The sequence below is a fragment of the Novosphingobium profundi genome, assembly GCF_018491765.1.
In the GTDB taxonomy this organism is placed as follows: Bacteria; Pseudomonadota; Alphaproteobacteria; order Sphingomonadales; family Sphingomonadaceae; genus Novosphingobium; species Novosphingobium profundi.
Map to the genome: position 1 here is coordinate 57,672 of NZ_JABWCU010000022.1, position 43,064 is coordinate 100,735.

At 64.7% G+C, this 43,064-nt stretch carries 33 protein-coding genes (1 of these 33 only partly in view); 16 read left to right on the forward strand and 17 right to left on the reverse strand.

From position 1 onward, the window contains the following. A protein-coding gene (trmFO, locus tag HT136_RS21945; RefSeq protein WP_214201999.1) for a methylenetetrahydrofolate--tRNA-(uracil(54)-C(5))-methyltransferase (FADH(2)-oxidizing) TrmFO crosses the window boundary here: on the forward strand, positions 1 to 682 show its 3' portion. 683 nt of this gene lie to the left of the window's left edge; 682 of the gene's 1,365 nt are visible here — the last part of the coding sequence; the start codon falls outside the window, past its left edge; the stop codon is at positions 680 to 682. Between the two features lie 27 nt (positions 683 to 709). On the opposite strand, the gene HT136_RS21950 is transcribed toward trmFO, so the two are convergent. Continuing rightward, positions 710 to 1,189, reverse strand: coding sequence for an EF-hand domain-containing protein (locus HT136_RS21950; protein ID WP_214202000.1), 480 nt, complete (start codon positions 1,187 to 1,189; stop codon positions 710 to 712). A 93-nt stretch (positions 1,190 to 1,282) separates the two neighbouring features. Further along, positions 1,283 to 1,996: a hypothetical protein gene (locus HT136_RS21955; RefSeq protein WP_343222281.1), complete on the reverse strand. Its 714-nt coding sequence runs from the start codon at positions 1,994 to 1,996 to the stop codon at positions 1,283 to 1,285. Positions 1,997 to 2,264: 268 nt separating this feature from the next. On the opposite strand from HT136_RS21955, the gene HT136_RS21960 reads away from it, so the two are divergent. Genes HT136_RS21960 through HT136_RS21970 form a run of 3 tightly spaced genes read left to right on the forward strand, consistent with a single transcriptional unit; the run spans position 2,265 to position 5,448 of the window. Then, positions 2,265 to 4,166, forward strand: coding sequence for a VWA domain-containing protein (locus HT136_RS21960; RefSeq protein WP_214202001.1), 1,902 nt, complete (start codon positions 2,265 to 2,267; stop codon positions 4,164 to 4,166). Then, the gene (locus HT136_RS21965) at positions 4,163 to 4,762 is read left to right on the forward strand and encodes a TadE family protein (protein ID WP_214202002.1); all 600 of its coding nucleotides are present in this window, start codon (positions 4,163 to 4,165) and stop codon (positions 4,760 to 4,762) included. The genes HT136_RS21960 and HT136_RS21965 overlap by 4 nt, the downstream gene beginning before the upstream one ends. Continuing rightward, a complete protein-coding gene (locus tag HT136_RS21970; RefSeq protein ID WP_214202003.1) occupies positions 4,759 to 5,448 on the forward strand; it encodes a TadE/TadG family type IV pilus assembly protein in 690 nt (229 codons plus the stop codon). Before HT136_RS21965 ends, HT136_RS21970 begins: the two co-directional genes overlap by 4 nt. A 109-nt stretch (positions 5,449 to 5,557) precedes the next feature. On the opposite strand, the gene HT136_RS21975 is transcribed toward HT136_RS21970, so the two are convergent. From HT136_RS21975 to HT136_RS21985, 3 genes are all read right to left on the reverse strand, one after another. Further along, positions 5,558 to 6,946 (reverse strand): pyruvate dehydrogenase complex E1 component subunit beta, encoded by a 1,389-nt coding sequence (locus HT136_RS21975; protein ID WP_214202004.1) that lies wholly within the window; start codon positions 6,944 to 6,946, stop codon positions 5,558 to 5,560. Beyond that, positions 6,946 to 8,034 (reverse strand): pyruvate dehydrogenase (acetyl-transferring) E1 component subunit alpha, encoded by a 1,089-nt coding sequence (gene pdhA / locus HT136_RS21980; RefSeq protein ID WP_214202005.1) that lies wholly within the window; start codon positions 8,032 to 8,034, stop codon positions 6,946 to 6,948. Before pdhA ends, HT136_RS21975 begins: the two co-directional genes overlap by 1 nt. Positions 8,035 to 8,216: 182 nt before the next feature. Continuing rightward, positions 8,217 to 8,564, reverse strand: a complete 348-nt coding sequence (locus HT136_RS21985) for an FtsB family cell division protein (protein WP_343222282.1) — start codon at positions 8,562 to 8,564, stop codon at positions 8,217 to 8,219. A gap of 314 nt (positions 8,565 to 8,878) precedes the next feature. On the opposite strand from HT136_RS21985, the gene exbB reads away from it, so the two are divergent. From exbB to HT136_RS22020, 7 genes are all read left to right on the forward strand, one after another. Next, positions 8,879 to 9,652 (forward strand): tonB-system energizer ExbB, encoded by a 774-nt coding sequence (gene exbB, locus HT136_RS21990; RefSeq protein WP_214202006.1) that lies wholly within the window; start codon positions 8,879 to 8,881, stop codon positions 9,650 to 9,652. 6 nt (positions 9,653 to 9,658) lie between these two features. After that, on the forward strand, positions 9,659 to 10,084 hold the full coding sequence (gene exbD, locus HT136_RS21995; protein WP_214202007.1) for a TonB system transport protein ExbD: 426 nt from the start codon (positions 9,659 to 9,661) through the stop codon (positions 10,082 to 10,084). A 242-nt stretch (positions 10,085 to 10,326) separates the two neighbouring features. Then, positions 10,327 to 10,857: an energy transducer TonB gene (locus HT136_RS22000; RefSeq protein WP_214202008.1), complete on the forward strand. Its 531-nt coding sequence runs from the start codon at positions 10,327 to 10,329 to the stop codon at positions 10,855 to 10,857. 52 nt (positions 10,858 to 10,909) lie between these two features. Then, entirely contained in the window at positions 10,910 to 13,234 is a 2,325-nt protein-coding gene (locus HT136_RS22005) for a TonB-dependent receptor (RefSeq protein ID WP_214202009.1), read from the forward strand. Positions 13,235 to 13,311: 77 nt separating this feature from the next. After that, positions 13,312 to 13,995 (forward strand): Fe2+-dependent dioxygenase, encoded by a 684-nt coding sequence (locus tag HT136_RS22010; RefSeq protein ID WP_214202010.1) that lies wholly within the window; start codon positions 13,312 to 13,314, stop codon positions 13,993 to 13,995. Between the two features lie 4 nt (positions 13,996 to 13,999). Then, positions 14,000 to 14,584 carry a ferric reductase-like transmembrane domain-containing protein gene (locus HT136_RS22015; RefSeq protein WP_214202011.1) on the forward strand — a complete coding sequence of 195 codons (585 nt, stop codon included), beginning with the start codon at positions 14,000 to 14,002 and terminating at the stop codon, positions 14,582 to 14,584. After that, a complete protein-coding gene (locus HT136_RS22020; RefSeq protein WP_214202012.1) occupies positions 14,581 to 14,907 on the forward strand; it encodes a PepSY domain-containing protein in 327 nt (108 codons plus the stop codon). Before HT136_RS22015 ends, HT136_RS22020 begins: the two co-directional genes overlap by 4 nt. On the opposite strand, the gene HT136_RS22025 is transcribed toward HT136_RS22020, so the two are convergent. The 5 genes from HT136_RS22025 to HT136_RS22045 are packed head-to-tail and all read right to left on the reverse strand — an operon-like array spanning position 14,894 to position 21,540. After that, on the reverse strand, positions 14,894 to 16,441 hold the full coding sequence (locus HT136_RS22025) for an efflux transporter outer membrane subunit (RefSeq protein WP_214202013.1): 1,548 nt from the start codon (positions 16,439 to 16,441) through the stop codon (positions 14,894 to 14,896). The genes HT136_RS22020 and HT136_RS22025 overlap by 14 nt on opposite strands. A gap of 13 nt (positions 16,442 to 16,454) precedes the next feature. Next, positions 16,455 to 17,567, reverse strand: coding sequence for an ABC transporter permease (locus tag HT136_RS22030; protein WP_214202014.1), 1,113 nt, complete (start codon positions 17,565 to 17,567; stop codon positions 16,455 to 16,457). Positions 17,568 to 17,579: 12 nt separating this feature from the next. Next, complete coding sequence (locus HT136_RS22035; protein WP_214202015.1) at positions 17,580 to 18,716, reverse strand: ABC transporter permease; 1,137 nt, start codon at positions 18,714 to 18,716, stop codon at positions 17,580 to 17,582. Further along, positions 18,713 to 20,488, reverse strand: coding sequence for an ATP-binding cassette domain-containing protein (locus HT136_RS22040; RefSeq protein ID WP_343222283.1), 1,776 nt, complete (start codon positions 20,486 to 20,488; stop codon positions 18,713 to 18,715). Before HT136_RS22040 ends, HT136_RS22035 begins: the two co-directional genes overlap by 4 nt. Before the next feature lie 47 nt (positions 20,489 to 20,535). Continuing rightward, a complete protein-coding gene (locus HT136_RS22045; RefSeq protein WP_214202017.1) occupies positions 20,536 to 21,540 on the reverse strand; it encodes an HlyD family secretion protein in 1,005 nt (334 codons plus the stop codon). 175 nt (positions 21,541 to 21,715) lie between these two features. Between HT136_RS22045 and HT136_RS22050 the strand changes: the two genes are divergently transcribed. Further along, entirely contained in the window at positions 21,716 to 23,596 is a 1,881-nt protein-coding gene (locus HT136_RS22050) for an ATP-binding cassette domain-containing protein (protein WP_214202018.1), read from the forward strand. Between the two features lie 102 nt (positions 23,597 to 23,698). On the opposite strand, the gene HT136_RS22055 is transcribed toward HT136_RS22050, so the two are convergent. From HT136_RS22055 to HT136_RS22075, 5 genes are all read right to left on the reverse strand, one after another. Continuing rightward, positions 23,699 to 25,522 (reverse strand): DEAD/DEAH box helicase, encoded by a 1,824-nt coding sequence (locus tag HT136_RS22055; RefSeq protein ID WP_214202019.1) that lies wholly within the window; start codon positions 25,520 to 25,522, stop codon positions 23,699 to 23,701. 245 nt (positions 25,523 to 25,767) lie between these two features. Next, the gene (locus tag HT136_RS22060) at positions 25,768 to 27,834 is read right to left on the reverse strand and encodes a glycoside hydrolase family 97 protein (protein WP_214202020.1); all 2,067 of its coding nucleotides are present in this window, start codon (positions 27,832 to 27,834) and stop codon (positions 25,768 to 25,770) included. After that, positions 27,834 to 29,483 carry an alpha-amylase family glycosyl hydrolase gene (locus HT136_RS22065; protein ID WP_425516910.1) on the reverse strand — a complete coding sequence of 550 codons (1,650 nt, stop codon included), beginning with the start codon at positions 29,481 to 29,483 and terminating at the stop codon, positions 27,834 to 27,836. The genes HT136_RS22060 and HT136_RS22065 overlap by 1 nt, the downstream gene beginning before the upstream one ends. A gap of 31 nt (positions 29,484 to 29,514) precedes the next feature. After that, positions 29,515 to 31,362, reverse strand: coding sequence for an alpha-amylase family glycosyl hydrolase (locus HT136_RS22070; protein ID WP_214202022.1), 1,848 nt, complete (start codon positions 31,360 to 31,362; stop codon positions 29,515 to 29,517). Positions 31,363 to 31,560: 198 nt separating this feature from the next. Then, on the reverse strand, positions 31,561 to 34,323 hold the full coding sequence (locus HT136_RS22075) for a TonB-dependent receptor (RefSeq protein WP_214202023.1): 2,763 nt from the start codon (positions 34,321 to 34,323) through the stop codon (positions 31,561 to 31,563). 300 nt (positions 34,324 to 34,623) lie between these two features. On the opposite strand from HT136_RS22075, the gene HT136_RS22080 reads away from it, so the two are divergent. Further along, on the forward strand, positions 34,624 to 35,700 hold the full coding sequence (locus tag HT136_RS22080; protein WP_214202024.1) for a LacI family DNA-binding transcriptional regulator: 1,077 nt from the start codon (positions 34,624 to 34,626) through the stop codon (positions 35,698 to 35,700). A gap of 132 nt (positions 35,701 to 35,832) precedes the next feature. Next, a complete protein-coding gene (locus tag HT136_RS22085; protein ID WP_214202025.1) occupies positions 35,833 to 37,353 on the forward strand; it encodes an MFS transporter in 1,521 nt (506 codons plus the stop codon). On the opposite strand, the gene HT136_RS22090 is transcribed toward HT136_RS22085, so the two are convergent. Together HT136_RS22090 and HT136_RS22095 are read right to left on the reverse strand one after the other, a co-directional pair. Beyond that, positions 37,350 to 38,024, reverse strand: a complete 675-nt coding sequence (locus HT136_RS22090) for a GntR family transcriptional regulator (protein ID WP_214202026.1) — start codon at positions 38,022 to 38,024, stop codon at positions 37,350 to 37,352. The two genes, HT136_RS22085 and HT136_RS22090, sit on opposite strands and share 4 nt — an antisense overlap. 144 nt (positions 38,025 to 38,168) lie before the next feature. Beyond that, complete coding sequence (locus HT136_RS22095; RefSeq protein WP_343222284.1) at positions 38,169 to 40,532, reverse strand: TonB-dependent receptor; 2,364 nt, start codon at positions 40,530 to 40,532, stop codon at positions 38,169 to 38,171. 518 nt (positions 40,533 to 41,050) lie between these two features. On the opposite strand from HT136_RS22095, the gene HT136_RS22100 reads away from it, so the two are divergent. Next, a complete protein-coding gene (locus HT136_RS22100) occupies positions 41,051 to 41,974 on the forward strand; it encodes a hydroxymethylglutaryl-CoA lyase (protein ID WP_214202027.1) in 924 nt (307 codons plus the stop codon). A 135-nt stretch (positions 41,975 to 42,109) separates the two neighbouring features. Further along, a partial coding sequence (locus tag HT136_RS22105) for a hydantoinase/oxoprolinase N-terminal domain-containing protein (RefSeq protein ID WP_214202028.1) occupies positions 42,110 to 43,064 on the forward strand: 955 nt, incomplete at its 3' end.

The following is a 43,064-nucleotide window of genomic DNA, read 5'->3' on the forward strand; positions in this document are numbered from 1 at the left end:
CACTCCCTATTTCGACGGCTGCATGCCGATCGAGGTCATGGCCGAGCGCGGCGTCGAGACGCTGCGCTTCGGTCCGATGAAGCCGGTCGGGCTCGACAATCCGCACTGGGCGACGCCCGAGCACCCCAACGGGCGCTGGCCTTACGCGGTCGTCCAGCTGCGCCAGGACAACAAGCTGGGCACGCTTTTCAACATGGTCGGCTTCCAGACCAAGCTCAAGCACGCCGAGCAGGTCCGCCTGTTCCGCACCATCCCGGGGCTTGAGAACGCCGAGTTCGCCCGTCTGGGCGGCCTGCACCGCAACACCTTCATCAATTCGCCGGTCCTGCTCGACCGCCAGCTGCGCCTGAAGAGCGCGCCGCACGTGCGCTTTGCCGGGCAGATCACGGGCTGCGAGGGCTATGTCGAGAGTTCCGCCGTCGGCCTCATGGCGGGCCTGATGACGGCCGCGCAGCTTGCCGGGCGCGAATGGCAGGCCCCGCCCGCGACGACCGCCATGGGCGCCCTGCTCTCGCACATCACCGGCGACGCCGACGCCGAGAGCTTCCAGCCCATGAACGTCAACTTTGGACTGTTCCCCCCCCTTCACGACGTCAAGAAAAAGCAGCGCAAGGAAGCCTATACCGCGCGCGCCAAGGACGAGATCGTGCCCTGGATCGAGGGCCTCGTACCGGCGGGCTGAGCGATCCTGTCCTACGCCGGACACCAATCATTTGCACAGGCATTTCGATTTCGGCTTGCCCGGCGCAGGTGGCGGCGCGGTTCGACGAAACTCGCGCAGCGTTAGCCAGTCGTCGCGGTTGGTGTCAGCGTTTTCGAACTTCTCGACAGTCGTGTGCGCCCACTCCTCGAACGTGAGGAGGTTGTTGCCATCCTTGTCGAGCTTGCGAAAATCGTTGGTGCGCGTGGAAAGCATCTCGTTACGGGTAATGCGCCCGTCGCTGTCCCTGTCGTAGCGGCCGAAGCGACGCTGCTCCCGCGTCAGTTCGCTCGCCTCGGGCGGCGCCGGACCGATCACACCCTCGAGGTCCTCCGGCGCAACCGAGGGAAGTCCATCCTCCGGCGAAATCGAGGGCGCAGGCTCGGGCGGCGGTGCCGCGCGTTCGACCATCGCGCGCCCCTGCCACCAGAACAGGCCAAGGCTGACGAGCAGAAGTGCCCCGAAAGCCCCCAGTAGAATTCGGTTCATCGTCCACCCTCATCGCCCGCGCGCAAGAGTGCCGATGACCGCAAGCCATGACCAATTACGAAATGTTCACATGGGCGCGATGTCCGGCGCCGGTCAACGACCCAACAGGCCGACGCCAAGCGCGCGAACCAGAGCGCTGGGAGACCGCGCCGCTTCTTCCGATCCATGGGCGTAACGGCGTGCGGAGAGAACTTCGAGCACCTTGAGCGGGCGCAACGCACGCGCGACCGAACCGCGCGTACGCAAAGGCCTTTCGGCCAGCAGCGTTTCGACCGCTTTGCGCTCCTCGGCATTGCGCAGGCGCACGGCGAGATCGGTCAGCCCCCAGGCCTCGCCGATCGCGTGTGCCTTGTCGGCCTGATCGGCTTGACCGACCTGGCGCGCGAAGGCGGCGAAGGCGAGACCGCGTGCGTGCGCCATCGCCTGCAACGCATCGGACGGGAGCGGCGCCGGGGCCGTCAGCGCTTCCCACCCGTCAACGAGCGCGACCGCTTCGCCATGGGCGCCATTCCAGCTGCGAAGCGCAGCCAGGAGTGGTTCGCCCCTGGGCCAGTTCACAGCGTCCTGTCCGAGTGTCTCACGCCACCAGGAGAGGCGCAACTGCGCCAGCATCGGCTCCTTGGAATGGCGCAAGAGGTTGGCAAGCCTTGCGTCGAGCGCGAAGAGCGCCAAGGTTGCAAGGCGCGAAGAACGCGGCGCATAGGCGAGCGCCAGTCGCGCGAGCGGCGAAAGAGCGCCGACGAGGCTTTCCTCGATCTGGGACGGGGTCAGCGCTTCGGGCTGACTTGCGGGCTTTTCTTCGGTCACGATGACAGGCTCTTAACCTTCGCGGCCCGTGTTGCAAGGGTTCGGCAACCGATTTCCCTCGCGAGATCGGCCACCAAGGCACGCATTTTCGCCGGTTTGCGTGACGTGATGTGCAATCGTTCTCATTTCCCCTTCGCAGCGCCCGATCGAATTTTCATTAACCATGCACATTACGCCAATTCTCATAATTTTAGAGGATATTGGTCGCACAATGGCACTGCGGAAATTTACCAAGGAATGATCGAGGTCGCCCCCCCCAACCGGTCGATTGAACCTTCTGGCCCGGGCCATCGCTCGGCTGCTCGCGTGTCTTCGCGATTGCCGGGGAAACACCTTCCTCATCTTCGCAGCGGCAGTCACCCCCCTTCTCGCACTCGTTGGCGGGGGAATCGACATGGGCCGTACCTACCTGTCCGAAACGCGTCTTCAGCAGGCGTGTGACGCGGGCGTCCTCTCTGCACGCAAAGCGCTTGGTTCGCAGGTGGTCGCCACCGGAAACGTTCCCTCGGACGTTTCGATGATCGGCAACCGCTTCTTCAACCTCAATTTTGCCGATGGTGCCTATGGCTCCCAGAGCCGCACCTTCACGATGGCGCTCGAGAGCGACTTTTCGATTTCGGGACAAGCCACCGTGCTGGTCCCGACGACGATCATGCGAGTCTTCGGGCAGACGCAAATTTCCGTGGCCGTGAAGTGCGAGGCGAAGCTCAACTATTCCAACACCGACGTGATGATGGTGCTCGATACCACCGGGTCGATGGCCGATACCAACCCGAGCGACACCGAATCCAAGATCTCCATCCTGCGCCGCGTCGTGAAGAACTTTCACACCCAGCTGGAAGGCAGCAAGACGCCGGGCGTTCGCATTCGCTACGGATTCGTCCCGTATTCGACCAACGTCAATGTCGGCTACCTACTCAAGTCCGACTGGATGGTCGATACCGGCAGCTATGAAGGGCGCAACGCCAAGGACACGGGCAAGGTCGAGACCGTCACCAAGTACAAGTACACCTATTCGACGCTGAGCGGATCGCAGGCCGCCATCGCAAGCACCTTCTCCAGCTCCTGCCCCGGCAACACCGCGACGTGGACCATGATCGCCTACGGGTCGGGATCGGGCTACGAAGTCTGGGACACGCGCATCAACGGCAATGTCTACACCTGCACGCAAGGCGACGGCGGCTACAACGTCAGCGGAACGAGCTATGCCAACTACGTCTACCGCACGCTCAAGCAGGCCAATGGCACCGAAAGCAAGGAAGTCTACAAGTGGCAGTACAACTCGGTCGACGTCGACGTGAGTTCGCTCAAGGGCGCCAACGGCGATGCGCTCTACAAGGGCGGTTCGGTGTGGGTGCGCATGTTCGGTAACCCCTCACCGGCCCCGGACTACATGTCCGCAACCTTCAAGGGCTGCATCGAGGAGCGCGATACCTACCAGATTTCCGACTACAACAACGTCGATCTCTCGCGCGCACTCGACCTCGACATAGACAGCATTCCCGACCCCAAGAAGTCCAAGACGCAGTGGCGGCCAGTGCTGCCTGAAATCTCGTTCGAACGCGCGTGGAAGCCGACTGGCGGGGCCTTCTCCAAGACCCCGGTGATGACGACCGACGATTACCTCCAGGCGAGCAATTACGGCCTCACCGCCTGCCCGGCCCCGGCCCACAAGCTGGCCGAGATGACCGCAAGCGAAGTGGCGAACTACGTCGATGCACTCAGCCCCGCAGGCAGCACCTACCACGACATCGGCATGATCTGGGGCGGGCGCCTGCTCTCGCCGACCGGCCTTTTCGCGACCGAGAACGCGGACGTCAGTGGACGCCCGACGACGCGGCACCTGATCTTTCTCACCGATGGCGAGACCGCACCCTCCGAGTTCAGTTACGGCACTTACGGCATCGAACCGCTAAGCGAGAGGCGCTGGTCGCCAAGTTCCTCCTACACGCTCACCCAAACGGTGGAGAAGCGCTTCTCGTTTGCGTGCGACGAGGTGAAGAAGCGCAACATCACGGTCTGGGTGATCGGATTCGGCACGCAGATGACCGACATGCTCAAGACCTGCGCGGGCAACGGCCACTGGTTCCAGGCCGACAACGCCACGCAGCTCAACGAGGCGTTCAACGCGATCGCCAAGGCGATGGGTGACCTGAGGATCGTGAAGTGAGGCCTTTCGACCAGCGTTTCAGGCGCCTCTTGCGCGACCGACGCGGCGTGAGCGCGGTGGAATTCGCCCTGCTCGCCCCGGTGGTGCTCATCACCATCTTCGGACTCTTCGACCTTGGCTACAACGTCTACACCGCCGAGCTTCTGGAAGGTGCGATCCAGAAGGCGGCCCGCGATTCCACGATCGAAGGCGCGGCCGCGAAGACCAGCGGGCTCGACGCGCACGTCGCCGAAGTAGTGCATGCCATCGCTCCGGCCGCAACTCTCGACTTCTCGCGAACCGCCTACACCTCCTTCTCCGACATCAACCAGCCCGAGGACTTCACCGACGTCAACGGCAACGGGATGTGCGATGCCGGCGAACCCTACGAGGACGCCAATGGCAACGGAGCCTGGGACCGCAACCAGGGCAAGAGCGGCGTTGGCGGTGCACGTGACGCCGTTCTCTACCAGGTCCAGGTCACGTATCCCCGGCCCTTTCCGGTCACCGCAATCTTCGGGATGAAGGACAGCTTCACGCTGATCTCACGCACGGTGTTGCGCAACCAGCCTTACGAAAACAGCGAAACCACGCCCAGTATCGGATACTGCGCATGACCTCCCGCACCCTTCGGGCCTTGCGTCGGATCGCGCGTGTCTTGCGCGGCTTGCCGGCAGCGAGAGCCGGTGTCGCCGTCACCGAAACCGCGCTCGTGCTGCCATTCTTCCTGGGGGCTGGACTGTGCGGCATCGAGCTTGCCAATTTTTCGCTCACCACGATGAAGGTGGGACAGCTCGCCGTCCAGATCGCCGACAACGCCTCGCGCATCGGCGACATCTCGACGCTCGAAAATCGCAAGATCTACGAATCCGACATCAATGACCTGTTTCTCGGCGCAGCCGTCCAGGGCGGAACGGGAATGGATCTGTACCACCACGGCCGCGTCATCGTCAGCAGCCTCGAGATGAACTCGGACAAGGACCAGTACATCCATTGGCAGCGCTGCCTGGGGACGTTGAATGCCACGTCCAGCTACGGCAAGCCCGGCGACGTGCTCGACCCGGGCATGGGCCCCAAGGGACGCGAGGTCATGGCAATGGAGGGTGGCGCGGTCATCTTCGTCGAGATCCGCTACGTCTATCAGCCGCTCATCTCGCAGGCCCTGATCGGCGATCCGACCATCTCCACGGTCTCGTCCTTCACCGTACGCTCGAGCCGCGATCTCTCGCAGATCTATCAGGCCGACAGTTCGGCGCCCGACCCGATCGCGGCTTGCGACAAATTCACCGCCACCACGTCCTGAGCGGATATGGCCGGTCACGAAAAAGGCCCCCCGGACCAAATCCGGGGGGCCTTTTTTCAGTACCTTTGGCTCGTGCCGGAACCGATCCGGCGCGAACCCAGGCTCGCTATCAGCGGTAGCAGACCTTCTTGACGGCTGCGATCACGCGATCGGTGTCGATCAGCGCGGCGTGCTCGAGGTTTGCGGCGTAAGGCAGCGGAACGTCCTCGTTGCAAACGCGAAGGACCGGTGCGTCGAGGTTGTCGAAGCCTTCCTCCATGCAGATCGCGGCGATTTCCGAAGCGATCGAACAGACCGGGAAGCCCTCTTCGGCCACCACGATGCGGTTGGTCTTGGCGAGGCTTGCCAGCACCGCTTCCTTGTCGAGCGGACGCAGCGTGCGAAGGTCGAGCACTTCGGCGTCGATGCCTTCTTCAGCCAGCTTCTCGGCCGCTTCCAGAGCCACGCCGACGCCGATCGAATACGACACGATCGTCACGTCCGAACCTTCGCGCATGATGCGCGCCTTGCCGATCGGCAGGACGTGATCGTCGAGCTCGGGCAATTCGAACGAACGGCCGTAGACGAGTTCGTTCTCGAGGAAGACCACCGGGTCCTCGCTGCGGATCGCCGCCTTCATCAGGCCCTTGGCGTCCGACGCATCGTAAGGCGCGATAACCACGAGGCCGGGAACGTTGGCGTACCACGGGCCGTAGTTCTGCGAGTGCTGTGCACCCACGCGCGAGGCCGCGCCGTTGGGGCCGCGGAACACGATCGGACAGCGCATCTGGCCACCCGACATGTAGTTGGTCTTGGCAGCCGAGTTGATGATGTGGTCGATCGCCTGCATGGCGAAGTTGAATGTCATGAACTCGACGATCGGGCGCAGGCCACCCATCGCAGCGCCCGTACCGATACCGGCGAAGCCGTACTCGGTGATCGGCGTATCGATGACGCGCTTGGGGCCGAACTCCTCGAGCAGCCCTTGCGTCACCTTGTAGGCGCCCTGGTACTCGGCGACTTCCTCGCCCATCACGAAGACGCGTTCGTCACGGCGCATCTCCTCGGCCATCGCGTCGCGCAGCGCGTCGCGCACGGTCGAGGTCTTCATGTTGGTGCCGTGCGGAATCTCGGGATCGGCGACCTTGGGCTTGGCCTCGGTCTGCAGCTTGGCGGTACCCGACGCGGCGCTCACGTCCTGGATCACGTCCGACTTGACGGCCTGCGCTTCGACCTTGGGAGCCGCAGCGGGAGCCGAAACCGCCGAAGCGTCTTCGCCCTCACCCGCGAGCATCGCGATCACGGTGCCGACCTTCACGCCCTCGGTGCCTTCGGGAATGAGGATCTTGCCGACGGTGCCTTCATCGATGGATTCGAATTCCATCGTCGCCTTGTCGGTTTCGATTTCGGCCAGGATGTCGCCCGAGGAAACCTCGTCGCCTTCCTTGACCAGCCACTTTGCGAGCTTGCCCTCTTCCATCGTGGGCGAGAGCGCGGGCATTTTCAGTTCGATCGCCATCAGTAGCGCTCCACCAGGACGTCAGTATAGAGTTCGGACATTTCAGGCTCGGGCGAGCTTTCCGCGAAGTCGGCAGCCTCGGTGATCTGCTTGCGCACCTGCTTGTCGAGGTCCTTGAGCGCCTCTTCGGTCATGCCCATGGCGATCAGTTCGGCCTTGGCGTGCTCGATCGGGTCGCGGTTGTCGCGAACACCCTGGACTTCCTCGCGGCTGCGATACTTCGCCGGGTCGGACATCGAGTGGCCACGGTAGCGGTAGGTGTTGAGCTCCATGAGCACCGGACCATTGCCGCCGCGCACGTATTCAAGTGCGATCTCGGCCGCCTTGCGGACTTCGAGCACGTCCATGCCATCGACCTGCATGCCCGGAATGCGGAACGCGCTGCCACGACGGTGGAAGTGGGTTTCGGCCGAGGAGCGCTTGACTGCGGTGCCCATGGCGTACTGGTTGTTCTCGATCACGAAGATGATCGGCAACTTCCACAGCGCGGCCATGTTGAAGGCTTCGTAGACCTGGCCCTGGTTCGACGCACCATCGCCGAAGTAGGCCATCGCGACGCCGCCGTCCTCGTTGTACTTGTGCGCGAAGGCAAGGCCCGCACCGAGCGGCACCTGCGCACCGACGATGCCGTGGCCGCCGTAGAACTTGTGCTCGACGCTGAACATGTGCATCGAGCCGCCCTTGCCCTTGGAGATGCCGGCAGCACGCCCCGTAAGCTCGGCCATGATCACTTTGGGATCGATGCCGTAGGCAAGCATGTGGCCGTGGTCACGATAGCCGGTGATCACCGAATCCTTGTCGCCATCGAGCGCCGACTGCAGGCCGACGGCAACGGCTTCCTGGCCGATGTAGAGGTGGCAGAAACCGCCGATAAGGCCCAGGCCGTAAAGCTGGCCGGCCTTTTCTTCGAAGCGTCGGATGAGCAGCATCTGCTCGTAAAGCTTGAACAGCTCATCCTTGTCCGCCTTGTAGCGCTTGTCGGATTCGAGCGTGGTCTGGAGCGTGTCGAGCGCGAAGTTGTCTTCGGCGGCTGGCGTTACCGGCGTGTCGGTCGTGCCGGACGCGGCGTCAGTCTTTGTTTTGGGCAATGCTGCTCCCCCTGGGGTAAGGATGGCTTCGTTCGAGCGATATAGGCAAATCGCTCGGTCACGGAAAGCGTTCCAACCCGGAATTGAGGGCGATTCAAAGCACTTTTTGTACCATTCCACGCAACTGTGGTTGCAAGAAACTGAACCGACACCGATTTCTGCGACGGTCCGTGGTACTGCCGTCAAGGCAAGAGCAGGACCTTTTCGTCGGGACGGGCGACATTCAGATTGCTGCGCAGCAATTCGCCCGCCAGATCGGGATCGACGTGGTCAGGCGCGAGCAGATCGACCCGATTGCGCAACCGATCCCGCTTTTCCTGCAAGTCGACAAGGCTGATGCGACGCTGATCGAGCGCGCGCTGGTTTTCGCCCCAGGCCAGAAGACCACTCGGCCCTGCCACCGCGAAGCCAGCCATGAGCATCAAGGCCGCCAAAGGCAGCCCCTGCACCAGTCGCTTGCGCACAATGGTAGTTTCGCCCCGCATGGTCCTCATGGTGTCGATAGAATCACAACTGATTCGTCCTTGCAAGCCTTAATTCTAGGCGATTCGCTGCACTTGCGACAGGTCTGCAAGCCTCGGTCCATCGGATGCCCGAAACGAATTGTGTCGATAAGTTTCGCAAAACGTCCTTACCAATCCGTTCACGAGCCAATTCCCGCAGTTCCGGGCCAGACGCCAACCCCGTGCAAACGATGGAAACCGCAAGTCAACCAAAGGTTCCTTGGCCGGAAATCCCACGCTAATGCGAATCTATTGCAATGAATTGCAGGATATGCGAATTGGTCGCAACAAGGACGGGGAACGCCGGGAACAGGGCCTGGCGGATACCTTGGGGGGAATACATGACAAGATACAATTTCCTGGCCGTTGGCAGCATCAGCCTGACTTTCGCGACCGCACCACAGGCGGCCTACGCTGCGGCAGCGGGTATTTTACCCAGCGAGCTATCCGTCGGCGCGATGTTCGTTCAGGCCGACTGGCTGGTCAAAGTCGTGATGATCGGACTCGCTCTCGCCTCGGTCGCCACCTGGACGATCTTCGTCGCCAAGCTGCTCGAATTGCGCAAGGCCAACGCGAGCGAGAAGCTGGTCCACGACCAACTCGTATCGCTGCGTTCGCTGCGCGATGCCGCGCTTGACGGAAACCTTGCCTTTACCCCGCTCGTGCGCGAGGCGCTTTCCGAACTGCGCCTGTCGAGTGACGCGCTTGCCGACCCCGAGGGCATCAAGGAACGTGTCGTCTCGCGCTTCCAGCGCCACGAGGCGGCCGTAACCCGGCGCATGACGCGCGGCGTCAACGTTCTCGCCACGATCGGCGCAACCGCCCCCTTCGTCGGCCTCTTCGGCACGGTGTGGGGCATCATGAACAGTTTCATCGGCATCGCCGAGAAGCAGACCACGAACCTCGCCGTGGTGGCACCGGGCATCGCCGAGGCCCTGCTCGCCACCGCGATCGGCCTCGTCGCGGCGATCCCGGCCGTGGTTATCTACAACCACTTCGCGCGCCAGATCGCGGCACACAAGGCGCTGGTCTCGGACAGCGCAGCGGCCATCCTGCGGCTCGTCTCGCGCGATCTCAGCCGCGGCCAGGCGCTCCCGCTCGTCAAGGAAGGCTAAGACGCCATGGCGATCCAGCTCTCCGAGGGGGGCGACGAGCTCCCCGTCAACCACGACATCAACGTAACGCCCTTCATCGACGTCATGCTGGTGCTGCTGATCATCTTCATGGTCGCAGCCCCGCTCGCAACGGTCGACGTCAAGGTCGACCTGCCGTCCTCGACGGCCGCGCCCGCGGCAAAGCCCGACAAGCCCGTCTACCTGACCTTGCAGCAAAGCGGCGAGATGCGGGTGGGAGAGCGCGCGGTCACCCAGGACGCCCTCGGCCAGGCGATCATCTCCGCCACTTCGGGCGATCGCGAGCAGCGCGTATTCCTGCGCGCGGACAAGACCGTCACCTACGAAGCGATCATGAAGGCGATGAACGCGCTGCGCGACTCGGGATACCGCCATGTAGCCCTTGTCGGGGCCGAGCAGGCCGGATCACGGTAATGCGCGCGCCCGAACGCGACGACCCTGGCGTCCGGCAACGCTGGGCGGGCGCGGCTGCGCTCGCGCTCGGCGGCCATGCGCTCCTCCTCGGCGCTGTCTTGCTGTGGAGCCGAAAGGCCCCGGCGCCCGAGTCCGAGCCCGTCGTCCTCGTCGAATTGCCCGAAGGCGCCGCTGCGGCCCCCTCGCCATCCGCTGCGGACGCGCCCTCGCCTGCCCAGGCACAGACAGCGAGCACGTCCCGGATGACGTCCGAGCCCGTCGAGCAGCCAAGCGCACGCGTACAACCTGATCCGCTGCCGATGGTGCGTCCCGCCGTCCAGGCTGCCCCCATACAGCCTGTTGTGGCCGCACCGGCTCCGACGCCGCCACGTCCCGCTCCGCCGGTTGCGGCGAGCGGCCCTTCCGCGCCAGCGCGCACTGTGTCGGCCGGCAGTGCAAGTACCGGCGATGGCCCCGGCACCAGTCCGGCCGCGCGCAAGGCGCAGCAGGACTACTACGCCATGATCGCGGCACATCTGCAGCGCCGCAAGACCTACCCGCCCGAGGCCCGCAAGGCCCGGCAGCAAGGCATCGTCACCGTCCGCTTCACCGTCGCGCGCGATGGTTCGGTCAGCGCAGTCTCGATCAAGCGTTCGAGCGGGCACGAACTGCTCGACGGGGCCACGCTGGATCTGATGCAACGCGTCGCCCCGCTGCCACGCATGCCGGCGTCGATGGAGAAGGACAGCGTCACGCTGTCGCTGCCGATCGAATATTCGCTGCGCACCGAGTGATCGCTGCGCCAGCACCACAACCGAACCAGAACACCATGATGAGGGAAAATTCGTGAAAAAGCACAAGGGGGGAATCCTGCGTCCGACGAGCCTGCGCCAGTCGGGCGCGGCCGTGGCGCTGGGCATGACGGCAGCGACTTTCGCCGTACCGGCGGCCGCACAACAGGCGGGCGACGCCGACGAAGAAGTGCAGCTCGACACGCTCCAGATCGAGGACAGCGCGGCCGACATCAATCCCTACACCTCGCCGGGCGCGCCCTACAAGGCGCGCGTCTCGGCTGATCCGCGCCGCGTGAAGCCCCTCGCCGAGACGCCCGCGACGATCACCGTCGTCACCGAGACACAGATGGAAGAGGCCGGCACCACCGACCTCAAGGAAGTCCTGCGTCTGCAACCCGGTGTCACCATCGGCACCGGCGAGAACGGCAACGCCTTCGGGGATCGCTACATCATCCGTGGTGAGGAAGCGCGCAGCGACGTCTTCGTCGATGGCCTGCGCGACCCCGGGATGACCACCCGCGAAAGCTTCGCGGTCGACCAGGTCGAAATCACCAAGGGCCCGAGTGCCACCTTTGCCGGGCGCGGCGCGGTGGGCGGTGCGGTCAACGCGATCACCAAGCAGGCCAGCACCGAGTATTCGTTCCACAAGGTCGACCTCGGCGCGGGTACCGACAATTTCTGGCGCGGTACGCTCGACACCAACTGGGCGCTGACCGAAAACGCCGCGATCCGCGCGAACCTGCTCTATGCCAAGCAGGACGTGCCCGACCGCGACCCGGCCTACCGCGAGCGTTGGGGCGCGGCAGTCTCGGCCACGTACGCGCTGAGCGAAGCCGTCCGCTTCGCGCTCGACTACTACCACCTTACCGCCAAGGATCGCCCGGACCTGGGCACGTATGTGCCCGCCAGCACTGCCGAAGGGTATGGAGAGCCGTTCCACGACCTGCCGACTTTCGCGCAGAAGCAGGACTTCCTGAAGTCCGACGTCGACACCGTGACCGGGCGCATCTTCATCGAGCCAGCGAATGGTCTCAAGATCATCAACTCGACCCGCTATGGCGAAAGCCACAATGGCTACGTCGCCACCGGCGCGCGCGGTGACAGCACGGGGGCCTCGGTGGCGCTAAGCACGCACCAGGGCTGGCAGGACGTCACCTACTTCGTGAACCAGCTCAACGTCCTGGGTACCTTCCACAGCGGCTCGCTGGTCCACAATCTCATCGTGGGCAGCGAATATTCGGACCACCACGTCATCAACGGCGTCTACGCGGTCACCAACAATGGCGCGACCAACTGCACCAATTCGCGCGGCCAAGCCGCCTATTGCCTGACCGATGAGAGCGGGACGGCGATCGTCGATCGCGCGGACATCTCGACGCTGATGGGCCGCGAGATTACCAAGGGCGACGCCGACAGCGACTGGCACGTACGCACGCTCTCGTTCTACGCGATGGACACCGTCGATGTGACCCCGTGGCTCTCGATCAACGGCGGCGTCCGCCTCGACGCGATCGACTTCAGTCTGGTTACCATCGGCGCGAGCGGCAGCACGCAGTACATCCAGAACGAGACGCTGTGGAACGGCCATCTGGGCGTCAGCGTCAAGCCGGTCGAGGAGCTGATGCTCTACGCAACCTGGTCGACGGCCAAGAACATCAACGGCGGCGAATCCGACCTTGGCGCAAACTGCGGCTATGGCGGCCTGTGCGTCTCGAGCACGGTCGACTACACCCAGGCCGATCCCGAAACCTCGATCAGCTGGGAAGCAGGCCTCAAGTGGGACCTGTTCGACGACCGCCTGCTGGTCACTCTGGCCGCGTTCCAGAACACCAAGCACGACGTCTTCGAGATCGCCAGCGGCAACTCGGGCTACTCGCAGGCCGGTAGCATCAACACCGGCAAGAACCGCGTGCGCGGCATCGAGATCAGCCTCGTCGGCAACATCACCGACCGCCTCTCGGCGCAGCTTGGCGGGACGATCATGGATGCGAAGGTGCTCGAGAGCTACGATCCCACCAACGTGGGCCACACGCTCTCGAACTTCGCCGACAAGCAGGCGACGGGCCAATTGCGCTACCAGGCGACCGATGCAATCGCGCTGGGAGTTACCGGCACCTACAAGAGCGCGATGTACGCCGGCCAGCCCGACACCGCCGCCAGCTACAACACCCAAGCCGGTCGCTACAGCTATCGCGTGCCCGCCTCGACGGTGTTCGATGCCTTTGCCGAAGTGAAGTTCACCACCAACTTCTCGGCGCGGATCAACGTCCAGAACATCGGCGATGTGAACTACTACACCGCCGCCTACCGTTCGGGCGCGTTCCTCTACAAGGGCGACGAACGGCGCGGGACGATTACGCTCACCGGCCGTTTCTGATAGGCCTCGTCCGGGCGGAGCGCATCCCTGCGGGTGCCCCGTCCGGACGTCTTCCCCCACTCTCAACGGCAACGGACATGCTGACAGTCATCGAACACCTTCTGGACGCGGGCGAAGTCGCTTCGCTGCGCCGCGAACTCGAGACCGCGCAATGGGTCGACGGCGCTCAGAGCGCGGGCACACGCTCGGTCGCGGTGAAGCAGAACCGGCAGGTCGACAGGGATTGCCCCAAGGGCCGTGCTCTGTCGGACACGATCCTGCGCAAGCTCGGCGCGTGTCCGCAGTTCGTTTCGGCCTCGCTCGCCGAGAAGATCTGGCCGCCGGTGTTCAACTGCTACCAGGACGGCGGACACTACGGCACCCATGTCGATTCCGCACTGATGCGCGACAACGTACGCGGGTTCACGTTGCGCAGCGACCTCTCGGCCACCATCTTCCTCAGCGATCCCGCAAGCTACGAAGGTGGTGAACTGGTGATCGAGCAGGAGTTCGGCGCCCAGGCGGTCAAGCTCGCCGCGGGCGACATGGTGCTCTACCCCTCGAGCAGCCTGCACCAGGTGACCCCGGTGACCTCCGGCCAGCGACTTTGCGCGATCCTATGGCTGCAGAGCGCGGTTCCCGACACCGCCGAGCGCACTTTGCTTTACGATCTTGACCAGTCGATCCAGAACCTGGCCGCCGCGCGCGATGCCACCGATCCCGACGTGGACCGGCTGATCCACGTCTACCACAATCTCGTACGCCGCTGGGCACAGGTCTGAGCCGGTGAAGCGCGTCCCCGTCAAGCGGATCGTCGATCTCGGCCTGGCCGTGCCCGCCCTGCTCATGGTGTGGGACGCCCTCTTCACCCAAGCCTGGCCGATGGACCTCCTGCGCCCCTCGGGCGAGCTTTCGGTCCGTCTGCTCGTAGTCGCGCTCCTGCCCGGGCCGCTGGTCGAGATCTTCGGCACCAACCGGGTCCTGCGCGGCTGGCTCTCGATCCGTCGCGACCTCGGCGTTGCCGCCTTCGGCTACGGCGCGCTGCACCTGGCGTTCTACCTCGTCGACATGACGCCGGAGGGCATCGTCAACGAACTGGGCCTGCCTGGCATCTGGACGGGATGGCTTGCCCTCATGCTGCTTGCGATCCCGGCCGCGCTCAGTTCCGATCGTGCGGTTCGGCTCCTGGGGCGCATCTGGAAACGCCTGCAAGCGGTGGTCTATCCCGTCTTCGTCCTTGCCATTGCGCATTGGCTCATCCTCGACTGGGCGGTCCTGCCCGCCCTCCTTCACGCCGCACCGCTGCTGGTGGCCTGGATCGCCCGCAGCTGGAAACGCAAACACATCCGCAAGGAAGCCCAAAGCCCGTGACACTCCGACTGAAACCCATTGCCCTCGCCACAGGGCTCGCGCTCGCGAGCCTCGCCACGCCCGCGCTCGCCGATGGCGACATCGTCTGCAACGCAGGCCCTCAGAACACCTGGAAGCCGATCGCGGGGCTCAAGAAGAAGGTCTGGCAGGAAGGCTGGACCACGCTCAAGATGCAAGTCGAGGGCGATTGCTACGAAGTCTATGCGCGCAACAACGCCGGGCAGGTGCTCGAGGCCTTCTACCACCCTGTGACGCTCGAGAAGCTGGTGGTCTATCGCCGCGGCACCGAAATCTATCGCAAGATGGGCTTTACCGGGAAGTGACCGCCTCAGCCGTCGATGGCGGCAATGGCGGCACGTTGCCCGCGGCCTTGTTGATGGCAATGTAGTCGGCCCGAAGCGTCCCTTCGCTGTCGGCAAGGTCGCGCTCGGCCTGCAGCACACCGCGCTCGGCGTCGAGCACGGGCAGGTACGTCAGGTTTCCGGCCGCGTACTGCGCCTGCACCAGATCGCGCGTGCGCCGGGCACTGGCTAGCCGGGCCTCGAGCCCACCGTGACGCAGGCGCTGTGCGGTGTAGCCATTGAGGGCATCGTCGATCTCCTGCCAGGCGGTCAGCACCGTCTTCTGGAAATTGACCGCGGCCTGGCGCTCCTCGAGCTTGCGCAGGGCAACCACGCTGCGCCGCTGCCCGCCATCGAAGAGCGGCAGGTTGAGGCTGGGGCCGATCGACCAGGTCCGGCTTCCCCAGTCGAACAGGTTCTCGCTCTTGTAGGATTCCAGATTGAACCCGCCGCCCAGGCGAATGCTCGGATAGAGGTCCGCCTCGGCCACGCCGATCTTCGCGGTGGCGGCGTGCAACTCGGCCTCGGCGGCCTGGACGTCGGGACGGCGCAGCGCCACTTCGGACGGCAGACCGAGCGCAAGATCGGGTTCGCCGCGCGGCGCCGAGCCATCGCGCCTTTCAAGCAAGGCCTGGAGCGAGCCGGGATGGTCCCCGGTCAGGATCGCCAGCGCATTGAGCAGGCTCGCCTCGTTCGCGCGCAGGGACGGCAGGCCTGCCGTCAGCGCCGCTTGCGAGGAACGTTCGGTTTCGAGCGCGGTATGGTCGTCAAGCCCGCCCTTCACACGTGCTGTCACCAGACGCGCGCGTTCGTCGACAAGCGCCAGATCGCGCTCGGCAAGATCGATCTGGCGCTGCACGGTGCGCAGCTGGAAATAGGCCCGCGCGACTTCGCTCGTGATGCTGAGGCGGGCCAGCTGGACGAGCGCGGCCTGCCCCTGGACAGCCGCGTCCGCCGCCTCGAGGCTACGGCGTACCTTGCCCCACAAGTCGGGCTCCCACGCGGCATCGAAGCCACCCTGGAACAAAGTGAAGGGATTGGCGAGAAACTGCGCCATCTGGTCGCGCTCGGCACTGGTGCCGATCACGTCGAACAGGCGGGTCGAAGCACCATATTCGCTGAGGCGCTCGCGGGTCACCGACCCTTTGAGATTGACCTGCGGCAGTCCGGCGGCCCCTGCCCCCTCGCGCTGGACGCGCGCTGCGGCAAAGCGCAGTGCCGCGTCGGCAATGTTGGGATTGGCGCTCAGCGCGCGGGCTTCCAACTCGTCGAGCACCGGATCGTGCCACACGCTCCAGAACGTCGGCGCGAGTGCGCCATTGCCGGCCTGCGCCGGGTGCAGCGCGGGTGCACCCGAGCGCCAGCTGGACCAGTCCGCGGGTGCCTCGATCGCGGGTGCGACATAGTCCGGGCCGACCGTGCATCCCGCCAGGGTGCAAAGCATCGCGCCGCTGCCAAGCAGGGCGAGACTTCGGCTACGCCGGGGAACGGGGAGAGTTGGGAGCGCAAGCGGCATCGCAGTTCCAGCCTCAGGCAAGTCGATGGCGAAAGAGCCATGCCGCAAGCGGCAGCGTCACCGCCGCCACCGCGAACATGGGAATGAAATCGGGATAGATGTCCCCGAGCCCGGCGCCCTCCAGGTAGACGCGGCGCACCAGATCCACGCCGAAGCGCAGTGGGTTCACGTACGTCGCGATCTGGAGCACCTGCGGCATGTTGCGCACCGGGGTGATGAGGCCCGACAGCAAGGTCAGCGGCATGATCACGAGGAACGTGTAGAGCATGGCCTGCTGCATGTTGAGCGCGAGCGCCGACAGCGACATGCCGATGCCGACGGCGGCTCCGGTAAAGCCGAGCAGGCCGAGGTAAAGCAACGCAATCGAGCCGCTCATCGGGATCTGGAACCAGAACAGCGCGATCATCAGGACGATCGAGGATTGCAGCATGCCGATCATGATCGAGGGGATCGCCTTGCCGACGAGGATCTGCAGCGGCGTGAGTGGCGTGACGAGGAGCTGGTCGAACGTGCCCTGCTCGCGCTCCCGCGCGACCGAGAGCGCGGCGAGCAGCAGCGTCTGCAGCATCGAAAGCGTGGCGATCATCGCCGGCACGATCTGCCAGCGCGATTCCAGGTTCGGATTGAACCAGGCCCGGCGCACGAGGGTAATCCCGCCGCCTCCCGAACGCCGCGCGTTGAATGCCGTCGCAACCGCCGCGATATAGCCCGAAGCCGCACCCGCGGTCGTCGAATTGCGCCCATCGAGAATGAGCTGCACCGGAGCATCGCCCCCTGCCGCGAGGGTATCGGCGAAGTCCGAGGGAAGGCTGATGGCCATGATCACGCGGCCCTGGTCGATGACCTGCGCGATCTGGCCGGGCGTGCTCAACGTCGCCTGGCGGCGGAACACACCTGTCCCGTCGAGGTGGGCGAGGAATGCGCTCGAAGCCGCCGAGTGGCTCTGATCGAGCACGGCGTACGGCACATTGGTGAGATCGAACGATGCGCCGTAGCCGAACAACAGGGTCTGCACGAAGGCCGGAGCGAACAGCACGATCCGGTTCGCGGGATCCTTGAAGATCGCGAGAAGCTCCTTGCGGATGAGCGTGAGGATCGGAAAGACCAGCGCGGCGAACTCGTTCATCTGCGCTCCTCCTCAGTCTAGCCGCTTGCGCAGCGTGCGCCGGGTCGCGAACAGCAGGACGAGCGCATAGCCGCCCAGGATCAGGCAGCTGCGCGCCACCATCGGCCAGTCGGTCCCGGCAAGGAACAGCGTCTTGATCAAGGCCATGAAGTGCGTCGCGGGCACGACCTGGGCGGCGACCTGGACGCCCAGCGGCACGTTGCGCAAGTCAAACACGAAGCCCGAAAGCATCATCGCGGGCATGAAGCTGGTCAGCAGCGCCACCTGGCTCGCCGCAAACTGATTGCGGGTCGTGCCCGAGATGAAAAGGCCCAGGAGCAGGGACACGACCAGGTACATCGTCGAGGACAGCAGCACCGCCACCAGCGACCCGCGGATCGGCACGTCGAACAAGAGCCGTGCGGCCAGGAGGCACATGGCGAGATCGACCAGCCCGACAAGCACGTAAGGCGCCAGCTTGGCAATGACAATCTCGATCGGGCGCACCGGGGTCACGAACAGCGACTCCAGCGTGCCGCGTTCCCACTCGCGCGCAACGAGCAGCGAGGTCAGGAAGGCTCCGACCAGCGTCATGATCAACACGACGAGGCCCGGCACCAGGTACCAGGTGCTGTTCGAGGTTTCGTTGAACCAGATGCGCTGGACGAGCACGATCTGTCCGGCGCCGTGCGCAGTGCCCTGCCCGCGGTCGAACCGGTGCTCCATCGCCTTGCCGAGCGCTCCGGCGATATAGGCCTCGAGCGTCGTCGCGGTCACCGAATCGATGCCATTGAGCACGAGTTGAACTTGCGCCGCCCCCCTGCCGCGCTGGCGAAGAAAGTCGACGGGAACGTGGACGATGGCATCGACCTTGCCGTCACCCAGCAGGCGCTCGGCTTCGGCCAGCGTCCCGACCCGGCGGGACGCAAGGTAGCTTGAACCCTCGACCCCTGCGACAAGCTCGCGCGCCGCCAGCGACGGCTCGTCGATGACGATGGCGACGGGCGCGTTCTTCACGTCGAACGAAAGCCCGTAACCGAACAGCAAGATCAGCGCGATCGGCAGGAGGAAGCCGACCAGAAGGTTCGAGCGGTCCCGCAGCATCTGGCGCATTTCCTTGCGTACGAGCGCACGCAGGCGAGTGGCGAAGCCAGAAGTGGACGCGCTCACGATACGGCCTCGGTTTCGGGCTCGCGTGACATTGACGCCTCACGACCCTGCTCGACGATCGCGATGAAAGCGCTGTTCATGTCACGCCCACGCTCGCCAGCCTGCTCACGCACCTTGCGCGGGGTACCGAGTGCCAGAAGCCGCCCCGCATCCTGAATGGCGATCCGGTCGCAGTATTCGGCCTCTTCCATGAAGTGCGTGGTCACGATGATCGTCACGCCCGATTGCGAGAGCTGGGTGATGGTGCGCCAGAACGCCCGGCGCGCGAGCGGATCGATCCCACTGGTCGGCTCGTCAAGGAACAGGATGCGTGGCTCATGGATCAGTCCCGCTGCCATCGCCAGGCGTTGCTTGTAGCCGTGCGGCAGGATCCCGCTCTGGGCATGGGGGTCGAGTTCGAACTGCGCCTCGATCACCCGGATGCGATCGCGCAATGCGCGTCCACGCAGGCCATAGGCACCCCCGAAGAACTCCAGGTTCTCACGAACCGAGAGGTTGGCGTAAAGCGCGAATTTCTGCGCCACGTATCCGATCCTGCGGCGCGCCGTCGCGCGCGCGGTGCGCAAGTTGACGCCCGCCACTTCGAGATGCCCGCTCGTCGCGGGAAGGAGACCGCAGAGCATGCGGAAGGTTGTCGTCTTGCCCGCCCCGTTGGGGCCCAGGAGCCCGAATATTTCACCGCGCCGAACGTCGAAACTGGTGCTGGCCACCGCGGTAAAATCGCCGAAACGGCGCACCAGGTCGCGCACTTCGATGATCGGGGCTTCGTCCTTCGCCGCCGAAGTGGACGACCCGGACCGAACCTCATCGCCCGCCACGTCCGCCGAGGGGCCGGGCACTTGGTTGCGGTCGCTTTCGTGTTCGCGCAAAAGCAGCATGAACGCGTCTTCGAGTTCCTCTTCGCGTGGGCGCGCTACGCGGTCCCCGACAAGATCGTCGAGTTGCTCGTCGGTCACCTCGGGCCGGCGGATGTAGCGCACCTCGCCTCCGCTTGGCACGGCATCGACGATCCGCTCGGACGCATCGATCAGACGCGCCTGCAGGTCGCGCGCCGGCTCCTCGGAGCGAGGAGATGCGACCCAGGTCAGTCCTGCGACGCGCGTGCGCAACTCTTGGGGCGTGCCTTGCGCCAGTTGCTCGCCCTTGTTGAACACGTGCACGCGCTCGCACCGCTCGGCCTCGTCCATATAGGCCGTGCTGACGAGGACACTGAGCCCTTCCTCGGCGATCATCTGTTCGATGATCGTCCACAAGTCGCGGCGCGAGAGCGGGTCCACCCCCACGCTCGGCTCGTCCAGAAGCAGCAGGTCGGGCACGCGCACCAGCGTGCAGGCGAGCCCCAGCTTCTGCTTCATACCCCCCGAGAGCTGTCCCGCCGGCCGTGCGGTGAAGCGTGCCAGATCGGTCATCGCAAGGAGACGGGGGAAGCGTTCCGCACGCGTCTCTTTCGAGACGCCATGCAGGTCCGCATAGAGATCGAGGTTCTCCTGAATACTGAGATCCTCGTAAAGGCCGAAACGCTGGGGCATGTAGCTGATGCGGTTCTGCACCGCCTGCGCCTCGTGCCGCACGTCGAGCCCCAGCACTTCGAGCGTACCGCCATCGGGATGCAGCAAGCCCGCGATCATGCGCATGAGCGTGGTCTTGCCCGCACCATCGGGACCGACAAGTGCCGTCAAGGTGCCCGGAGCGACCTCGAAGTGGACATCGCGCAGCGCGTCGAAGGGAACGGCGTCTGGTCCGGTGAACACCTTGCGCAGATCGCGAGCCACAACGACCGGACGTTTCCTCGGCAAGAGCTCCCCGGGCGCGGCGACACTCACCGGCGCGTTCCGGTGTCCAGACGCACTGTCACCGGCTGGCCGAGCCGCAGGCGGTTGGCCTTGTCCTCGACAAGCACCCGCACCTCGTAGACCAGCGCAGTGCGCAAGTCCTCGGTCTCGACCGACTTGGGTGTGAACTCGGCGACCGAGGAAATGTAGCCGATCCGGCCGGCGACCGCGCGATCGGGCGCGCTGTCGCTCAGCACGCTGGCGGCCATTCCGGGACGGATGCGCCCGAGATCGGTCTCGCTGACGTAGACGCGCACCCACTTGGGGCTGAGCAGCGCGATGTCGAAGACGGGCTGCTGCGGCGAGGCCATGTCGCCTATCTCCAGCAGGCGCGAGCGCACTTCGCCATCGGCTGGTGCGCGCAAGGTGCCCATGTCGACCCGGTGCCTGAGCAGCGCGAGCTGCGCCCTGGCCGCCTCGACCTGAGCTCCACTGGCCGCCACTTGTTCTTCACGTGGGCCCTTGCGGGCGAGCGCCAGCGACTGCGCGGCTTCTTCGGCCCGGGCCTTGCCCGCCTTTGCCGCACTGCTGGCCGCATCGAGATCGTGCGCGCTGACCGCGCGTCCGGACGTAGTTACGCTCACTTCGCGCAGCCGGGCGAGATCCTGCGCACTGCGCGCGGCGTCGGCCTGCGCGGCACGCAGGGCTTCCTGCGCCTGCGCGATCTCCTCGGGCCGCGATCCATTGCGCAGTTGGCGCAAGTTCTCGTCTTGCGCGGCGACTTGCGCTTGCGCCTGACGGACCTGGAGCGCAAGGCTTGTCGTGTCGAGCCGCGCAACGACGTCGCCCGCCTTGACCTGGTCGCCTTCCTCGACCGCCAGCTCGGACACACGGCCGCTTTCCTCGAAGGCCAGGCTGACCTGGCGCACGTCGACGTTGCCGTGGAGAGTGAGATGCCCGTCATCATCGGCACTCCGGGACCCCAGCCAGACCGCCAAGGCGATCGCGCCGAAGACAATCACAAGCGCTGCGGCAATACGCGATTTATTCATTGCGCTGCGGGCCCCCTCGACTCGTGCGTGCTGCGTAGTCCTTGTGAAAGCCTGCCATTTCCGTTGCGTGAAGGAAACCGCGAGAAAGGCTTTTTGGACGCGTGTCCATTCCGCAAGGTTTGCACTACCACTTGCGCGCTTGGGAAATTGCACCGGCCCTGCTAGGCGCAGCGCCATGTTGACGATCCGCGATATCACCGTGCGCCTGGGTGGCCGCACCATCCTCGACCAGGCCAGTGCGACCATACCCAACGGCGGCAAAGTCGGCCTCATCGGCCGCAACGGCGCGGGCAAATCGACGCTGGTGAAAGCCGTGATCGGCGAGCTCGAACCCGACGGCGGATCGCTCGACCTGCCGCGCCGGGCAAGGCTGGGCTATATCGCGCAGGAGGCTCCAACCGGCACCAAGACGCCGTTCGAGGCCGTGCTCGACGGCGACGCCGAACGCACCGCGCTCCTCGCCGAGGCGGAAACCTGCACCGACCCGCATCGCCTTGGCGACGTGCACGAGCGGCTCATCGCGATCGACGCCTATTCCGCCCCCGCCCGCGCCGCGCGCATCCTCGTCGGCCTCGGGTTCGACGAAGAGATGCAGGCGCGGCCGCTCGACAGCTTCTCGGGTGGCTGGAAGATGCGCGTCGCGCTTGCCTCGCTGCTGTTCTCGCAGCCTGACGTGTTGCTGCTCGACGAACCTTCGAACCACCTCGACATCGAGGCGACGCTGTGGCTCGAGAGTTTCCTGTCCAGCTATCCCGGTACGCTGATCGTGATCAGCCACGAGCGCAGCCTGCTCAACAGCGTCGTCGACCACATCCTGCATCTGCAGAACGGCAAGCTGACACTCTATCCCGGCACTTACGACAGCTTCGAACGCCTTCGCGCCGAACGCGCGGCCCAAGCCGAGGCCGCGCGCGCGAGCCAGGAAGCGCAGCGCAAGAAGCTGGCCGACTATGTCGCGCGCAATTCGGCCCGCGCATCTACCGCCAAGCAGGCGCAGTCGCGTGCCAAGATGCTCGCCAAGATGCAACCGATCGCGACGCTGATCGACGATCCCTCGATGCGCTTCGACTTTCCGAGCCCCGACGAACTGCGTCCGCCGCTGGTGACGCTCGACCAGGCCGCGGTAGGGTACGAGGAAGGCAAGCCGATCCTGCGTCGGCTCAACTTGCGCATCGATCCCGACGATCGCATCGCGCTGCTCGGCCGCAACGGCAACGGCAAGACGACACTGGCCCGCCTGATCGCTCGGCAATTGGAACCGATGGACGGCGAGACCAGCTTTTCGCCCAAGATCCGCGTCGGCTACTTCACCCAATACCAGGTCGAGGAACTGCCCGAAGGCTCGACCCCGCTCGAATTGATGACGCGCGCGATGCCCGACAAGCCGCCGCTCGCCGTGCGCAACCAACTCGGCCGCTTCGGCTTCTCGGGCGACCGCGCCACGGCGGAGACACGCACGATGTCGGGCGGCGAACGCGCCCGCCTCGCCCTCGCGCTCGTCACCCGCGACGCGCCCCACATGCTCATCCTCGACGAACCGACCAACCACCTCGACGTCGACGCGCGCGAAGCGCTGGTCCAGGCACTCAACGCCTACGAAGGCGCGGTGATCCTCGTCAGCCACGATCGTCACATGGTCGAACTCGCCGCCGACCGCCTGGTCCTCGTCGATCAGGGCGAGGCACGCGCCTACGATGGATCGATGGACGACTACATCGACTTCGTGCTGGGCCGCAACCAGCCCAAGAGCGACGCCGCCGCTGCGAAGGGAGAGGCCCGGCCCGCGCGCAAATCGGGTGCGGTCGCACGCGAGGAACTGAAGGCGCAGCGCCGCGCGGTGACCGAGGCGGAAACCGCGATGAAGAAGCTGCAGGTCCAGCTCACCGCGCTCGACGCCGCGCTGGTCGACCCTTCCTCAGCCAAGGGCGACCTCAAGGGCCTCGCCATCGGCGCCCTGGGCGCGCGACACACCCAGGTGAGCGCCGCACTCGAAGAGGCGGAAATGGCCTGGCTCGAAGCGAGCGAAGCGCTCGACGCGATCATGGGCAACGCCTGATGACCGGCGCTGGACATCAAGGTGTCCAGCGATGGACATGAAAAAGGGGCGGGACCTGTGCGGTCTCGCCCCTTTTTATTTCGTCAAAGTCTCGAAGAACGATCAGCCGCGACGACCCTTGCTCTTGTAGCCACCGCCCGGACCGGCGCTCGGTCCATGACCCGAAGCGCCGCCCGCCGGACCACGACGCGGTCCGTCGCGACGAGGGGGCTTGCCGCCACCATTGAAGGGACGGGCCTTGCGCGGACCACGGTCGAAACCTTCACGCGGACCATTGCCACCCGATCGGAAATTGCCACCACCGCCATGGCGCGCGGGCGGCGGAGCGTCCGAGCGCTCGAAGCGGATCGCCTTCTCGAAGTCGTCGTCGGCCGAGCCGGCGGTCTTGTTGACCGTCTGCTCGAAACGCTCGGCGAGCGCATTGGGAATTTCGATGAAGGTCTCGTGGACCAGGATGCGGATCTGGCCGATCACGTCACTCGAGACATGCCCGCGACGGCAGACGACCGGAAGGACCCAGCGCGGCTCGGCCTGATCCTTGCGACCGATGTTCATGCGGAACCACACCGAATCCTCGAAACCCTCGCCGCGCTTGCCGCGACCCGGCTTCTCAACCCGGCCAAGCAGTTCCTCGGGCTGGGGCATCGTCTCGCGCTGGGCGGCAACGAGCGCGGCAGCGAGGTCCTCGGCCGGCACCGTTTCCATCAGCGTGCGAGCGATCTCGCGGTCGTCCTCGGTGATTTCGCGCGGCGCGGTGAGCGCCTCGACAATGCGCGCGCGGTCCTTGGCACGGATTTCCTCGGGGCCCGGAACATCGGTCCACTCGGCCGGGATGCGCGCATCACGCAGCATGTATTCCACCCGGCGGCGGCGCGCATGGGGCACGAGCAGTACCGCGGTGCCCTTCTTGCCCGCGCGCCCGGTGCGGCCCGAGCGGTGCTGGAGCGTCTCGGCGTCGCGCGGGATCTCGACGTGGATCACCAGCGTAAGCGTGGGAAGGTCGATGCCGCGCGCGGCGACGTCGGTGGCAACGCAAACCCGCGCGCGCTTGTCGCGCAGCGCCTGGAGCGCGTTGTTGCGCTCGTTCTGCGAATGCTCGCCCGAAAGCGCGACGGCCGAGAAACCACGTTCGATCAGCTTGGCGTGAAGATGCTTGACCTTGTCGCGCGTGGCGCAGAACAAGATCGCGGTCTCGGCCTCGTGGAAGCGCAGGATATTGATCGCCGCGTTCTCGAGATCAGAAGGGGTCACCGTCACGGCCTGATAGGCAATGTCGCCATGGCCACGGCTTTCGCCGACGGTCGAGATGCGCAGGGCATCGTTCTGGTACTGTCGGGCCAACTGCTCGATGCCGCGCGGCATCGTCGCGGAGAACAGCAGCGTGCGGCGCTCGGCAGGCGTTGCATCGAGAAGTTCCTCGAGGTCCTCGCGAAAGCCCATGTCGAGCATTTCGTCGGCCTCGTCGAGCACGACCGCGCGCAGTTCGGAGAGGTCAAGCTTGCCGCGCTCGAGATGATCGCGAAGACGGCCGGGGGTGCCTACGACAATTGCGGCGCCCTTCTCCAGCTTCTTGCGCTCGGCGACCGGATCCATGCCACCCACGCACGTCACGATGCGCGCATTGGTGGGTGCATAGAGCCAGCTCAGCTCGCGGCTGACCTGCATCGCCAGTTCGCGCGTCGGCGCGATCACCAGCGCCTGCGTCGTGCGGGCATAAGCCAGGTCCTCGACGGCGAGCAGCTGCTCAGCCATCGCGAGACCGAAGGCTACGGTCTTGCCCGAGCCCGTCTGTGCCGAGACGAGAAGGTCGCGCCCTTCGGCTTCCCTTTCGCAGACAGCCTCCTGCACGGCGGTCAGCTTTTCGTAGCCTTGGCCGGCGAGCGCGGCTGCAAGAGGCTGGGGAAGGTGTTCAAAGTTCGATGACATCAACGGTTCACGCCGCCAGAAAGCGGCCTCTCGGTCAGGGGGTTCGGGAAGCTGAACCCGCACATCGGGCAATCAGTCGCGGCCCCCTTATACGAAAACGTGCAACATTGCGCGTTCGAATTTTGCATTTCGACGAAATTTTCGATCAGTGTACCGTTTTGCACCGCCCTCTCTCCCGGAAATCCCGGCTTTCGGGAGGGTGATACGCGTCGAAGAGGCGCCGAATGCGCCCCTTCCCGCTCCGTTCAGGGCTTGGGCACGATCCGCATCGCCATGCCGCCACCGGGCGCAAGCCAGACATCGAGCGTATCGCCCTTTTGCACCGTGCGCGTATCATAGGCGATCGCGTGGCGCTTTTCGGTCAGGTAGCTGGCCCCTTCCCCGTCCTTCCAGATCCTGACTTCGTAGGCCTTGCCGGGATCGAGGAAGCGGAAATCCACCTTCACCGTGCGCGGCGTCGCGTCGTTCACACCGCCCACGAACCAGCGCGCACTCGCCCGATCCTTGCGCGCGAACACCGCATAGTCACCCACTTCGCCCGCAATCAGGTGGCTTTCGGCCCAATCAGTCGGCACACTGGTGATGAAGTCCATCTCGCGCGGGTGCTTGTCGAGTTCCTCGACGAAGTCGGCCGCCATCTGGATCGGCGAATAGAGCGTGACGTAAAGCCCGAGCTGCTTGGCCAGCGTGGAAGCCAGCGGCACCCCTTCGGCGCCTTCAAGGCTGAGGATGCCGGGCGTGAAATCCATCGGGCCCGACAGCATGCGGGTGTAGACGAGGGTCGGCTCGTGATCGGGGCCGTTGGCGTAGGCCCCCCAGGCGTTGTATTCCATGCCGCGCGCGCCCTCGCGCGAGACCCAGTTGGGCCAGGTGCGCCGCAAGCCCGTGTCCTTCACCGGCTCATGGGTGTTGACCGCCACATGATGCTTCGCCGCAACTTCGACGACGTCGAGATAATGGTTCACCGTGCGCTGCCCATCGTGCCAGGCCATGCGCGTCGCCCCAGGCTTCAGGCCATAGCGGTCGGTGTCGGCCACGATGCCGCCCGCGTCAGTGACGTAGCCGGTCTTGACCACGTCGACCCCGAGCTTCTCATAGAGCGCCATGGCATCGTCGAGCTGGCTTTCGTAATTGGCGATGTTGCCGCCGGTCTCGTGGTGACCGATCAGGTGGACGCCCTTGGAACGGGCATAGTCGGCCAGCCCGTCGAGATCGAAATCAGGCGTCGCCTGGGTATAACTGAAGTCCTGCCCGTGGCCGAACCAGTTGCCGTTCCAGCCCTTGTCCCAACCCTCGACGAGCACGCCGCGAAAGCCGTGCGCCGCGGCATAGTCGATGTACTGCCTGGTGCGCTGCGTGGTCGCCCCGTGCCGGGGGCCTTCGGCCCAGGTCCAATCGCCCCGGATCATGCCCCACCAGATGCCGATGTAGCGTCCGGGCTGGAACCAGCTGACATCGCCCAGCTTGTTCGGCTCGTTGAGATTGAGTTCGAGGTCGTTCTCGACAAGGCCGGCTGCCTCGTCGGCGATGCGGACGGTGCGCCAAGGCGTTGCAAATGGAAGATCGCGCACGACCGCCGGGCCCTGCGAGGACGGCGCCAGTGTGGTGCGGAAGCTCTGCCCATCGGCGCGCTTGAACCAGTACCCGGCATAGTCGACCAGCGCCGCCTCGTGGAACGCGAGGTGCGTGCCGTCCTCCAGCTTCATCGTGATCGGCGTGTGCGCCGTGGAGACGGCGTCGATCGCGGTGTGCTGATAGACCTGCTCATAGCGGTTCCACTCGCCGCCGGGGATCCACCACGCCTCGCCCTTGGGCGCAATCGTGAAACCGGTCACTTCGTCGGTGATGCGCATGGTCTTGAGTGCAGGCTGTTCGGGCAATTCGTAGCGAAAGCCGATGCCATCGTCGAACAGGCGGAAGCGCAAGTTCATACGCCGCGCGCCATCTTCCTCGGCCTGGACGAAACGCACCAGGACCTCATTGTGCTTGTCATGCACGAAGCGCCGCTCACCCCAGGGCTGCTCCCAGGTCTCCTCGCCCTTCGCCGTCTCGCTGCCCGCGATGGCGAAGCCGCGGGTCATGTTGATACCGTCGGCGAGCAGGAAGCCCAGGCGACTGGGCGCGATCAGGAGCTTACCCTTGCGTGAAAGCGACCAGGTCGGGCGCTTGTCGTTGTCGGTCGTGACGCTCAGTACCAGGCTGCCATCGGGTGAGGTAGCGGTTAAGGCGGCAGGACTTTGCGCGTGAAGCGGTACGGCCCCGAAGGCGGATGCGATCAGGCTTGCTGCGGCCAGGAGGCTCAGCGGTTTCATCAGGTCTCTCCCGTTTGTATCCAGATTGCGGCATATGGGGGCAGGCCTTCAGGCGTGCCCTCGCGCGGCGCGATGTTTGCTCTGGCCAGCCAGATTCCCGCGGCGCTCACGCCTTTGGGCCATGGCTGCACCTCGCCAGTGAAATTGTACAAGGCGGTCACCACTTCACCGCCCCACGTCCGGCGCAGGACAAGGCGCGCCTCGTCGGCGAGGAGCACCTCGCACGCGCCGTGAACCAGGGCCGGCGAACGCTTGCGGATGGTCAGCAGTTCGGCGGTAAAGCGCAGTTGCGAATTCGGATCGGCTTCCTGCCGGTCGACCGAACGCGCGAGGTTCTGCGGACCGAGCGGAAGCCAGGGCGCGCCCTTGGTGAAGCCCCCGTGCTCGTCCTGGGCCCGCCAGGGCAGCGGCGTGCGCACCCCGTCGCGCGAAAGGGTGAGCGGCCAGTTGGCGATGGCCTCGGGGTCCTGCAGGAGCTCGAAGGGAACCTCGTCCTGAAGCAACCCCAGTTCCTCGCCCTGGAAGAGGATGAGATTACCACGCAGCGCGAAGAACAGCATTGCCTTCAACCGCGCAAAGGCGTCACGATCGCCCTCTTGCGCGCACCAGCGCGAGAGTGCGCGTGGGGCATCGTGGTTCTCGAAGGCCCAACTCGGCCAGCCAGAAACCTCAGGGCCATTCCAGGCGGCCAAGGCGCGAGCGACGAGGGCCGGCGTGAGCCGGGGCGCATAGAGAAAATCGAACCCGTAAGCGCTATCGAGCCGGGCGGGCCCATCGGTGAAAGCCTGCATTTCGGCGAGCGCGTTTCGCCCGCCGACTTCGGCCAGCGAAAACGTATCGGGATAGCTGGCGATCAGCGCCTGCAAGCGCTCGATGAAACGGGGAATGTCGGGGTGCGACTGGTTGTAGCTCTGGAGCTGGAAATCGAACGGACGCGTTCGAACCTCTCCCATGTCCGGCGCGGGCGGGTTATCGCGCAAAAGCGGGTCGTGCATCGTGAAGTTCAGGGCATCGATGCGAAAGCCCGACACCCCGCGCTCGAGCCAGAATCGGGCGACTGCCAGAAGCGCGTCCTGCACGTGCGGGTTGTGGACGTTGAGCTGCGGCTGCTGCTTGAGGAAGTTATGGAGATAGTACTGGCCACGGCGCGCATCCCAGCACCAGGCCGGGCCACCAAAGACCGACTGCCAGTTGGTAGGCGGCGAGCCATCAGGCTTGGGGTCGGCCCAGACATACCAGTCGGAATAGGCACTGTCGCGCGCGCTCCGGCTGTCCACAAACCAGGGGTGGAGCTCGGAGGTATGCGCATAGACCTGGTCGACGATGACCCGCAGGCCAAGTTCGCGTGCCCGGGCGACGAGTTCGTCGAAATCGTGCAAGTTGCCGAAGATCGGGTCAACGTCGCAATAATCGGCGATGTCATAGCCGAAATCGGCCATCGGCGAAGTGTAGAAGGGCGAAATCCAGATCGCATCCACACCCAATGCAGCGATATGATCGAGCCGCTGGGCGATGCCCTTGAGATCGCCGATGCCATCGCCGTTGCTGTCCATGAAGCTGCGCGGATAGATCTGGTAGATCGTCGCGCCGCGCCACCATGCCGTACCCGCTTCGCGGCTCGCGCCGGCGTTGGTCGTGTCCACGTTCATCGTCATTTCCCGAAATTGTCCAACACAGGCCTCACGGTGTCGCCTCGCAGATCGCGAAGCCGAGGCCCGCAAGACGCACGTCCAGCGACCCTGCTGCAATCGATCGGGTAGCACAGCCCTGCCCGGCAAGCTGCCGGAACTGCATTGATTTCGGCTCCACCGCTATCCGGCCCTCGATCGGTTTCGTCGACGTATTGAAGGCAAGGACGACCTCGTGGCCATCGCCGGGATCGAAACGCGAAAGCGCAAGGAGACCGGGATGCTCCTGCTCCGCGCCGCGGACCAGCGTCGGTCCCGATTGCAGCGCCGGCGTGCCACGACGTATCCGCGCAAGCTCGCCGATCAGACGATAGAGCGGATGCGCCGTGTCGAAATTGGCATCCGCAGTGGTGCGGTCGGTGCCCAGCGATGCTTGCGCGTTGAACTCGGCGACGCGCGACGGGAACATGTCCTGGCGCGAATCCTTGTCGCCGCCGGTTCCGACGAAGCCCTGCTCGTCGCCCGAATAGATCGTGGGAACTCCGCGCAGCGTCAACAACATGGCGTGCGCAAGGCGCACACGGAGCAGCAGTTCCTCGCGCGAAATTCCGGGATTGGCCTTTTCCAGCAGCATCCCAATACGGCCCGCATCATGATTGCCCAGGAACGTCGGCAACTGGTTGGCGGCCTGGGCGCCTCCCGCGTAGAGCGTGTCGTCGAGCGGCATGCGGGCGAGCTCCGCCTCGCCGTGCCCGGCCGACAGAGCGTTCACCACCGCGTACATCAGACCGAAATCGAGCACGGCGGGAAAGCCCGCATCGCGCGTCCATGAGGCCAACAAGGCAGGATCGTATGCGCCCGTCGCCACTTCGCCGAAAATGTGGAAATTCGGGATACCCCTGGCGTGAGCGCGCGCCTGCATGGCGGGGATGAACTGGCGCCAGAACGCCGGATTGACGTGCCGTGCGGTATCAATGCGAAACCCGTCGATGGCGAAGCGATCGATCCAGGCGCCGTAGATGTCGATCATGCCCTCCACCACGCGCGGGTGCTCGGTGGCCAGGTCGTCGAGGCCGACGAAATCCCCGTATTGCGCGCTTTCGCCCAGCCAATCGGTGTCGCCCCGATTGTGGTAGTAGATCGGATCGTTGAGCCAGGCGGGCACTTTCTCATGCGCCTCGCCCTCGGGCACGACGGGACGGTAGGCGAACGCGGGATCTGTTAGCTTGCTCCAGTTCGCAAGTGTTTGGTCGCGATCTCCGGCGAAGCCTGCGTTGATGGCCGATCCGCCAACGTCGCCCCGCGTCGAATAGGGATAGTCGGCCAGTGAACGATAGGCGGGCGCCTTGCCCGCTGCGTCGGCGTAATGGATCACGTCGGCGGTGTGGTTGACGATGATGTCCATGTAGACCTTCATCCCGCGGGCATGCGCGGCGGCCACGAAGCGGCCAAAGTCCACATCGGACCCGAAATGCGGGTCGACATGGGTGAAATCGGTAATCCAGTAGCCGTGGTATCCCGCCGATTCCTGCCCGGTCGGTCCCTGTACCGGCTTATTGCGGAAAATTGGTCCGACCCAGATCGCCGTGACGCCGAGACCCTGGATGTAGTCGAGCTTCTGCGTCAGGCCCTTGAGGTCTCCACCATGATAGAAGCCCTTGTCGGCGGGATCAAAACCGCTCGACAGACGATCGCCGCCATAGCCGCCGCGATCATTCGAGGGGTCGCCATTCGCGAACCGGTCCGGCAAGACGAAGTAGATGACCTCGCGCTCGGGACCACGAGCACGAAGGTCGGCCAGAGCCTCGCTCCTTGCCAGCGGTGCATCCGCCGTTTGACCAGCGCTGGACAACAGCGCCAGCGCTGCGCCAGCCAGCAGTGCGATCGGTGCCCGTTTCATCTTCTACTCCTCGGCGCCGGTTTGCGGGAAATTTCTGCGATGCAGCAGCGGGGGAAGGTACCGGCGGAACTCCGCAAGGACCCTCGCCCCGCTGCTGGCGTGGCCCGAACGGCTGGTGGGGGAGGAGCCGCACCAACCGCCCGGGAGAGAGTATCAGGCCACAAATTGCCAGGCCTGCAACTTCGATTGTTCTCCCGGTCAGAACTTGTAGGTGAACCCGGCCAGGAAACGACGGCCATAGCTCTGGTAGTCGATGACCTGACGGGCATCGCCGGGATTGGCCGTGATGAACGGTTCGTCGGTGAGGTTCTGGCCCTGGACAGTGAGGGTCAGCCCTTCCAGCGCGCTGCCAGGCTGGAACTCGTAACCGATCTGGCCATCGACGATCATTTCCTCCGCCGCCCGGCGCCGCACGCGGCTGGCACCGAAGCCCGAGACCTCGCCCACGAACGTCGAACGGTAGCGGACCGAACCGCGCACGCTGAAGCCTGCCTTTTCGAAATAGGCCGTACCGTTGGCGACCCACTTCGAATAGCCCGGCAGATCCTCCGAAGCGCCGCCCGGAACCGGCGAGATCTTCGTCTTCGTATAGGCCACCGATCCGGTGACGCCGAAGCCCTCGAGCGCGGAAGTGAAGGTCTCGAAGGGCAGCGTGGTCGCCAGTTCGACGCCGTAGAGCTTGCCACCCGTGCCATTGATCGGAACGTTGAGCTGCGCGGTCGGCGCGATCGTGATGTCGTCCCCCGGGCTCGGCAAGGCCAGCGAGTCCGTCGGCAACGTCACGTCGAGATTGTAGATATAGCTCTTCAAGTCCTTCCAGTAGAACTGCGCGGCGATGTAGCCCTTGGTGCTGAAGTACTTCTCGAAGGTCAGGTCGAGCGCGTTCGCGCGCCAGGGACGCAGGTCCGGGTTGCCCGAGGAGCCGGTCACCTGCGCCACATCGCCGGTGATCGTATAGCCCCAGCTGAGCGAAGCGCGCATGTCGTCGAGGCGCGGCCGGATAATCTCGCGGGCCGCGGCAAAGCGGATCACGAATTCGCTCGGGAAGCGGAGCGAAAGGTTGAGGCTGGGCAGCACGTCGAGATAGTCGGTGCTCTCGTTGCGCTGCGACGCGCCGATATTGGGCGATCCGTTGGCGTTCGTTCCAAGGTACACCGCCGTCGCGCCACGCGAGTTCTGGTCGGTCCAGTTGGCCTGGAGACCGAAATTGCCGGTCAGAACGGCCGAGCCGATGTCCGCATCGATGTTCGCCTGGGCGTAGGCGGTCATGATCTTCTCGCGGATCGCATAGGATTTGACCACGACGTCGCCGTAGGGGTTGGTGACCAGGTTGTAGAGCCCGTCGTTGACCAGCTGGATCGGATCGTAGCTGACCATCGAGCCAAGCCCCAGATAGCTGAGGTCCGTCGACCCCATACGCGCGTCCTCGGGAATCGGCACCGAGACCGTGCCGTCAGTGTTGGCGACAAGGCCCAGGAAATATTCCTCGGGTACCAGCGACTTGGAGCGGGTGGTGTAGTTCCAGCCCATCTGCACCGAGCTCACCGGACCGCCGGAAATTTCCTTGGCAACCTCGACGCGGAACTGCCAGAGTTCGTCCTTGATCTTGCGGTTGTTGTAATAGCCATCCTGGCCGCCGGTGATCGTCGTGCCGTCGGTGCCAATCTGCGTGCCGCCCCAGCCTTGCGGGCTCGTCAGCATGATGAGATCGTAGTCGCTGTAGTCGAGCTGGTGGGTGAAAGTGGAGCCCCCCGAACCCGAGACGAAGCCGATCGTGTCAGTGGCTCCTTCGTCGGCACGGCCGGTGCCCGAATACGTCTCCACGACCAGTTCGTTACGGTCGGTGCGCGAGTAGCTGATGTCGGCCATGGCCTTCCAGCCATTGTCGGTCTGCCACTGATTGTTCCATCCGAAGGAATAGAGCTTGGCATGGCGCTGGAAGGCGTCGTTGCGCAGCACACCCTTGACGTCGCTGAACGAGCCTTGCGTGATCAGCCCGTCGCTTGCCGTGTAACCATCGTCGAGCGAGGCGCCCGACCAGTAGAGCGGCAGCTCGATGCCGCGCTTGAACTGGTCGTCCTTGAAATTCGAATAGAAAGCGTCGAGCGTCGAGGTGAAATTGGAGGAAGGGCGCCATTGCACGGTGCCGTTGAGACCCAGGCGCTTGAGATTGGTCGAGGTCACGTAGGACTTCGAACCGCCGATCACCTTGTTGCCATCGGGACCGTCGGCATAGCCCCAGGCGTTGAATTCCTCGACCTGGTAGGGCTCGTCGAGATAGCTTGCGCCAAGCGCCACGCCCAGGGTGTCGTTCGCAAACTGGTCGACATAGAGTGCGTTGACCCGGTAGCCCTTGTCGTTCGATCCCGCGTTCAACTTGCCCTGGTCGGTATAAGTGCCGCGAGCGCCCACGCTGACAACGCGCTTTCCGGTGTCGAGCGGACGGATCGTGCGCATGTCGACCGTGCCCGAAAGCCCCTGGCCGACGAGGCTGGCCATCGGCGTCTTGTAGACATTGACCGCGTTGACGATTTCCGAGGGGTACTGGTCGTACTCCACGGCCCGGTTGTCCCCGGTCGAGGTCTGTTCGCGGCCGTTGAGCAGAGTTGTCGAGAAGTCGGGCGCGAAGCCGCGGATCGAGATCGCGTTCGAGCGGCCGTTGACGCGCTGCGAGGTGAGGCCCGGCAGGCGCGCGATCGATTCCGCGATCGAGGCGTCGGGCAGCTTGCCGATGTCCTCGGCCGAGATCGACTCGACGATCTGCTGCGCCTCGCGCTTCTCGTTGACCGCGCTTTCCAGGCTCGCCCGGTAGCCGGTAACGATGATCGCACCCTGCTCGCCCAGCGGTTCGTCCGCCGTGTCCTGCGCCAGGGCCGTGCCCGGCATACCCATGGCAAGACCCACCACCAACGCACCGAACGAAATCGTACGAGCCTTCGAAATATCCCTACGAAGCGACATCCAAACCTCCCCTTTGAACCGTGCGACGCTCTTGCGTGCCGCCACGGTGTCCTCCTTGCAAAGCGAGCCCGTACGTTTCCGTCGCGACTCGTGTCTTGCATTCCCACTAGACGCAGATTTGGTTACGCATAATATGGCATACGTATACGTAACCGAACTTGGCGGGTGTTCGTGCTTCTTTGGTAACATCAGGAATTCTGCGCAATTTGCGCGAAATCCGACGACCCAAGGCGCGGATCGTCAGGCGCATGCTGCGCGCAAGGCTGCAGCATGGCGTGCAAAATGGAGGAGAGGATACCCATGGGCAGAAAGCCCTCGGACCGGCCGACGAGCTTCGACATCGCCTATCGGGCGGGCGTCTCGCAGCCCACCGTCAGCCGGGCGCTGCGCGGCAGCAAATCGATCAGCGAGGCGACCCGCAAGCGCATCGAGGAAATCGCACGCGAACTGAACTATTCGGTCGACAAGAACGCTTCCTCGCTGCGCTCCAAGCGATCGAACACCATCGCGCTGCTGTTCTTCGAGGAAGACACGCCCGATGATTCGAAGATCAACCCGTTCTTCCTTGCCATGCTCAGCTCGATCACGCGCCACTGCGCCAATCGCGGGCTCGACCTGCTGATCTCATTCCAGCGCATGGAGGACGACTGGCACGTGCGCTATCTCGAAAGCCATCGCGCCGACGGCCTGATCCTGCTCGGCTACGGCGACTATGCCCTCTACCGCAGTCGACTGCGTCAACTGGTCGAGCACGGCACCCATTTCGTGCGCTGGGGCGCTGTGGACGATCCGGCATTCGGAGAAGCGATCGGTTCGGACAATGTCAGCGCCGGACGACTTGCCGGCGAACACCTCTTGTCGCTGGGGCGACGCCAGATCGCGTTTCTGGGCCAGGCCGACGAGCACTACCCCGAATTCGCGGATCGCTACGGGGGCCTGTGCGAAGCGCTCGACGCGGCCGGGATCACACCGGACCCCGCACTGCGCCGCAATACCATCAGCCACGAAGACCTGGGGCGCGCGGCCATGGAGAGCATTCTCTCGAGTGAAACGGCCTTCGACGCCGTCTTCGCGGCCAGCGACCTCATCGCGCTGGGGGCAATGAGCGCCTTGCGCGCCGCAGGCCGGCGCGTGCCCGAAGACGTTTCGGTGATCGGTTTCGACGACCTGCCCGCCGCCGCCATGACTTCCCCCCCGCTGACGACGATCGCGCAGGACATCACGAGCGCGGGCGAGCGACTCGTCGACGCGCTGCTCGCGCGGATCGAGGAGCGCGAACCGCCCTCGCCGCTGATCGCCACGCGCCTGATCCTGCGCGAAAGCACGGGGCCCGGACGGCGCCAATCCGAACCCGGCGAAATCTGCGCAGGTTCGTGAAAGATAGCCGAAGGTATTCGTATGCATGATTGCCCCTGACCCTGCGGCGTGCAACGGCAGGGCCGGAAGCGAGGGCGGGCCTACACGAGCCACCCCGCATGATCGGGAAAGGATGAGGTCCTGGCAAACGGCGTGGTCAGCGTGAACGGAAAACCCCGCCAGGGGTGGGCCGGCCTGTGCAATGTGAGCTTCGGCTTCTTCGGCATCCAGATCGGCTTCGCTCTGCAGAACGCCAACATGAGCCGCGTCTTCCAGTCGCTCGGCTCCTCGATCGACGACCTCGCCGCGCTGTGGATCGCAGCGCCCCTCACCGGCCTTCTTGTGCAGCCGATCATCGGCCATATTTCCGATCGAACCTGGCTGGGACGCCTCGGACGACGACGGCCCTATTTCCTCGCCGGAGCGTTGCTTGCCGCCGCCTCGCTCGTGGCCATGCCGACGAGCACCGGCCTTCTCATGGCTGCCCTCCTGCTCTGGACGCTCGATGCCAGCCTCAACGTGGCGATGGAGCCGTTTCGTGCCTTCGTCGGCGACATGCTGCGCCGTGACCAGCACACGATCGGCTATGGCGTGCAGACCGCCTTCATCGGCGCGGGCGCAGTGATCGGCTCGCTCTTTCCCTATCTGCTCGATCATCTGGGCGTATCCAACGTGGCTCCGCCCGGCGCGCTACCCGATACTGTGCGTATCAGCTTCCAGGTGGGAGCAGCGCTGCTGCTGGGAGCGGTGCTCTGGACGGTCGTCTCGACACGCGAATACTCTCCCGAGGAGCAGCGCCGATTCGCGCTGGAGGATCCGGACGACGCCCCTCCGCCCTTCCCACCCGCCACCCGGCTAGCGGATCGCAGCCCCCTCACGGGGTTGCTGTGGATCGCTGCGGGGGCGGTTATCGCGCTGGGCGTACACCATTGGCAGCTTGAAAAGGAGCTGTACCTGTTGGCCGCGCTCAAGGCCGCCTATGGTCTTGCCGTGATCGGGGCGATCGCGCTCGCCCGCAAGGGGCGCTCGGCATCGTTGCTGGCCGGGATCGTCGGCGACTTCGCGGGAATGCCCCCGCTCATGAAGCGGCTTGCCCTCGTCCAGTTCTTCAGCTGGTCGGCGCTCTTCATCATGTGGATCCACACGACGCCGGTCGTGGCGCTTTACCAGTTCGGCGCGAGTTCGCCCACCTCCCCCGCCTACCAGCAAGCGGGCAACTGGGTGGGGGTCCTGTTCTCGGTCTACAACGGCGTCGCCGCCCTGGCTGCACTTGTCCTGCTGCCAGTCTTGTCGAAACGCCTCGGCAAAGTGCGAACGCACGCCCTGTGCCTCACGCTTGGGGCGGCCGGTTTCGGCGGATTTCTGGTCATCCGCGATCCGGTTCTGCTCATCGCCAGCGAGGTCGGCATCGGGATCGCCTGGGCCTCGATCCTGGCTATGCCCTACGCGATCCTCGCCAGCAACCTGCCCCAGCACAAGCTCGGGGTGTACATGGGGCTGTTCAACGTCTTCGTGGTCCTGCCGCAGTTGCTGGTGGCAACGGTGATGGGCTCGATCATGAAGGCCTTCTTCCCCGGCGAGCCGATCTGGACGATGGCCTTCGCGGCGGTGACCCTGCTCGTCGCGGCCCTCGCCGCGCTGCGCCTAGCGGCGGACGAGCACGGCCCGGCCTAGTCGGCCTGCTCGCTCGTGCGCGAAGCGGCCTCGTTGGCGCGCAGGCGATAGGCATAGGCGGCCCGGCGGATATGGTTGCGCGCGATCGCCCCTGCCCAGGCGCTGTCATGGGCCGCGAAGGCCTCGATCAGGTCGCGGTGGTCGCGCTGGCTCTGCTCCATGTCCGAGAGCGTGTAGCGCTCCGCCGTGCGGTGGATGATGACCTGGCTGACGATGATGCGCATCATCTGGTTGAGCGGTTCGGAGCGCGCGGCCGCCAGCAAGGTTGCGTGGAAGCGCCGATTGCCCTCGACGAAGCCGGGCACGTCGGCCTCGGGCCGCGAGGCCAGCGCCTGGTCGATGAAGTCCGCGTGCGCGCGCAACTGGGCGATCTGCTCGGGCTCGATGAAGCGCGCGGCACGTTCGGCGCAATGGCTCTCGAGCTGGGCGCGCAAGGTGAAGAGTTCCTCGACGTCGGCATCGGACCAGAGCGGCACGAAGACGCGCCGCGTCCCCGAGCGTTGCAGCAGGGTCTCCGAGACCAGGCGCGCGATCGCCTCGCGCACCGGGGTCCGCGAAGTGCCACAATAGTGAGCAAACTCGTCTTCGGGCACGAACATGCCGGGTTCGAAATCACCGGATAGAATTCCGGCGCGGATCTGCCGGTAAACCTGCTCTGAAGTCTTGACCATGTGCTCTCTCGGTCTCGTGACCGGCAAGGAATGAAACGCCCGGTTCTGCCTAGCCGCAATATGGCCCGAGACGCAACGCGGCCGAGCGAAATGGACCCGGAGCGGAGCGGCAAGGACCCGCTCCGCTCCGGGACACTGCGCTGCTCAGAAGTCGAAACCCGCCTCGAGGCCGATCTGGCGAAGGCCTCCGGGCGAAATGAAGGCCCCCCCGAATTCGGGTGCCGGAATGACTTCCTCCAGATAGTGCTTCTTGAAGAAATTGTTCACGAACCCGGTCAGGCGCCAGCCCTCACCCTTCAGCCCTGCCCGCAAATTGAGCAGGCCATAGGCGTCACGCCGGGTACCAGCATAGTCGGCCGTTCCCAGACCCGGATAGAACAGGTCGAAGATCGTCCGGCGTTCCTGATCCTGCACGACGTGGAACCAGGTCGGCCCGGTCAGCCGGTAGTCGGCGCGGAAGGTAAAATCGACACGATCGCTAATCGGCTGCACAAGCGTCGCGCCGAGATTGAGGGTGTACTCGGCCGAATAGGGCGACTTGTTGCCCACCGTATCGGGGCGGACCGAATTGCGGATGATCTTGCTGTCGAGCACGTTCCCGCCCGCATCGAGCGTGAAGCCCGGCGCAACCTTCCACACCGCACCCAGTTCCGCCCCCATCAGGCGCACCTTGTCGATGTTCGAGACGACGCGCAGGATGCCGAAGGTGCCGGTATAGAACTCGAAGAACTGCATGTTCTTGACGATGTTGCGATAAGCCGCACCGCTCAGCTGCACCGCGCCACCGAACAGCTCAGCCTTGAAGCCCGCCTCGAGCGCGTAGCTGACTTCCTTCTTGTAGTCGTCCTCCACCCCGATGTTCGAATCCAGAAGTTCGTTGTAATAGGTATCGATCAGCGCCTTCGAGCCCTGGCTGTTGAAGCCGCCCGCCTTGAAGCCCACGCCATAGTCCAGATAGACGTTGAAATCGGGCGTGAATTCGTAGCGCGCGGTCAGCTTGGGCTGGGCCTGCTGGTAGGACTTCTTCTTGTACTCGAGCGTGCCATAGTCGAAGCCCGGGTTGATCGAGCCACCCGTGATCGGATCGATCACATCGGGCACCAGTGGTGTCACCGAACGCTCCTCGCGGTCGAAGCGCAGCGCGCCCGAGAGCGTCAGATGATCGCCGGCCTCGTACTGCAACGATGCGAAGGCGGCGTAGACATTGGTCTTGAGCCGGTCGTCGAAGAGCTGGGAGGTCTGGTTCTGCGTTCCCGGGGCGTTGTAGAGGTTGGAATTCACCGCTCCGCCATCATCCTCGTTGAGCGCGGTCGCATAGTGCCGGTTGATGTGCAGGTAGTAGGTCCCGAGTGACCACTGCAAGGGGCTGTCGTTGTCGGACACCAGGCGCAATTCGGCGCTGACGTCGCGCTGGTCGCGCAAGGTCACCTGGATGCCGTCGCAGGCCGTCGGGCTATAGGCGCCGAGCGTCGAGGCGCCCGGTGTCGCCCCGAGGTAGAGCGGCGCCGGCAGCGTGACGCCTGCGGCATAAAGCGCGGCGACCGAATCGATGCAGGCCTGCTGGTTGTTGAAGCGCCCGAGCGAGGCCGCCGTGGTGTCGGCGTAGAACGTCTCGTCGATGTCCGAGAACGAGACCCATCCACTCAGCTTCGCACCGCCCAGATCATAGTCGGCCTTGAACGAGGCTTCGATCGTGCGCTGGTTGTCGATCGAGGGCACGTTGCGCTTGTAGACGAAGTTGGTGTGGTCGTTCACGTTCTCGTGGTATTCCGGGATGCCCAGAAGACTGGCGAAATCGGGCAATTCGAATGCCGCGTTATAGTTGAGCGCGGCCGCCTTGATCTTGCCGTAGCGGAACTTGGCGTCGAGCGTGAGACGATCGGTTGGCTCCGAATAGAGACGCCCACCCACGCCCCAGCCTTCATACTGGTCGATCGTCTTGCCCTGCGTGCGCGGATCGGTTCCGGTATTGCGATAGAAACCGTCGGTATGGCGATACTGGCCGAACAGCACGGCTCCGGTATTCGCGGTGATCGGGCCGGACACCGAACCCTCGAACAGCTGACTGTCCTGCGTCGCATAGGACGTCCGCCCTTCCACCTCGAGCTGGTCTGAAGGCTTCTTCGTCGTCATCACGATCACGCCCGCCGTAGCGCCACGCCCGTAATAGGCGCCCTGCGGGCCCTTGAGGACCTCGAATTGCTGCAAGGCGCCCTGGTATTGGTTCACCGCTGCGGTGTTGGTCTTCAGGATGCCGTCGACGACGAGAGCGACGTTGTTCTCGGCATCGCGGGCCCCGTTGACGCCGCGAATATTGATCTGGGCATCACCCACTTGTGCCGAATTCGAAACGATCGTCACACCCGGGATGGCGGCGATTGCCTGTTCGGTTGTAACGATGCCCTTGAGCTGAAGATCCTGACTGGTGAGTACCGCAACCGAAGCGGGAACTTCGCTCAGGCTTTCGTTCTGGCGACGCGCCGTAACTGTTATCTCGTTATTCGACACAAGTGGTTCGGATGACGAAACTTGCGCTTGCGACGGAACGGCAACCAATGCGCCAATTGCCGCGCCGACCATAAGAAATGCTTTTGATCCAGACATTTCGTTTCCCCCCTTGAGCGCATGTGCATTGTGCCATGCAGCAATTGCCACGATGCCCAGTCCCTGTTCCCGGACATCATTAGACAATCGTGACCTATGATTTCATGTTTGTACACGAAAAATTTCATCGCCTCTGAAGCTGGTTGGTAATTTTGCTTCAACGGGCACCATCGATGCCCGAAATGGGGGTAATTTTGGCGGGGTGTCTGGACGGATGTTAAATTTCGTGTACAGTTTTGACGTAAGGGCCGAGAAGGAGCTTCGCGCCAACGAAGTCAGCGGCGCCGCAACTGCACGAGTGGAGATGCACATGCCCGCACGGGAATCGTCAAGACGGCGCGCGATCCGAGCATCGCTGACCACCCCTTCGATCCCGTGATGATCCCGCACTCACGCACGTTTCAAGGAAAGGCCAGTCTCTCGTGACGGCAAAGTCGATCGAATTCATGGAAGTGGGGCCGCGCGATGGCCTCCAGAACGAAAAGACCATCATCTCGACGCAGGACAAGCTCGAATTGATCGGGCGCGCCATCGAGGCCGGAGCGCGGCGCATCGAAGTCACCAGCTTCGTCAATCCGCGTCGCGTCCCCCAGATGGCCGATGCCGCCGAAGTCTGCGCGGGCCTGCCCGATGCCCAAGGCGTCCTCTACACCGGCCTCGTGCTCAATGCGAAGGGTGGTGAGCGTGCGATCGAGACCGGACGGATCCACGAACTGGGCGCCGTTTGCGTTGCCTCCGATCGCTTCGCCATCGCCAACCAGGGACAGACCAGCCTGGAATCGGTCGAGGCCGCCAAGACGCTGATCGCCATGGCCAAGGATGCGGGGCTGCGCGGACAAGCCACGATTGGCGCCAGCTTCGGCTGTCCTTTCGAGGGTGAGATCGCCGAGGATCACGTGATCGCGATGGCGCAAGCCCTCGCCGAAGCTGATCCCGTCGAGATCGCGCTCGCCGACACGATCGGCGTGGCCGACCCGGCCCATGTCGGACGGCTCGTCTCGAGCGTGGTCGAGGTAATCGCCCCGATCCCGGTGCGCGTCCATTTCCACAACACCCGCGGCACCGGCATCGCCAATGTCTGGGCCGCGGTTCAGGCAGGCGCGACGATCGTCGATGCAGCCCTCGGTGGTCTCGGCGGATGCCCCTTCGCGCCCGGCGCGGCGGGCAACGTGTCGAGCGAGGATGTCGTCTACATGCTGCACCGCGCGGGCGTCGGGACGGGCATGGACCTTGCCAAGCTGATCGATGCGAATGCCTGGCTTTCGGGCGTGATGGACCGCACGCTCCCCTCGATGGTGGCGCGAGCCCCTGCCTTCCCCAAGCCCGCCGAAACCATGCCGGCCTGATCATGTTCGCTGCGCATCAATATCCACCTGTCGGAATTCGGTTCCGCCTGACGGATGTTTATGCGCCAATCCTTTCCACAATCCCCGGACTTGCGGCCTAAGCGGGCGGTATTGTCCTCGAACAAGGTGAAACTCATGACCTACCGCTTGGGTGTCGACGTTGGCGGCACCTTCACCGACCTGCTTTTGTTCAATCAGGAGGACGGCTCGTTCTTCCGGCACAAGACGCCGTCGACGCCGCACGATTCGTCGGAAGGCATTCTGAACGGGTTGGGTGCGATCTGCGAGAAGGCACAGATCACGCCGGCGGACATCGAGTTCTTCCTGCACGGCACGACCGTGGCGACCAACGCGGTGCTCGAGGGCAAGGGTGCGCGCGTTGGCCTGATTACCTCGCAGGGCTACCGCCAGGTCATGCAGATCGCGCGTTCGTTCGTGCCGGGCGGCCTTGCGGGCTGGATCGTGTGGCCCAAGCCGGTGCCGCTCGCCGCGCTTGAGGATACCTTCGAGGTCGCCGGGCGCATGAACGCGCAAGGCGAAGAGATCCGCGAACTCGACGAGGCCGAAGTCCGTAAGGTGCTCGCGGCGCTCAAGGCCTCGGGCGTCCAGGCGCTCACCGTTTCGCTGATGAACGGCTACCTCAACGGCGCGCACGAGACGCGTATCGGCGAGCTGGCCGCCGAGATCTGCCCCGAGCTGCCCGTCTCGCTCTCCCACGAGGTCCTGCCCGAGATGCAGGAATACGAGCGTACCCTCACCACCGTCGCCAACGCTGCGGTGCGCCCGGTCGTGGGCAACTACGTGCGCAACTTGCGCGACAACCTGCGCAAGGGCGGCATGGCCGGTTCGCTCTCGCTGCTGCGTTCGGACGGCGGCCTCATGTCCTCGGAGAAGTCCGAGGAGCATCCCGTCTCGCTGCTCATGTCGGGCCCGGCGGGCGGTGTCACCGGCGCGCTGTGGGTCGGCAAGAACGCCGGCATCAAGAACATCCTGACGCTGGACGTGGGCGGCACTTCGACCGACGTCGCGCTCATCGAGAACCTCGAGGCGCGCCGCGTGCGCACCACCGAAGTCGGCCACCTCTCGGTCC

Excerpts from the sequence above, each read along its gene's own strand:
- HT136_RS22060 (WP_214202020.1), bottom strand. The coding sequence starts at position 27,834 with ATGAAACCGCTGAGCCTCCTGGCCGCAGCAAGCCTGATCGCATCCGCC.
- exbD (WP_214202007.1), top strand. The coding sequence starts at position 9,659 with ATGGCGATCCAGCTCTCCGAGGGGGGCGACGAGCTCCCCGTCAACCAC.
- HT136_RS22075 (WP_214202023.1), bottom strand. The coding sequence starts at position 34,323 with ATGTCGCTTCGTAGGGATATTTCGAAGGCTCGTACGATTTCGTTCGGT.
- HT136_RS22050 (WP_214202018.1), top strand. The coding sequence starts at position 21,716 with ATGTTGACGATCCGCGATATCACCGTGCGCCTGGGTGGCCGCACCATC.
- HT136_RS22070 (WP_214202022.1), bottom strand. The coding sequence starts at position 31,362 with ATGAAACGGGCACCGATCGCACTGCTGGCTGGCGCAGCGCTGGCGCTG.
- HT136_RS22055 (WP_214202019.1), bottom strand. The coding sequence starts at position 25,522 with ATGTCATCGAACTTTGAACACCTTCCCCAGCCTCTTGCAGCCGCGCTC.
- HT136_RS22080 (WP_214202024.1), top strand. The coding sequence starts at position 34,624 with ATGGGCAGAAAGCCCTCGGACCGGCCGACGAGCTTCGACATCGCCTAT.
- HT136_RS22090 (WP_214202026.1), bottom strand. The coding sequence starts at position 38,024 with ATGGTCAAGACTTCAGAGCAGGTTTACCGGCAGATCCGCGCCGGAATT.
- HT136_RS21975 (WP_214202004.1), bottom strand. The coding sequence starts at position 6,946 with ATGGCGATCGAACTGAAAATGCCCGCGCTCTCGCCCACGATGGAAGAG.
- HT136_RS22045 (WP_214202017.1), bottom strand. The coding sequence starts at position 21,540 with ATGAATAAATCGCGTATTGCCGCAGCGCTTGTGATTGTCTTCGGCGCG.
- HT136_RS22065 (WP_425516910.1), bottom strand. The coding sequence starts at position 29,483 with ATGAACGTGGACACGACCAACGCCGGCGCGAGCCGCGAAGCGGGTACG.
- HT136_RS21950 (WP_214202000.1), bottom strand. The coding sequence starts at position 1,189 with ATGAACCGAATTCTACTGGGGGCTTTCGGGGCACTTCTGCTCGTCAGC.
- HT136_RS21970 (WP_214202003.1), top strand. The coding sequence starts at position 4,759 with ATGACCTCCCGCACCCTTCGGGCCTTGCGTCGGATCGCGCGTGTCTTG.
- HT136_RS22025 (WP_214202013.1), bottom strand. The coding sequence starts at position 16,441 with ATGCCGCTTGCGCTCCCAACTCTCCCCGTTCCCCGGCGTAGCCGAAGT.
- HT136_RS22010 (WP_214202010.1), top strand. The coding sequence starts at position 13,312 with ATGCTGACAGTCATCGAACACCTTCTGGACGCGGGCGAAGTCGCTTCG.
- exbB (WP_214202006.1), top strand. The coding sequence starts at position 8,879 with ATGACAAGATACAATTTCCTGGCCGTTGGCAGCATCAGCCTGACTTTC.
- HT136_RS22000 (WP_214202008.1), top strand. The coding sequence starts at position 10,327 with ATGACGTCCGAGCCCGTCGAGCAGCCAAGCGCACGCGTACAACCTGAT.
- HT136_RS22030 (WP_214202014.1), bottom strand. The coding sequence starts at position 17,567 with ATGAACGAGTTCGCCGCGCTGGTCTTTCCGATCCTCACGCTCATCCGC.